Here is a 56,059-nt window from a genome sequence, read left to right as displayed (position 1 = left end):
GGACGGTGCCGCCGAAAACCTGGTGGGCTAGGTAGGCTCGGTGAATCCGTGAGTTGATGGATTACTGAGGAGGGCGCGGATTTGCCGATGTGGATGCAGGCCCTGATGTGGGGCACGATCGCCGGCGGCGCGTTGGTGCTCGGCTCGGCGTTGTCATGGAAATGGTCCATCCCACCCAAAATCGTCTCATCCGTCATGTCCTTTGGCGCAGGCGTCCTCATCTCCGCATTGGCCTTTGACCTTGTGGACGAAGCCGCCAGTGGCGGGGGTCTATGGCCGACTGTCTTCGGGTTCCTGGCCGGCGCGGTTGTCTATGTGGGAGCAAACTTCCTGCTGGCCCGCCGGGGGGCCAAGCACCGGAAACGCTCGGGTGGCCACCAGCCCAGCGAAGCAGAGTCGCCGGGCAGTGGGACCGCGATCGCCGTCGGTGCCCTCCTGGACGGCATTCCCGAATCGGTGGTTCTGGGCCTCGGGCTGATCACCGGGGGAGGCGTCAGCCCGGCGATGCTCGCTGCCGTCTTTATCTCCAATGTCCCGGAAGGGCTTTCCAGTACCGCGGGCATGAAGAAATCCGGACGCAGTGCCGCCTACGTCTTCGGAGTCTGGGGCGGCATCGCAGTGCTGTGCGGTATTGCCTCACTGGTCGGTTACTCGGCACTGGAGAACGCACCGGCAGGAGTCATTGCCTTCATCACGGCCACCGCAGCCGGTGCCATCCTGGCAATGCTCGCGGACACCATGATCCCGGAAGCCTTCGAGGAACATCACCTGCTGAGCGGTTTGATTGCTTCGCTGGGCTTCCTGACAGCCTTCACGATCAGCGAACTCGGGGGCTAGCCTCTTCCGCAGTCGATCAGTTCGCTGGTCTCTGGCCGCCAGCGTTCAACAGATGGTCCGGCAGCCGATTTCCAGGTGCCCTGCCGCGGATTTCCAGCAGTTCCCGCGCGTGGGCGTGCAGCTTCTTGTCCTCCTCGGAGACCGGAACCCAAGCAGGGATAGGAACGGCGGTGCCGGTCTCGTCCCGGGCCACCATGACGGTGAGGCAATACGTGGTCAGATTCATCTCCCGGGTCTTTGGATCGCCCGAACGGACATGTACCGCAATGTGCATACCTTTGGCGCCGGTGTAGACCAAGCGGGCTTCCACTTCCACCACATGGCCAATGAGGAGAGGCCTGTAGAAGCGGACGCCGCCGGAGAACACGGCAACCGTGTCCTTTCCGCAGTACCGCGACGCGCAGACATAAGCGGCTTCATCGATCCACTTCATCACGATGCCACCATGGACTTTCCCGCCCCAATTCACGTCCGTGGGGGACGCCATGAACCGCAGCGTCACACGCTCGGCCGTTCCGGCGTCGGTATATTCCTGGGCGTTCATTGCGTTCACGATCTGTTCGCGAACATCTATGCGGGCAAGGGCATGTTCGCGTGCTTCGATTTCGGCGGGCGTGGATGGCTCGAACTGAGGGACGGGGATCGGCTTTCCGTCGGGTCCCACGGCAACAAAGATCACCATGCATTGGCTGTGCATTGTCTCCGGCCCGCCCTTGGGATCCCGGGAGCTCACGGTCGTGTGGATGTGCATGGACGAGCGGCCGGTGTAGACGATCGTGGAGGTGACCTCAACCATGTCGCCGCTGTTGACGGGATCTGCGAAGTGGATGTTGCCCACATATGCCGTGACGCAATAGGACTTTGCCCAGCCGACAGCTGCTGCGTACGCCGCCTTATCCACCCACTCAAGGACGGTGCCGGCATCGACTGAGCCGCTGTGGCCCACGTCCATGGGGGCTGCGAGGAAGCGGAGGGTCACGGAATTCGCGGGGGACTCGCTCATGGTTCGAAGTTTACTGTCGGCGTGTTTCTGTTACGTGACTGAGTCGTTCCTCTATCACTTCCCGCCCCCCTTTCTGCCGTTCCTCTATCGTCTCCCGCCGTCTCCCCGCCGTTGCTCTATCACTTCCCGGCGCCTTTTCGCGGTTCCTCTATCTCTCTCTTGAAGGCAGTGATAGAGGAACCGGGAGATCGATGGGTTTAGTGATAGAGGAACCGGGGGATTGGGGGGTGGCTGGGGTGTCGGGCAGTAGGTGACACTGCAGTTGCGATGCAATTGAGAATCATTATTATTAACGCATGTCATCAATCACACCCTCCTTCGACCTGCCCTCGAGAACCACGCGCCGCCGTCTGCGGGCGGTTGCCGCCGTCGGGCTTTCCGCCACTTTGCTTGGCGCCTGCGCGGCGCCCGGCAACCAAGCAGGTGCGGCGCCGGAACCAAGCCCGTCCACAGCCTCCACCAAGGAGGCGCCCGGTCCCGCTCCTCGCCTCGTTTACACCCACGACGGCGGCGTGGCCGTTCTGGACGCAAGGACCCTGAAGCCGGTCGGCGGCGTGGAGCTCGAAGGCTTCAATAGGCTGAACCCGGCGGGTGACGGCAGGCATGTGCTCATCTCAACGGGGGACGCTTTCCGTGTCTTTGACTCCGGTGCCTGGTCCGAGGCGCACGGCGACCATAGCCACCACTACGTCTCCGACCCCGCCTTGACCGGGCTCTCCTTCGACGCCGACGAGGCAGGGCACGTGGTTACCCACGCCGGCAGGACCGTCCTGTTTAGCGACGGTTCCGGGAAAGTGGAGAGCTTCGCCTCTGCGGACCTCACAAAAGGGGGCGAACTGCCTGCCACCGACCAGTACACGACGCCCGAGCCCCACCATGGTGTCGCCGTTGAGCTAGAGGACGGCAAGATGCTGGTGACGCTAGGCAATGAGGAAAGTCGGAAGGGGATCGCCATTTTGTCGGCGGGCAAGGGCCAGGATCGCCGGGAAATTGCGCGCAATGAGGATTGCCCGGGCGTGCATGGCGAAGCGATGGCTGGCGGTGAGGCCGTGACGGTGGGGTGCACCGACGGCATGCTGATCTACAAGGACGGCGTCATCACCAAGGTGCCCAGCCCGGATGCATACGGCCGGATGGGAAACCAGGCGGGCTCGGAGAAATCTCCCGTGATCCTCGGTGACTACAAGGTGGATAAGGGTGCGAAGCTGGAGCGTCCTACCAGGATCTCGTTGGTCAATACCGACTCCGCATCGCTGCGACTCGTGGACATCGGGACCAGCTATTCGTTCCGTTCGCTGGGCCGGGGACCCGCAGGCGAAGCGCTGGTTTTGGGAACAGACGGCGGTTTGCGCGTCATCAACCCGCTGACGGGCGCTGTGGAAAAGAACATCCCTGTGGTGGCTGCATGGGAAGAGTCGGAAACCTGGCAGGACCCGCGGCCCGCCCTGTTCGTTCAAGGTTCGACGGCGTTCGTCACAGAGCCTGCGACGCGAACCATCCGCGCTGTGAACCTTTCCAGCGGGAAGGTTGCGGGATCGGCCCAGCTTGAGCACGTGCCGAATGAGCTCACGGGCGTCACGGGCTGATCTCTCCCCTTTCCACCCTCACCCGGATGCTCTTCCACATCCTGCCTCCTTCAGCCCGACGCTCTATCACTCCCCTGAAGAGAGTGATAGAGCGTCGGGGGATTGGCGGTGGGATGTGATAGAGCGCCGGGGCAATCAGGGTGGGATGTGATAGAGCGTCGGGGGGTGGGGGAGCATCTACCCTTGATGAGTGCCTGAAACCACAACCGCCCCCAGCCGTTCCGATGCCCGGGAAATTCTCCGGCTAGCCGTGCCCGCTTTCGGCGCCCTGATCGCCGAGCCCCTGTTCCTCCTGGCCGACTCGGCGATCGTCGGGCACTTGGGCGTCGACCAGTTGGCCGGTGTGGGACTCGCCTCCACGGTTCTGCACACCGCGGTTGGGCTCATGGTTTTCCTGGCATATTCGACGACGCCGGCAGTCGCCCGCGCGATCGGCGACGGAAAGCTCGGCAAGGCTTTGGCGGCAGGGCGCGACGGCGTATGGCTGGCTCTGCTGCTGGGCGTGGCGCTCGCGGTGCTCGGCTTCATCTTCGCCGAGCCGCTGGTTGGACTCATGGGCGCGAGCGGAGACGTGCAGGGATTCGCCGTCGACTATCTCCGCTGGTCCATGCCGGGCCTGGCCGCGATGCTCCTGGTTTTTGCCGGAACAGGTGTGCTGAGGGGATTGCAGGACACCCGCACCCCGCTGGTGGTGGCCACTGCCGGGTTCGCGCTGAACATCGCCCTGAACTGGTTCCTGGTGTATGGGCTGAACCTTTCCGTGGCTGGTTCCGCGATCGGAACCAGCATCGCGCAGTGGTCAATGGCCGCGGTTTACCTGGTGTTTGTCGGACGCAATGCCCAACGTTGCAACGTCTCCCTCAAGCCCGATTGGCACGGCATCCGCGCCATGACCAAAGTGGGCTCGTGGCTCATGCTCCGCACCCTCAGCCTCCGCGTGGCCATCCTCGCCACCGTTGTGGTTGTCACGGCACAGGGTGCGGTCAACCTTGCAGCCCACCAGTTGGCCATGACCATCTTCTCCTTCCTGGCGTTTGCGCTGGATGCCCTGGCGATTGCAGCCCAGGCCCTGATCGGCAAGGAGCTGGGCGCCCGGAATGCCGGGCGGGCCCGTGAACTGACACGGACCATGGTTCGCTGGGGCTTGGGCTTCGGCGTGATCACCGGGGTGTTGCTGGCCTTGGTGGCACCTTTTGCCGGCTATCTGTTCACCTCGGACGCGGGAGTCCGGTCTGCGCTCACTCTTGTCTTGTGGGTGCTGGCCGTCGGCCAACCCCTCGCCGGTTACGTCTTCGTCCTTGACGGTGTGCTGATCGGAGCCGGCGACGCCCGCTACCTGGCGATTGCCGGCGTCGTAAATCTTGCTGTCTATCTGCCGCTCCTGGCGGCGGTGTACCTGACAAGGCCCGACGGCGCGGCGGGGCTGGTCTGGTTGTGGCTCGCCTTCGCGCTGGGCTACATGCTGGCGCGCGGGGTGACCCTTGGCCTTCGGGCGCGGACGGATCGGTGGATGGTCCTGGGTTCGCACTAAACTGGACGCGTGACTCTCCCAGCGAATGCCGCCCAGCCCCGTTCTGCCTCCCGGCCTACGCCTTGGAAGCCCGTGCTGCTCCGTGCTGCTGTTGGACTGGTGTTCGGGTTGGTCACGGCGTTCTGGAGCAACCCTTCCGGCGAGGGGCTTGCCTGGGCAATGGGACTGTATCTGCTGGCCACGGCGGGAGCGGTCTGGATGTTCCGGACTCTGCCGGTGTTCGTACCGGTGGTCATCGCCCTGGGCGGGATCGGTGCCCTGGTGACGCGGTCCGACGCGGGCGTTGCACTCTCCGCCGTCGTTGCATTGCTGGTTCTGGGGGCTTCCGAACTGACTCGCGGCGTCCGGAAGCGCGACGACGTCGCCCGGGATTGGCTGATTTCCGGCGTTGTTTCCGTGGGTACAGCCGTAGCGCTGCCGTTCTTCATTTCCATGGGCGCCCATGCGCTCCTGGGTGTGGCCGGTGGCGGCGCCATCATCTGCGGGGTCTTGTGGATTCTCTCGGGGCTTACCTTGCGTCACGAAGCCAAGACGTCCTCCGGACCCTCTGCACCCGGCTCGTCAGCCGAGGCCGTAAACTAGTAGCTGGACGTTCTACTGATCGTAGAACTTTGCAAACCGGCGGCAGCTCTTAGAAGCCGCCATTATTGGAGGAATGACCGTGGCTGACCAGACACCAGGAGAACCGCGCAAGATGCGGACTTCGGTCAAGGGACCGCTTGTCTTCTCCGCATTCTTTGCCGTTTTGGCGTTCGTCGCCGTACTGATCTTCGCCTCGGGCGGCAGCGCAAAGGCTCCGAGGTTCGACCTCGCCTTCACCGGCGCCGGCATCGCCTTCATTGTGAGCCTCGTGGTGGCTGCGATGCTGTCCATGAGCTACAAGGAGAATGCCGAACACCTCGGCAAGGGTTCGGGCGTCAACCTCAGTTCCAAGCGGCCGCAGGGCCGTCCGGGTTCGCCGGACTCGCCTGATACGCCGGAAACGCACGACGGCGGACACTAGGTTCCAGCGCTCCTCCCGTTTGATGGGGGAGCGCTTTTTTGTTGCGGTGGGGTGAAGGCTAGTCGCCCTCGGCGGCTTTCCGGGCCCGGTACGCTGCGACGTGGGTCCGGTTGGCGCAATTTCCGGTGTCGCAGTAGAGCTTTGAACGGTTGCGGCTGAGGTCCAGGACCACGGCGTCGCAGTCTTCCGCTGCGCAGAGGCGCATCCGCTCCATCTCCTTGCTCCGGATCACATCGACGATTGCCATGGCGGCTTCCGTGCCCATGCGATCCGCCAGCGGAGCTTCCGGGGTGGTGGCGTGGAGGTGCCAGTCCCACTGATCGTGCTTGACGAGCTGGGGGAGGGCCTTGGCATCGGCGAGGAGTTTGTTGATGGCTTTGGCAGCGGTGTCCTCATCGGCGCTCCAGAGTGCTGCGAGCTCAACCCGGAGGCGTTTTACGCTGCGCAACTCAGCTGCCGTTCTGGTGCGCGAACCGGAGAAGCCTTCGGCATCCAGGAAAGCGTCAAGGTCCTCGACGGTGGCCAGCGAGTCCTCTCCATTGGCGGCGGTGTTGATCAGGTTGACGACACTGCGGAGGGCAACCTCGGTGTCAGGCGCAAAAAGCACTTTGACTCCTTACATGCTGGGGGAGTACTGTCATGACCATAAGCCCACTTTACTCCTGACAGGAGGCTGCTGTGTCAGCAACAAGGACCATGGCTGATGCAAAAGGATTCCTGGCATCCGGACTTGGCATCGCCATCATTTCCTCGGCAGTGTTCGGCACTTCCGGGTCCTTCGCCAAGTCGATGCTGGAGACCGGCTGGTCTCCCGGGGCCGCCGTTGCCGTGCGGCTCAGTGGCGCTGCCCTTATCCTGCTGATTCCCGCCGTCGTGGTTCTTCGCGGCCGTTGGCACCAACTCAAGGACAACTGGCTCACCATCCTGCTTTTCGGCCTGATCGGCGTTGCCGGCTGCCAGCTCTTTTACTTCAACGCAGTGGCACGCCTGTCTGTGGGCGTTGCGCTCCTGCTGGAGTACCTGGCGCCGGTGATGATCGTCCTGTGGCTCTGGATCTCCAGCCGACGCCGGCCACGCGCCCTCACTTCTGCCGGAGCCTTGCTCTCCCTGGCGGGGCTGGTGCTGGTGCTGGACTTGACCGGTTCCGTGAAGGTGGACTTCATCGGTGTCTTGTGGGGCATGGCCGCAGCCGTGTGCCTTGTCATCTATTTCTTCATCACTGCCAAGGAGAATGACACCTTGCCGCCGCTGGTGCTGGCTTCGGGTGGCCTGGTTGTGGGCGCGGTGGTCATGTGGCTGGTGGGAGCCGTGGGCCTGCTGCCCATGACGTTCAGCACGGCCAACACCTCGCTCGGACCCTGGGAGACCCCGTGGTGGGTTTCGGTGGGCGGCTTGGTGATCCTGGCAACCGTGCTCGCATACGTCTCCGGCATCATGGCTGCCCGTAGCCTCGGATCCAAGGTGGCGTCGTTCGTGTCCCTGACGGAAGTACTTTTCGCCGTGCTGTGGGCTTGGCTGCTGCTGGGCGAACTGCCCGGATCCATCCAGTTGCTGGGCGGCCTGCTGATTGTGGGCGGTGTGGTGTTGGTCCGGGTGGATGAACTGCGGGGCGACAAGCGGGCTGCCCGAGTAGACCCGGTGGCGGAGCGCGTCCTTGACCACGCGAACGACGTCGAGCCGGTCCCTGGTCCTTGAAAGGCGAAGGCCCGGACGCTGTGGCGTCCGGGCCTTTCCCAACTGTCTTAGTTGGAAGCCTGCTGCTGCTGCTCGGCGTTCTTCTGAGCGCGTGCGCCGGCGTCGCGAAGTGCGTCGGCAACCTTCTTGAGGCTGGAAGCGTGCTGGCTGTCCCACTCGCCGCGGAACTTGTCAGCGTCCGGGCCCTTCCAGTCGGTGCCGTCCAGTGCGCCCTTCAGCTGTGAGCGCTGCTGCTCGATGGTCTCTGCGCCGGCCTTCAGCTTGTTACCGAGCTGGCGAAGCTGATCAACGTCTGCACCCCAAATAGCCATGAGATATCTCCTTCGTTCTTTTCGGACCCGAGCTCTTCGGCATCCCCAGCGGCCTCCGGCTCATCCGGAAGATCCAATGAATAAAACCTATCCCGGGAATCGCGGGACGGTCGATGGGCACCCCTCCCCATAGAGCCCTGCCCATGGCTAGCATGGGTTTATGTGCCGAAATATCCGGACCCTGCATAACTTTGAACCGCGTGCCACGTCGGCCGAAGTTGAGGCTGCTGCCCTTCAATATGTGCGCAAGATCAGTGGCTCCACCAAGCCGTCCAAGGCCAACGAGGAGGCCTTCGCGGAGGCTGTCCACCAGATCGCACACATCACGCAGCACCTGCTTGATTCGATGGTGAGCCACGGCCCCGCGAAGAACCGCGAAGAGGAAGCGGCCAAGGCCAAGGCCCGGGCCGCCGTCCGCTTTGGAACGACCTAGCCCGGGCCAGCTACTGGGTGGCGTTACTTCCCGAAGGAACGCAGCCTGAGCGAGTTCGCGACAACCAGGACGGAGCTGGCTGCCATGGCCGCGCCGGCGATCATCGGATTCAGCAAGCCAAGGGCAGCCACCGGGATGCCGATCGCGTTGTAGAAGAACGCCCAGAACAGGTTGGTCTTGATGGTGGACAAGGTCCTCCGTGAAAGCTCTATGGCCTGCACCAACTGGTTCAAGTCGCTCCCCATGACGGTCAGGTCTGATGCTTCAATGGCGACGTCGGTACCGGACCCCATGGCTATGCCCAAATCAGACTGGGCCAATGCGGCAGCGTCGTTCACGCCGTCTCCTGCCATCGCAACGGTGGCACCGGCATCTTGGAGCTTCCTGACGGCTTCGACCTTGCCTTCCGGCAAGACACCGGCAAAGACGTCATCCGGTGCGATCCCGACGGCGTCGGCAACCTGAGCGGCCACGGCCGCGTTGTCTCCGGTCAGGAGCATGGGACGGATTCCCAGCTCCTTGAGCTTGCGGATGGCGTCCGCTGAACCAAGCTTGATGGTGTCAGTCAGGCTCACGATTCCCGCAGCTTGACCATCCAACGCGACCCAGATGGCCGTGGCTCCGGCACGTTCCTGCTCGACGAAGGTTTCCTGCTGGGCCGGCGTGGGCTTCACGCCGTTCTCCTCCAGCCAGCCGGTGCGGCCAACAAGAACCGACTTACGGGCTCCGTTCAAGGAAACGGTGCCCTTGACTCCACCTCCGGGAGCGGAAGTGAAGCCTTCCACGCGTGGCATGAGGCCGGCGTCGGGCATTGCTTCTTTGGCGGCGGCAGCTATGGCGTGGGCGATGGGGTGCTCCGACGCGGCCTCAACGGCACCGGCAAGCAGCAGTACGTCCTCTTCGGCCTGGCCGTTGAGCGCAATAGTGTGGTCCGCGGCAAGCTTGCCACTGGTCACGGTGCCCGTCTTGTCCAGGAGGATGGTGTCCACATGGCGGGTGTCTTCAAGGACTTGGGGGCCCTTGATGAGGATGCCCAGCTGGGCGCCGCGGCCGGTTCCGGTCAGCAGGCCCACCGGAGTGGCCAAGCCGAGGGCGCAGGGGCAGGCAATCACGAGAACTGCCACAGCGGCAGTAAACGAGGCGTTGAGGTCTCCGCTGAAAACCACCCACAGTACAAACGTCAGAACGGCAATGATCAGGACGATCGGCACGAACACCGAACTGATGCGGTCTGCGAGCCTGGCGATGGGCGCCTTGCCCGTTTGCGCCTGGCTGACCAAGCGGCCCATCTGCGCGAGGGTGGTATCCGACCCCACCCGGGTGGCCCGGACCAGCAACCGCCCGGATGCGTTGATGGTGGCGCCGGTGACGGGACTTCCCGGTCCGACTTCGACAGGAACCGATTCGCCGGTCACCAAGGATGCATCGACGGCGGAAGAACCCTCCGCTACGACGCCGTCAGTGGCGACTTTCTCACCGGGGCGAACCACAAAGATGTCCCCGACTTGGAGCTGGTCCGCCGGAACTTTCTGTTCCCTGCCGTCCACGAGGATGGTTGCGTCCTTGGCGCCGAGGTTCAGCAGGGCCTTGAGGGCATTTCCTGCCTTTGCCTTGGCGTTGGCCTCCAGGTAGCGGCCGAGGAGCAGGAACGTGGTGACGACTGCGGCGACCTCGAAGTACAGCCCGCCGGACATGCCCTCCATGCCCGGATGCTCGGTGATCCGCGGGTCTGCGAACAACTGCCAGGCGGAGTAGAAGTAGGCCGCAATCACACCCATGGAGACAAGGGTGTCCATGGTGGACGCGAAGTGCCGGGCATTGATGGCTGCGGCACGGTGGAACGGCCACGCAGCCCAGCTCACCACCGGGAGTGCCAACGCGGCCACAACCCAGCCCCAGTTGGGGAACTGGAAGGCCGGAATCATGGAAATCGCGAAAACGGGGACCGTGAGGATGGCTGCCAGGATCAAACGGGGAAACAGGGTTGATGCAGCCGGGCCATGCTCCATGTGGTTCTTGTGAGGAGCCTCGCCATGTGCGGCGTGGGCCCCCTGTGCGCCGAAGTCGTCGCTGTGGGCGACATGCTCTGCATGCTCGCCCGTACCTCGCTTGGACGCATGCTGCTGCATGTCCCCCACTTCGACGGAGTGGCGAGGTTGTTGGGTTGGTACTTGGCGGATGGTGGCCTTGTAGCCCGTGGCGTTGACCGTGTCTACGAGTTGCTGGTCCGTGACGGTCGACGGGACGGTGACGTGGGCTGACTCCAGGGGAAGGTTGACGGTGGCCTCGACGCCTTCGATCTTGCCGAGCTTCCGTTCTACGCGATTGACGCACGACGCGCACGTCATGCCCTCAATGTCCAGTTCAACTACCCGGGTATCGGGCTTGTGGAACGTCTCCTGGTTGGTCAAGGGAACTCCTATGCCTGGTTGGCTACCACCACGTAGCCGGCTTCTGCGACCGCTTCACCGATTTCAGCCGGTGAAAGCTCGCTTGTGGAGGTGATGGTCACGGTGGACAGTCCACCGGGGTTCAGGTCAACGGAGACTTCCTCGACCCCGTTGAGTGCTTCAAGTTCTTCGCTCACGCTCGAAACGCAGTGCCCGCAGGTCATGCCGGAAACGTTGACGTTGGTTTGGATTGTCTGGCTCATGAAGTGCTCCTTGGTGGTGGGTTGAATGGGGTAGTGCGGATTTGACCGGCTACCGCAGCAGGCGGCCGATGGCATCGGTGGCTTCCTTGACTTTGGCGTCGATCTGCTCCGCCCGGGCTTGGGGATCGGGCTCGGAAGCGGCCCCCACAACACAATGGCCGATGTGCTCTTCAACGAGCCCCAGGCTCACTGCGTGAAGGGCCTTGGTTGCGGCGGCCACTTGGGTGAGGATGTCGATACAGTATTTGTCCTCTTCGACCATCCTCGCGATGCCGCGGACTTGGCCTTCAATACGTTTCAGGCGCCTCAGATAAGCATCCTTGTTGCCCGTGTACCCATGGGTGGTGGGCCCAAGATCAACCTCCAGTGCAGGGAGGTCTGATCCCGGGTAGTTCAGGTCTGCCGTGTTCATGGGATCAAACGTATACCCCTCAGGGGTATAAAGCAAGTACCCCCAGGGGGTATCTTCCCCAAAGGGCCAACCCATCCTTAAGGATGGGCGGAACCGTCAAAAAATAGCGTTACCCTACCCTTTTTGATTCGGAAACATGGTTGTCAGCAAGCAAGCATTCCGCAGACTCCCGGAGCCGGGACCGAATCGAAGGGAAAACCCGTGAACCCGCCAGCAAGCGCCAGCACGACCGCTGCATCAACGACTTCGTCCGATATCGTGCGGAACCTCTCCCTCATCACTGACGAGATGACGGGGACCGCGGCCAAGATCGACGAACTTCAGCTGGCCCGGGTAGCCAGCCACCTGGCACACCCCGGGCGGATCTTTGTGGCAGGAGCCGGTCGCAGCGGGCTGGTCCTCAGAATGGCCGCCATGCGGCTGATGCATCTTGGCCTCACCGTCCACGTTGCCGGAGACACCACTACTCCTGCCATCGCTTCCGGCGATCTCCTCCTGGTGGCGTCCGGCTCCGGAACGACCTCCGGCGTCGTAAAGGCCGCGGAGACTGCTGCACGGGCGGGTGCCCGGATCGCAGCGTTCACCACCAACCCGGACTCCCCGTTGGCGGGTCTGGCTGATTCCGTGGTGGTCATCCCGGCGGCCCAGAAGACCGACCACGGATCCGCCGTCACCCGCCAGTACTCCGGCTCATTGTTCGAGCAGGCACTTTTCCTGGCCACTGAAACCATCTTCCAAACCCTCTGGGACAACGACGCGCAACCCGCTGAAGAGCTGTGGTTGCGTCACGCGAACCTTGAGTAAAGCCACCCCGATTTCCCTCCAGCAGAACCACAACAGAAAGTAGTCCCTTCCCATGAAGCTCCAAGTTGCCATCGACCTCCTGACCACCGAAGCCGCCCTCGAACTGGCCGGCCAGGTAGCCGAGTACGTCGACATCATTGAACTCGGCACGCCGCTGATCAAGGCCGAAGGCCTGCCGGTCATCACTGCCGTCAAGAACGCCCACCCGGACAAGATCGTGTTCGCCGACCTCAAGACCATGGACGCCGGCGAACTCGAAGCCGACATCGCTTTCAAGGCAGGAGCCGACCTGGTCACCGTCCTTGGCGCAGCGGACGACTCCACCATCGCCGGTGCCGTGAAGGCCGCCAAGGCCCACAACAAGGGCGTTGTGGTTGACCTCATTGGCATCGAGGACAAGGTCACCCGTGCCCAGGAAGTCCGTGCCCTCGGTGCGAAGTTCGTTGAGATGCACGCCGGCCTGGACGAGCAGGCCAAGCCCGGCTTCGACCTCAACGGCCTGCTGCGCGCCGGCTCTGAAGCACGCGTTCCGTTCTCCGTCGCCGGCGGCGTGAAGCTGGAGACCATCGCCGACGTGCAGAAGGCGGGAGCCGACGTCGCCGTCGCCGGTGGCGCCATCTACTCCGCCGAGGATCCTGCGCTGGCCGCAAAGCAGCTGCGCGCAGCCATCGCCTGATTCCTTCCGCACCAAGGTGGCGCCCCGCAGCTGGACTGCGGGGCGCCACCTTTCGCATATCGGACGAACCTGGAGAAGGCCATGATCGTAGATCTTCCCGATACAACCACCTCGAAGATTTCCAAGAAGATCACCTCGTTGCGTGAGCAGGGCGGGGTGATCGCGCTGGGGCGGGTGCTGACGCTGGTGGTGGTGACCAAGTCCGGGCAGGAAGAAGAAGCCATCGAGGCCGCGAACGAAGCCTCCCGGGAACACCCCTGCCGGATCATCGTGCTGGCCGACGCCGGAGCGCAGGCCCCGAACCGGTTGGACGCGCAGATCCGGGTCGGTGGCGATGCAGGCGCGTCGGAGGTGATCGTGTTGCGCGGGTACGGGCAGATGGCGCACGAAAGCGAATCCCTGGTTGCTGCGCTGCTGCTCCCGGACGCCCCGATCGTGGCCTGGTGGCCGAACGGGGCACCCGAATCCGCGTGTGAGACCTCCATCGGAGCGATCGCGCACCGCCGGATCACCGACTCCGCGAACGAACCGGACCCCGCCCAGGCCCTGGAGAACATCCGCCGAACCTACAAGGCCGGCGACACTGACCTCGCTTGGACCCGACTGACCAACTGGCGCATCCAACTCGCTGCGGCTTTGGAGCAGTCCGACGACGTTGAGGTCACCGCAGTGACGGTGGAAGGCGACGGCGATTCCCCAAGCACCCTGCTGCTCGGAAGTTGGTTGGGACGCGCCCTCCAGGTTCCCGTGGCGATCGTTGCCGGCCAGGCAGGAACGGGCATCGTTGGGGTCCACCTTGCCACGCCATCCGGGACCATCAGCCTGACCAGGGAACGGGGTTCGATCGTCGAACTCGTCCAGCCAGGCCAGCCCGCACAACGCATCGCCCTCCCACGCCGCAGCCTGAGGGACTGCCTCGCAGAAGAACTCCGCCGGCTCGACCCCGACGAAGTCTTCGGGGACACGGTGCGCAGCTTCGAGGCGTTCACTAACGTCCAGGCCAGCGCCGAGGATGTCCTTCTCAGCGGGGCGGACAGGTGGGATGACGCTTTGGTGAGGGTCGGTTAGCCTTACCGCATGCCCCGGCTGTGGGCCAGTGCGATCGCCTCGGTGCGCGAACCGACGTCGAGCTTCTTGAAAAGGTTCCGTACATGGAATTTCACCGTATTCTCGCTGATCCCCATGGATGACGCGATGGTGCGGTTGCGGTGCCCTGCTGCCAGCAGTTGGAGCACCTCCAGTTCGCGCGCGGCAAGGTTCCACGCGGCAACGTCTCCGGGCGGCCGCGTCGGCAAGTCCAGTGGGAGCGAAACGAAGACGTCCGCGCCCCAGCCGGACATGACATCCATGCGCATCTGACCCGTGAGGGCCTGGACCCGGCGGTCCAGCCTCGCAATGCCGCGGTCGTCAGTGGTCAGTGCGCCACCGCCGTCGTCGCGTACGTTGATCAGCAGGTTCTCGCCGTCACAATCCCATTGCGTGCGGACGCGGCGCACCTCCGGCTGTTCCATCATTGCCAGCACCAGCCCGCGGACAATGGCCCGGGCCGCATGCGCGACCTCGCCCGGCAGCGCCCTTCCATTGAGCGGCGGTTCGATGAACTGGACTTCGATTCCGCTGAAACTCGTCAACGGGCGCAGGTCCTCGCGCAGGCGTTCGAAAGCCCTGACAACCGGTTCTTCCACCAGATCGGTGGTGCGGTCGCTGTATGAACGGAGCGCCACCAAGGCCTTCGCTGCGAGGTTCGTGGCAGTCGTTCGGGCGGTTGCATCGTCCAAAGCGTTCGACCGCAAGGCCGCGAGCAAGGTCTCCAGAGTGGTCGAGTGGAGGTCCGTCAGTTCCGCCGTGACCCGGACCCGCTCGGCCGAGGCCGCCCGTGATTCAAGCAAGTACGACGGCGGTGCATCCGCGACTTTTTCGCGTATGCGCTTGGCCGTGAGGTCCCACAGGTACTCCAACAGTCCAAACCCGGGGTCCGGTTCTGCAAGCTTGGGATCCGTCAACACAAGAAGGGCATTGCTGGGCCCATGCCGTAGGGCGAGTACCTGCCGGGCTTGCCCTGCGATATCGGCTTCCCCTTGCCAAGGTGCCTCGTCGGGCAGCGCACCACGGAGAACGTCAAGCTCTGCAATGGACACGCGGGAAGTGATCTCCTCGGCGCCCGCCTTCTTCTGCGGCCGGCCGGTGCAATCCTCGGTAAAGATCACCAAGGCGCTACAGCCGAACGTTGGAAGAAGGGCATCCCGCAGCCGCTCGGCAATCTCCGCCAAGGGCGCATCGGCCAGTGCAGCCACAGCGCGCAGCAACGGCCACGGAAGTTCGGGCTCAGGCATGAAATGTCCTTGTTGTTTCGTCAGTCGGACAGGCGACCGGGTACTGACACATCCTGCCCGAAAGTGTAGCCAAACTTGGCGTCGGCACCTAGACGCGTTCCGCCGTCGTGCCCTGTGCGTGGGCGACTACCGCAAGGTGTACCGTCACGACCCACTTTGGCCTGAACTTGGGCAGACACGCCGTGAAAGCTGGCAAGTGGGCGGGGTGCGCAACTCAAAGTAGGTGGTGACGGCACACGGGATCCCGTGCCCTTCAGCAAAACTGGTTACATTCTTCTGACTGCCGGACATTAACCGGCTATGAGCGTTGAGACGGATCAAGGGGGTCGTGTGGAGCCGACCCGGGAAAAGCAGTTCCTGGCGGCCCACGTTGCCTGCCACGACCAGGTCTACCGGTACTTTCGGCGCCGGACGGAGGAAGCGTCCACCGCAGAGGATCTCTCCGCGGAGGTGTTCAGGATCGCGTGGGAGAAATGCAGTCGTGACCAGGAATTATCCGTGCCGGTGGTGTTCGGCATAGCCCGGAACGTCCTCCGCAACCACTACAGGGCAAACCTTCGCTCCCACAACCTCACGAAGCTGCTGGAGATGCAGCGGACACACATGCCGGACACCCACGATCCGGGCGTCCGTGAGGCCTTGGACATGCTCAAGCCAGAGGAACGCGAGGTTCTTCTCCTGACGTACTGGGATGGCTTCAGCTCTACCGAAATCTCCAAACTGCTTCGGCTGACTCCCGCGGCCGTCCGGATGCGACTGCACCGGGCCCGTAAAGAACTCAGCCGGATGCTTTTGACCGACCACGCTGCAGAGGAATCCACACAATGAGTACCAAGCAGGACCTGGAACGACTGGTCGCGGCCGACCCGGCCCTGGCGGTGACGGAGGCGGAGTTGGCCAAGAGCCGGGAGAGGAGCCTCGCAGTCATCCTCTCTGACGCGGAGCAACTCACTGCGGGAGGTTCCGTTGAAGATTTCCACAATCAGTCGTCCTCTCGGCGGTTCCGACTGGTGGCGGGAGTTGGCCTGGTGGCGGCGACGGCGGCCGTGATTGCCGGCGTTGCTGTTTCCGGAGTGTTTGTGGCGGCAGCGGAGCAGCCGGCTCCCGCGGCCACCCGGACTGTCGCAACCGAGGAGACCGGATCTCCGTTGCCGGAGATCACGGGCCGCATGCCGACTTTCGACAACCACATCGTCACGGGCGGCAATGGCAATAAAGCCGCGGTCGCCAATGACCCGGAAGCTGACTTCCACATGGACGCCGCCAATCCGGGAAAGCTCGGCATTAACGCGGCCGGGTGTTTTGTGAGCACCTATACCGACGGCAGCGAGGGCAGCCTCATTTTCCCTTCGGGGACCAGGATCATCGACTCTGGAGTGGTCTTCCCCGACGGCGCGACCTTGACCATTGGCGACGATTTCGTGTTCGGAGGCGGTTCCGCCGAGGTAGATGAGGGGCAGTGCGCCCCCCGTGGTTCGGCTTTCCTGGTTCAGAGCTGGGACTCCACCCGCTGACTCCCGGAGGTGCGCCTTCCAGAGTGGCCGCAGGAAACCGCGACGGCGGCGCCTGGAAACCGCCGCCGCCCACCGCCGCCCACCGCCGTCGTGCCCTTACTCTGCCTGTTCCTCCTCGGCAGGTTCCGGTTCCCGCAGTACCAGCGCGGTGCCTTGGTACGGGCCGAGCTCCAGGAAGAAGCTGTGGAGGTCGTCCACATGGCCGACGTCCTCGCTGCTGAAGAGGTCATGGACCACTGAACCGGGGACCAAATGCGGGGACTGGATGCTGCCCGCGATTTCCTGATCGGAGAAGTTCAGGACCGTGACCTCGAGGCTGCCGTCGCCGAGTTGGTTGACCAGCACCAGGAGGGCGCGGTTGGAGACCTCCGGCACATCCAGGAGCACGCTCGTGGCGATGCCGGAGCTCTCGCGCACCCGCAGGATCTCCTGGAGGCGGCGCGCATAGGAGCTGGGATCCTTGAGCTGCTCCGGCAATGAACCATAGAGGCTCCGGGCGCGGGGCATCCCTGCCGCGGACTTGGCCGCATCCGGGCGGGTGCCCATGAGGTCATGGGCGCCGCGGTTGATCCAACGGGTGTCGCCCTGCGCGGTCAGTTCGCCTACGACGTCGCGCGGCAGGGCGATGATGCCCGTGAGGTCCCACCCGGACAGGGCAAAGACGCCCGGCTGGAGCGCATTGTACATGGACATGAGCACGTGGACGTCCCGAACCTGTGCCTCCTGCTCGGGCGTCATGGCCTCGGGGTCCGGGATGCCGAGGGTTGCCATGATGAAGCTCGCGGTGGTGCATGCGATGCCGTTGGTGGTGAAGAGCGCGTTGTACGGGCCACTCTCACCGGTGAGGCGATCGCGGAGGGTCTGCTGAACCTTCTCCGCCACCTCCGCGCCGGTGAGTTCCTCGCCGCCGAGCTCGAACACGTCCTCGCGGTGGCCGGCAGCGAAGTGCAGAAGCTCGTACGTCAGTTCATCGTGGTTCTGGAGGGCATGGACCAATGAAGCCTGGTCAACCCCGATCTCCATGGCCAGCCGCAGGGTGAGTCGGAGGAACTCGGTGTCGGCCGTGACCAGGGAGTAGTGGTAGGCCGGGCGGGTGATGAAGTCGTAGGACAGATCGGCGCCGGCCTCGGACTGGGCCTTGATGTCGTCGATGGTGAGGTTGAGTTCCTGGAACGAGAACCCGCCTACCTTGCGGATCATGGAACCGATGAGCTGGTTGGCGGCCTCGGACAACGGGTGGCCCTCAGACCAGCCCGGCTGCTCTTCGGCACTCTTTTCAACGCCCAGGAACCCGTTGGCATCAAGGCGGAGCGCGCCCGTGCCGAGGTCAAGCAGCGAGTGAAGGGCATCGCCCACAACCAAACGCATTCCCGCGAACGTCGGATCCAGCCAGTTGATCGAGGGCTGCCCGGCTTTGAAGTAGTGCAGGTACACCCAGCGCCTGATTTTGCCCGTGGTGTCTGCCACCGGACGCGTGGCGCTCCAGTTGGTCTCCTTGACGCCCGGTTCGTAGAAGATCACACGCTGCAGGCGGCCAATGATGTAACCGGCCTTCTGCAGCGCCTGTTCAGCCTCGGGGCTGATGTTGACCGAGTCCTTGCCCTCAGGAACATCAGGCAGCAGGTGCCAGTCCTCTTCGGGAATATCCACCATGTGGTAGATGCCGGGGTAGTCCCGGAAGTTCATCTCGGCGAGACGGAAATCGGCGCCCTTTCCGGTGTGGCCCGGAACGATGTCGTCAATGACAGTGCCATCGTGGTCCGCTGCCACCTCGCACATCCGGCGGAATTCCTCTTCCGTCCCGAAGGCGGGATCGATTGCCATGCTGATGCGGTCGAAGTGCCCGTCAACGCTGGGCGTCTGGGACCAGCCGCTGATGCCGCCGGCCAGTTTCACGGGTCCGGTGTGCAGGCCCCGAATGCCGATCTCGCGGAATGCCTCCCACAGCTCGGGGTCCCCCAGGGCGGCGAGGAAGGACTGCTTTTCCTTGGTGATGAAGGAAAGAGGATAGGCCGTGAACCAGACCGGGGCCTTCTCCACGGCAGCCCGCGGGTTCGGCCGGGCATAGGCGTTCTGCCACATGCTCGCCTGGCCTGACAACTGCCGCGCCATGGTGTTGGCATCTCCCAGCATCGACTGGTTGCGAAGCCAATCAACGTATGTCTTGTTCAGCCCGTCGAACTCAAGGGAGGGGCGCGCGGCGAAAAACTGGCGACGGCGGGCTACGGGCCGCAGCGCTTTGGGCCGCGCAGGGTAGAACTGCTCGTCGAAGGAGACTTCCGGGACTTCGGTTTCTTCTACCGTCTCTTCCCCGCTTGTGCCGTTCGATGACTCATTCAGCTCTGTGGAATCTCCGGCAGCATCCTTCATGCCGGACACATCGTCGCTGACTTTCGGCTCCTGCACAGTCTTCTCCTTTACGCGGCCCACGCACTTGGCGCCGGCCTTCCGAGGGCTTGCTCAAGAGGACACGTACCCGGGCAGCCCGGGAGTATTCATGCTAGTCGGAGCACCTCAACGTTTGTCGAACCCGTGCCGAATACTGGCTGATTGTGTACAGATAAGGCATCGCGGACCAAGCTTAAGGGGCGTGACATGAGCACGAACCGGATGTGTGATATTTCGGAGGGGGCCGATGTACAAGGCAATGGAGCAACAGCCTGGTGACAGCTGGATAGATCACGCCTTCTTTGTCCTGGCCGGGGCATCGGCGGCGTGGTTGGCCTTCCTGCTGGCGGGGGAGAGCTTCCAGCTTGGCTGGGGACAACTGTGGTCCTGGTTCCTCTTCTGGGCCTTTTTGGCATACCTGTTACTTCCCCGACTCCACCGGATCCTGACCACGATCTACGTTCCGGGCTACTTCATCGGCCGGGCCCGCACCAGTGACGGACTCCTCGGGGACCCCGTGAACGTTGCCCTCCTCGGTGCCGAACGCCAGATCCATGCCATCATGCACCGCGCGGGCTGGACCATCGCGGACGATGTCACCTTTGCCAGCAGCCGCCGCATCATCAGTTCAACCATCCTTCGCCAGAGCTACACCCAGGCACCGGTTAGTCCCCTCTACCTCTTCGACCGCCAGCAGGACTTCGCCTACCAGCAGGAGGTGGACAATAATCCCGGCAAACGGCATCACGTCCGCTTTTGGCGCTGCCCCGACGGGTGGATGCTCCCCGGCGGCCACACAGTGGATTGGCTTGCCGCCGGAACGTACGACCGCAGCGTGGGTTTTTCCCTGTTCACGCTTCAGATCACCCACAAGATTGAACAGAATACCGACGTCGAACGTGACCACATCGTCCGGACAGTCTCCGAAGCCGAACCCGCCGTCCGCGTCCACGTGATCAAGGACTTTTCAACGGGGTACCACTCGCGCAATGGTGGCGGCGATTCCATTTCCACGGACGGCGACCTTCCCGTCGTCGACGCCCGTGGCGTTCCCGTCGCGGAAGCCGACGGACGGAAGAACACGGACAGCCGTGACCGCCGTCCGGCACCAACCATTGTGGGCGCTGCCCTTGTGGTGGTCAGGGCGGTTGCGGCGCTCGCGCTCGCCGTCGCGTTGTTGACGTCTTCAGGCGATTTCTCGGATGTCACCCTTGATGACGGTGCGGCCGATCCGCAAACCACGACGGCGGTGCTCACGTTCCTGGGGATTGTTGTGTTGGTCTTCGGGCTGGGGGAGGTTTTCCTGGCATGGCGGATTTTCCTTGGCAGCAATGCCGCCCGGGTGATCGCGATGGGCCTGAGTTCACTATCGATTCTGGTGCAGGCCATCGATGCTTCTACGGGCAGCACCAGCATCACGCTCGAAGCCGGGCTTCCGGGCCTTGCCACCGACATCCTGGTGCTCCTGGCCCTGTCCAGCCAGCGCGCCCGGGTCTATGCGAAGCGGCAGAGAGTCCCCGCGGTCCCGCCGGGATTGGCCCCGAAGCGCCTGACCCCCTGACCCGCCCGGCGTTGCTCGTTACCTTTTTCGTAGCCCGTTTCCTGGTGCAGGATGTGGGTGTGTTGGCCTGTTGGTTCCGGCATGATTGGGTTGCTCTGTTGATCGATGATCTTGAGAGTGTTGTCACCGGGGCTGGCGGGTGTTGGGAGACCGCTGATGTGGGCAGGGCAGTTTGGTAGATGTCGTGCGTAACGTGGGTGCCGGGTTCTGACACCGTTGCAGGCCAGCAGGGAAGGCCATCAACGACCAGCACTGCTTCATGGCCTACCCCGCAAACGTCACGGTCACACCCGGGGACGTCGTACGACTGGGCCGGGCTGGCCATCCTCGACGCCGGCAAGCGTGACCTGCCGTTCGACGAAGGATTCCCCGAGCCCCAACTCATTGGACCGGCCCTCGGGGGAGCGATGGAGCCGCTGGAAGGCGCCAGGATCACGGCCATCAACGACCAGCACTGCTTCATGGCCTACCCCGCAAACGTCACGGTCACACCCGGGGACGTCGTACGACTGGGCCTCTCACATCCTTGCACCGCCTTCGACAAGTGGACCGTCATTCCGGTCTTGGCGGATAACGGCAGCAGCGGCAACGGCAGCAGCGGCACCGGCAGCAGTGCCGACGCTGGCAGCCCGGCCGACCTGACCGTCGTCGACCTTATCCATACCTTCTTCTAGGAATCCCATGAAGACCCTCATCAGCAACGCCACGGTGGTGGATGGAAGCGGAGCGGAGCGCCGTGCAGCGGACGTCCTGCTGGACGTTCCGTGATCGCGGAGGTGGCCGACGCCGGCAGCCTCACCGCTGCCGGAGCGGATCGCGTCATCGATGCGCACGGCCTGGTCCTGAGCCCCGGTTTCATTGACATGCACGCCCACTCCGACCTCCAGCTGCTGGTCAACCGGGACCACTACGCCAAACTCAGCCAAGGCGTCACCACTGAACTGCTGGGCCAGGACGGGCTCTCCTACGCACCCGTGGACGACGCAACATTGGCAGGCGTTCGGGAGAAGATCGCCGGCTGGAACGGCAACCCGGCGGATTTCGACTGGAACTGGCGCAGCGTCGGCGAGTACCTGGACCGCCTGGACGCTGAAGATTCCGGCGGCAGGATCGCCACCAACGCCGCCTACCTCGTACCGCAAGGAACCGTGCGGGCCATGGTGATGGGCTTCGACGAAGGTGATCCCACGCCGGAACAACAGCAGCGGATGCAGGACGTTGTCCGCGCCGCGATGGAGGAAGGCGCCGTGGGGATGTCCTCCGGGCTCACCTACACCCCGGGCATGTACGCAACAACGGAAGAGCTGGCCGGACTGTGCCGGGTTGTCGGTGAATTGGGAGGGTTCTACGCCCCGCACCACCGCTCCTACTGCAAGAATGCCCTGGGCGCCTATGCCGAGATGATCGACCTGAGCCGGCACAGCGGATGTGCCCTGCATCTGTCCCACGCGACCATGAACTTTGCCGAAAACAAAGGCCGTGCCGGGGAACTCCTGGACCTGATCGACTCCGCGCTTGATGACGGTGCGGACATCACGCTGGACACCTACCCCTACCTTCCCGGCGCCACCACGCTGAGCGCGATCCTCCCCGGGTGGGCATCCGCGGGAGGAACCGAAGCAACCCTGGCACGCCTGTCCGACCCCGCCACGAGGGCACGCATCCGCGAAACCGTGGAGATCTATGGCTCGGACGGCTGCCACGGGGTTGTGGCCGAATGGGACACCTTGGAAATCAGCGGCGTCCAAAACCCTGCGCTCGCAGGCTACGTGGGCCGGACCATCAAGGACATCGCCGCGGAAACAGGAGAGGAAGCGTTCGATGTGTTCGCCCGCATCCTCACCGATGAACGCCTGGGCACCGGCATCCTGCAGCACGTGGGCCACGAAGAAAATGTCCAAACCATCATGAAGCACCGCACGCACACCGGCGGCAGCGACGGGTTGTTGGTCGGCGCCAAGCCCCACCCGCGGGCGTGGGGCACATTCCCGCGCTACCTCGGCCACTACTCACGCGACCTCGGACTGCTGAGCGTGGAGGACATGGTCCACCACCTGACGGGCCGGCCTGCCGCACGACTCAAGCTCCGCAACAGGGGACTGATCCGCGAAGGGTTCGCCGCCGACGTCGTACTTTTCGATCCGGAAACCATCCGCGACGAAGCCACTTTCGACAATCCCCGCCAAGCCGCCAGCGGCATCCACTACGTGTTCGTCAACGGAACGGCTGCGATCGACGGCGGCCGGCCCACCGGCGCACGTTCCGGCCGAGCCCTCCGTCGGCACCGTGACGGCCTCACCCGGGAAGCCGGATTCAACCGAGAAGGAATGCAATGACCCCCGAAGAATTCATCCATCAGCTCGAGGTCGACCGCACCCTGGCGGTGGTCCGCGCGCCGTCCATCACGGACGCTGCCGAGCTGTGCCGGGCGCTGGCCGACGGCGGCATCCGCAGCGTCGAACTGACCTTCACCACGCCTGATGTGCTCAAACACGTCCAGCGCGCGGCGGAAACGGCAGCGGACCATGGTGCCGCCGTCGGGATCGGCACGGTCATGACCGGTGACCAAGCGCGCGCTGCGATCGACGCCGGTGCGAAGTTCCTGGTGACGCCCGGGCTTCGGCCCGAGGTAGCCGCCGTCGCAACCGCCGCCGGTGTCCCGTTCAGCCTCGGCGCCATGACCCCCACCGAGGTGGCCCAGGCTCTCGATTTGGGATCGGCCGCCGTCAAGATTTTCCCTGCCCGCCAGATCGGACCCGCGTACCTGAAGGACCTGCAAGGACCCTTCCCGGGAATCCGGCTGCTGCCCTCCGGGGGCATCGACGCCTCCAACGCCAAGAGCTACCTCGACGCCGGTGCTGCCGCAGTCTGCTGCGGCACCAGCGTGGTACCGCCCGCGGCAGTTGCTGCCGGCGACTGGGCAGACATCGCGGCCCGTGCCGCCGCCTTCACAGGCACCCTCAAGTAGGACTACCCGGAAAGACACGTCCATGAATGAATTCCTCGACTGGCTGCGGCACGATACCGCCGGCCTGCTCCTCCTGGCAGGCGCCGGCATTGCGCTCCTGCTGTTCCTGATCATCAAGGTCAAACTCGAACCGTTCATCGCCTTGGTGGGAACCGGCGTGCTGGTGGCCCTGGTGGGCGGTATCTCGGTGGAGGCCTTGGTGGGATCGGCCACCAAGAGCAGCGACGCCCTCATTGAGAAGGGCTTCGCCATCATCCTCGGGCACATCACGGTGATCATCGGCCTGGGTACTGTCCTTGGCGCGATCCTCGAACGGTCCGGCGGTGCCGAGGTGCTCCTTGGCCGGCTGGTGAAGATTTTCGGCGAGAAGGGAACGCCGCTCGCCATGGGTATCACCGGCTTTGTGCTGGGCATCCCCGTGTTCTTCGACATCGGCATCTTCGTGCTCGCACCGCTGGTGTACGTTGCGGCGATCCGCGGCGGCAAGTCCCTCGCGCTGTATGCCCTGCCGCTGCTGGCCGGCCTCTCCGTGACCCACGCCTTCCTTCCCCCGCACCCCGGACCCGTTGCTGCGGCCGGCTTGTTCCACGTGGACCTCGGCTGGATCATCCTCATGGGCCTCATCTGCGGCATCCCCGCTTGGTTCGCCTCCGGTATTCTGTGGGGCACGTGGATCGGGAAGCGTGTGATGGTCCACGTTCCCGAGGACCGCATCATCGAGGAGGCGGACACTGCCCGCGGACACGAACCCTCCATTGGCCTGGTTCTCCTGGCCATCGGCCTGCCCATGATCCTCATCCTCGGCGGCACCTTCGGCAACATTTTCGTCCCGGCCGGCGCCTTCCGCGACACCCTCCAGTTCTTCGGCAACCCGGCCATTGCGCTGACCGTTGCCGTGCTCCTGGCCATGTGGCTCCTGGGCATCCGCCGCGGCATGACCGCCGCCGAACTAAGCGAGATCACCGGTTCCTCACTGCGGCCCGTGGGCATGATCCTGCTGGTGGTCGGTGCCGGCGCGTTCTTCGGGGCCGTCCTCTCAGCCACCGGCGTCGGCAAGGCTGTTGCGGACACATTGTCCCAGGCGGGCCTTCCCATCATCCTCTCGGCCTTCGTGATCAGCGCCGGCATGCGCATCGCACAGGGATCGGCCACGGTGGCGATCGTGACCACCGGTGGCATCCTCGCGCCGAGCCTCGCCTCCGGATACAGCCAGCCGCAGCTCGCCCTGATTGTTGTGGCCATCTCCTCGGGATCCATCATCGCCAGCCACGTCAACGACGGCGGGTTCTGGATCATCTCCAAGTACTTCAACATGTCAGTGAAGGACACCCTGAAGACCTGGACCGTCCTGGAAACAGTCCTGTCCATTGTGGGCTTCGGCATGGCGGCCCTGCTGTACACGTTCGTGAGGTAAGCCGCCGCGCCTGGTAAGCCGCCGCGCCTGCGGTGGGTGCCGCGCTTGGTGAGCCGCCGCGCCTGCGGTGGGTGCCGGCGTCGTACTTTCCCGCGGACCCGTGCCGCCACCACCTGCTTTGGCTGCGAAACGGCCCCGACCTGCCCCTGAGACGGCGTGTCGGGGCCGTTTTGGCTTCAATGTCGGTTGCGACGGCACGCAATCCCGTCGACCCCACGCTGGTTCAGCTGGTTAGTCGACCCCACGCTGGTTCACCTGGTTAAACAAAAGCTCCGGAGTGCGTTATTGGGGGATACGCACTCCGGAGCAGCTTTGTGGCAGGCGCTTCCGCTGACCTGCAGTAACAACTCTACGTTGGGTGTGACGGCATTGCCACCACTTGGAATTAGTACTTTCGCTTTATTTTCCCGGCGCGTGATCCGGCCGCTTTTTCTGCGGCACAATCAACACCGGACGGCGCTGATGATGGCTCAACCACGCGGCCACCGAACCGTTCAATGCCTCAGAAATCCGGTGCCCAAGCCCGGGTTCGGGAGTGCCGACGATGATCATTGACGCCTTGATGTCCTCGGCCAGCCTGCCCAAGGCCCGGGCCGGGTCACCTGCCAGAAGTCGCAAGGTCCAGTCTGCCGAGCCGCCCTCCATGGCTTCTGCGATTTCCTTGCCGAGGTCGTTGCGGATGGCGGCCACGTCCTCGTCGTCCTTCTCCGGGTGCAGCGACATCCTGTGGGTCTCCCGCGACGGATCCCACTCCACGAGGTAACTCGCCTCGTCCACATATGCGCAGACCAGAGGCACGCCGAGTTGCTCGGCCAGTGCGCGGGCCGTCTGCAGGACCTCCACGTGCTGATCCGGCAGCACCCCTACAACCAAAGGAATGCGTCCGCTGAATTCTTCGCCGACCATACCTTATTGTTGCGCTGCGGCCTGCCCTTGAACAGGCTCCCCGGCCCCCCAACTGGGTAGCAATAGTGCGCGTTTTCAGGGCTCAAAACGTGCTCTGCTGCGACCTAGTTGGGTTTGCGGGGCGGGGTTGGGTTGGGCGGGGCGGGGTTGCTTGGGGCGGAGGATTTGTTCCACGTCAGGCACACCTTGAAGTTGGACCCCGTGCTGGCCGAGGCAATGAACGCGCCGGCCTCGGCATGAAGATCGATCCCGAACTCCACTCTCAGCTCATCCGGGCGGTTCTCCAGGCTCAGGAGTTCGTCGATGACGCCTTGGACCGCAGGCCTGACGTGCTCGAGTGCCCGCTGGAACGTCTGCTGGGCCCGGGCAAACACCCCCGAATGTTCGGCGGCGTGATCCCCGCCCCTCGTCACGAGGCTCCCGGCAGTGCTGGCCACCTCCACAACCACGGTGCCGCCGTCGTCCGTCGCGAATTCAACCAGGCGGCTCATGGCGCGTCCTTCGTGACGCCCATGCCTCGCACGCTGACCAGGCGTTGGGCGGTCACAATGAACGCGATGCCAACCCCGCACAGCAACACCAGATGCAGCAGCAGCGGCAATGCCTGCGTCATGTACCAACTCGCCATGAACACGCCTTTCCCTTGGATCCAGATGATGGGTTGCAGCACCGTGGGCAACAGCAGAAGCCAGGCCAACGTGTGCTGCGCGGGATACCGCATGGCCAGCACTCCGGCCCACAGCCCGAATCCTGCCACCGCAAAACTGCCCACGACGGCGGCTGCCTCCACCGTGTAGTTGAGCCCGGCCAGCCCGAACACACCTTGCGAAACCACCAACCCGGTCATCGCCAACCGCCCCTGCGCTGTGTGGTCCGGGAGCCCGGCGATGACAAGGAGCAGATAGCCGAACGCCGTGACGACGCCGTAAAGGGTGCGGAGCACAATGTCGCCCCCGTTGTCCTGCCAGGAGTTCTGGTCGAACCACATGAAGAACACCACGAACCCGGCCCCCAGCCCTCCGGCGGTTGCCAGCGCTGCCCCCGCCCAGGCGATCGTGGTGCCGGCGAGCGGCAGGTGCGGCCGCGGGACCGCTTTCCAGAGAGGTTCGTCAGAGCCCGACGGCGGCACTTGGCCGGGTGCCTTCGCTTTGGTCGGAGCGGTGGCTTGCTTCTTCGGGGCTGGTAGATCGTAGGCGGTGTAGGAGCCGTGCTCCTCCTCAGTGTCGCCGTGCTGGACGGTTTTATTGAGCTCAGCCTTCGCTGCGGTGGTGAGTCCGTCCGGATCTGCAGCACCCGGATCAAGGGTCCTGAGCTCCTTGGCGACATCAATGACCGCCTCCCACGAACCCTTGGAGTGGTGGTAGCGGAGTTCTCCTTGGAGGTCGGCGATGCGTTGCTTGCGCTCGCAGCCTTCCTTGCGGCGGGAAGCGTTCGGGTAGTAAGGGCTGTTTAGCACCTTCGCAAAGCCCTCTGCCGCCGCGATCCAGTCCCCGGATTCCTCCGCAGCCACGGCTTCCCGGTAGGCCCGTTCTTCGCTGAGCCGCTTGCTTGCTGAGTCCCTAAGCGCCACAGCATCCCTGTAACCGGGTTCCAAAGTCAGGAGGTCGTTGAAGGATTCAAGGGCTTGTTCGTAGTGTTTGGCCCGCAACTCGGCCGATGCCTCCACATACAGGGCACGCAGTTGCGCCCTCCGCCGGATGTGGTCCGTGTCGTTGTCCCCCGTTGATGCCCGCGCCGGTGTGCTTGCCGGCAGTGGTTTGGTGGTTGCGGGATCCGGAGAGCCGGCAGGGGTCGCATAGGCAGCGGGCGTCGAGGCGGGCTGCCCGCCTGAGGCCGTTGCCGACGTCGTACGTTCCGCTTGGGTGCGACCGCGCGGGGTGCCCTGCAGGGAAAACAGCTGCGTTGAACCGCCGCGGACGTACAGGGCAGGCGTCACCCATTCGAGGGTGCCGTCCGGGCTGGCCATGACGGAGATGCGCCCGATGCGGGCGGCCTCATCCACTGTGCGGCCGTTGGCGATGGCCGCGTAAAAGCCGTGTGCAAAGGCGATGGCGGCGGAGTCGCTAATGGCGAACTGCATGGCAGCCACCGCTCCGATGCCGCTCCTGACCAAGGCGGATGCGGTGCCGGAGAAGAGATCCGTCTGGCCCATCTCGCCCGAGGAGCACGAGTTCAACACCACCAGCCGTGGCCGGGGTGCGGCAACGCTCAGGAGGGCCATCAACCTGACGGCGCGGACCATGGCGGCGCGGCCATCGTTGCCGACCAGTGCGATGCGGCCCTCGTCGGTGCGGGAGTCATAGTCGCCGTGTCCAACGAAATGGACCACATGCCAAGGGCCGGCGAGGAGCATGGACTGGATGTCGTCCCAAGTGCCGCTCCTGGTCCAAACGAGTTCCACCCGGCCCTCCTCCGCAGGACCGGCCAAGGCCTGGGTGAGGTGGTCCTTCTCAGCCTGGACATCAAGGGCGGGGAGGTCGCGGGGCGAGGCGACGATACCCAGGATCCGCAGCGGCGGGGCGACGTCCAGCGGGTTCTGGTGGTAATCCGGTGCGGGGATGTGCCGCAGCAGAGGCTCAGTCTGGCAGAGGTAGGTTTCTGTTTCGGGGTCGAACAGGGTTTCCCACGGCATGGTGGCCAACTCGGGGGCGGCCAGCCGCAGGACCACGCGGAGTTGCTGGCCGGCATGTTGCGCTGCGCCGAGGCTGGCGCGGTAGGTGCCGTAAACCTCCCGGGTGAAAAGGGCCTGGAACAGTTGCTGGCCCACTTCGCGAACGGCAACTTCGGCAACAGGAAGGGTCCGCCGGGCTGCGACGGCCGACGCCAGGACGGTGGCTTCCAATTGGGGGAGCCTGCCGTGGATGCCGTCGATGTCCAAGGTGAAGCGGCCGGACGCATGGCCTCCCGCCGGTGCACGGACCACATGCACCGTGTACTCACCGCGTGTTGAGCCGGTGCCGATCTCCAGCTCGATGTCACAATCCATCGCGGATCCCTCGTGGTTCCTACGTACAGAGTGGCCCTGACGGTGGTTCCATACAAGGGGTTTTATCTGCTGGTCCTTGTAGGCATACCGGGCCGGGCCTACCGTTAATCCGTGGTCTCACTGGCGATGAGTCGACGGAAGGCGGCGTGCAATGGAAATCTTCATGTGGTGGCTCGATCTTCACCTGGACAGCAAGGAATGGCTGCGGGAAAACCTGCGGGCCGAAGAACTCCCCCTGCAGGTGCTGCAACACATTGCCGAAGCCGGCGGACCGCATCCGGACAATCTCAGCGGTGGGTTGACGGCGGCCGACTGGGACTTCATCGAGACCCAGTCGGAGTTCGTGGACTGAGGGAAAGGCCCCGCTACGCGGCGGCTGTTACGGAGGCGGCCGGGGCACCCGGGATGATCAACTGCGCACCGGTTTCCGGTGCGCGGCTTGGGACCTCAACGACGACGGCGGTAGCCGGCTTCTTTTCGCGCATGCGGTAGAGCGCTACGGCCGAGATGACGAACCAGGCAACGTTGGTGGCCACTGACGGCCAGGCGCCGTGGAGGGTGCCATTGATGATGAACGCGCAGGACCCAAAGAGGTTGACGGTCTGGAATTTACGTCCAGGCTGCAGCCACCCCATGGACACCGCCAAGTAGGCGCCGAGCATCGCCGCCGCGCCAGCCCATCCGGTCACTTCCCAGAGCAGTTCCATGTGGAATCCTTTCGTAAATCGGGCGCACGACAATAGCGGCCTTGCGCGTAAGAGGAGGGCCGCTAAGACGTGGAACTTGCGGCTATGAGATAAATATTGGGGCACGTCTTGGTTTAGATCAATTGCAATCTTCTGAAGCCGGTATTTAGAGTTGCTTAACATGGACATGGACCCCCGCAGACTCCTGGTTTTGCTGGCTGTGGCGCGCACTGGCGGGGTGCTTGCAGCCGCCGATGAACTGCGGCTCACACCGTCCGCGGTGTCCCAACAACTCACCAAACTCGAGCACCAAGTGGGCCAGGCCCTGCTTCAGCGGACCCCCAAAGGTTCGGTGCTGACACCCGCTGGCTTGGCGATGGCGGAAGCGGGCGAAGAGATCGAACGGGCGCTCAATGTTGCGCGGGCCCGGATGGAGGGCGAAGCCAAGGTTTCCGGCGTCGTTCGAATCGGCGGATTCACCAGTTTCATGCGGACGGTGGTCATTCCGCGGATCCCCGAGTGGCGCAGCCAGTACCCGCAATTGCGGATTGAGATCGTTGAGGACGCCTTCCCGCCCCTGATGCGGCTGCTGCGCCAACGGCAACTTGACGCCTTGGTCATCGAGCAGGACTCGACGGCGGCCGAACAGCGGCCGCTCGCTGCCGGCATGGTGCAGGAGCCGCTGCTGGACGAACCGTGGAAATTGGTAGTTCCCGCAGGTTCCTTGCTCGCTACCGAAGCCATCGACCTCAGCCGGCTCCCGTTGCCATGGTTGGGAGTCGAGCAGTCCGCCGCCAACAGCGCCGTGCTGGGGCGCCTCCGCCATTCCACCGGAGTGCGGATCGAGACGGTGCACCAGTACGTCGACACGCTCACCGCACTTGCCCTGGTCGCGGCCGGCGAAGGAGTGGCGATTGTGCCCACCCTGGCGTTGACCGGCGTCGTCCATGACCAGGTGGACATCCTCGATGTTCCGGGCCTTGGTACCCGGCACATTGCGCTCAGGCGCTTCGACAGGAAGAAGCCAACGAGCCTGCCCGTGGATACGGTTGCCCGCCTGCTCAGGGAATCTGCGGCCCAGTTCGACATGCGTTCGGGCGGCTGAGACGGCGGGTGATGCAGCGGGTGGCCGGTTGAGCGGCGGGTGACCGGTCCGCCGTCGTGGTTAAGGGCCGTTAGAACGGGGGCGAGCGGGCCTTCACCGGCGCCGAGCAGCAGCCGGCTTGCCCAGAGCGAGGGCAAGGAGGCGAACAGCAGGATGGGAACCTGTGCCACGGACCAGAGCAGGCAAAGGACCAGCAGCGTGAAATCGCGATCCTCCTTTTTGCGGCCCGCCACCGCTCAACCTTCGAGCGGGAGTCCCACGAGGCCATAGGGCGGGCCCTCGGATTCAGCCGCCATGAGTTGGAGGCCATCCGCCGGAAAGATGTGATGCCGTTCGGTGGAGTTGAATCATTAGTCGGCCGGACCGTCCTGGCACTGCTGGACGGAGACGTTGGCGATTGCGCCTGGTATGAGGCGGAGCATCTACTTGGCCAGCGCGCGGTCTTTGAACTGGTGACCTTGGTTGGCTACTACTCAACCCTGGCGTTGCAGCTTCGGGTGTTCCGGGTGGATACGCCGGTGGGGGCAGGAGACTATTGAGAGGCTCGCGCCTGCAGAATGCTGTGCGTGACGAATGCCCCGGCGCCTGCGGCTCCGCATTCCGGTTGGGTCGCAGTCCTTCAACCAGGAGGCCCATTCCCACCATCCGGACGGATGCTGCTGCGACCCGGCGCGCAACAGACGGGCGTTCCGGCAGACCGTCCTTCCTTGGCTTATTTGGTCATGGCGTACGGTGACAATCCGTTCAACGGAGTTCTTCCGCTGGGAGGTCAGACACGTCGCGACGGCATCACGGTCACCGATATCTGCGCCATGCGCAGTTGATTCGGGTAACGAGAGCAGACTACTTATTGGAACTGGGACCACTGTTTCAGGTGTCGCACAAGGCCCGATACAACGAGCCAGCAGCATTCTCGGCCTTGCCGGAGCCACACGAGCCAGGCATGGCCGATGGTGGGCGGCTTCCCACCTCCGGCAGACAAAAGTTCGCTTGGATTGTTCGTCGGTCTGAACGGCTTGGAAGGGAAATGGTCCATTCCCTCTCAGCTCCGCAAACAGGTAGTTAGTGACGACGCACTGTCCCGGATTACGGTCGACGGAGCAATCCCTCTCTTGGCAGCGATTGGCGGCGTTCGATTGTGTCAGGTTGGGGTGTAGTTTAACTGGACAACTGCAGTCAGGAGTCAGCTGCAATCGTACGGTCAACTAGCCGCACCAGCATGCGAGCAGTCGGACACAGTGCTGCTATCGATCCAGTTTTTAACCCGAGGTTGCTAGAGAGATTGTGAGACGAGAGCTATGCGTCGCTCTATAATGCGTGGACTGGCCTCGTGACACTGCATCCCAAAGCATCCTGCAACCCATCGTGCCAGGCCATGCTTCCGAGACAACGCGTGTGGCTAGCGGCGCTCGTGCCGATGGACTGCCAGCCCGTTAAGGTGCTGTCAGATAGACCTGCAAAGAGCGTTCTCCCGTTCAAACGTTCCGGAAGGCCTTGAACGTCTGCGGTGTAACGGACGCCCTTCATTGGATGAGGATCCTCCCGTTGCCTTGATCAAGGTTCACCTAGAAATCGTGGCGGCGGGCGCTGCTGTTGATATGGCCTGTGCTTGCAGATACCCCTATCCGCTGTCAACTCGTGCCCTGTACCGGAGCTTGTAGCCGTCAAGGGTCGTTGTGGCGGGTGTTTTGAAACATGGGCCAGCCACATTGCGCAGCGTTTGGCTGAGCCCTGCAACTGGGGGGAGTGTTCCGCCTTGAGTTTTAGCGGGGCCTGATGCCATAGGGGACCGCAATCGCGGCGGAGGGTGGGGGTTGCCTAGGATGTGGCTGGCTTGGTGCTGTCCCGGACGACAAGAGCCGGGGCTATTGGCGTCCGGTCCACTTCGCGCCCCTCCATGGCGCCGATAAGCACTTCCATGCTCATGAGCGCCAGGGCGGTGAAGTCTTGGCGCACCGTGGTCAGGGGAGGCAGGAAATAGTCGGAACCTTCAATATCGTCGAAACCGACGACGCTGACATCGTCCGGGACGCGGACGCCGTTTTCGGCGAACGCACGTACCAGCCCAAGGGCAGTATGGTCGCTGGCCGCGAAGATCGCCTGAGGGATCTTCCCTTCCCGGACGAGCTGGAGGGCGGTCTCGTAAGCCCATCGCGGACTCCAGTCACCTTCGATGCACAGGCCTGGTTCGAGCCCGGCGTCACGGAGCGCCGCTTCCCAGCCGCGCTTGCGCACCCGTCCATCGAACCAGTCCATTGAGCCGGCGAAATGCGCGATGTCGGTGTGGCCCAAGTCGATGAGGTGCTGCGTGGCAAGTCTCGCTCCGAGCTCCTGATTTTCTGAGTACGTGAAAACGTTTGGAGTTGACGACGCGCCGGCCGCGATCATCTCTAGAGGTAAGCGGCACGAGGCATTCCAGACGGCCGCTGCCATTTCGACGAGAGGCGCGATGACGATAATCCCTCCGACGCCGGTATCGTCCAGACTGTCGAGGGCCGCCTGCACGGACTCTTCGTAGGGTTTTTGGACGCTGATCACGGTTGTGGCGTAGCCCTTGTTCCGCGCAACGTTTTCGAGTGCCATGAGTGTTCCCACCGGGCCGAAACGGGGGGAGCCGTCCGACAGGATGCCAATGGAGGTCGAGCGGCTTGTGACCAGCGCGGTGGCTGCGCGGTTCCTGCGGTAGCCGATGTCCTTGATTACCTTGAGGACTCGTTCGCGAGTCGAGGCACTGACATCGGGAGCGTCATTCAGCACTCGCGAGACCGTCCCGAACGAGACGCCTGCAAGTTGGGCAACATCGTTTATGGTCGGTTTCCGGCGCAAAGGAGCGTCTGCAGTCCGGCCATTGTCCTGGCGGGGAATCGTCGTGTCTGTCATGGCCTCTCCTGTCCGTCTTGTGGGGGCCGAGCCGACGGCGGTTTTGTACGCCCTCCATCTTACGTCGCCAATCTCTCTCCGGACCGCGAACCGACTCTGCGTGTGATGCTTGACACTGATCAGCGTAAACGTTTACGATTTCTAGCGTAAACGTTTACGGCTTTAGTACTTCAATGGAGAGGGAGCGGGATGAGCGACACCACCGCCGAGGCACTTTTACTCGACCCGAGTGTCGGCCGTCGAAACATCGACCAGGCCCAGTGGGCAAATCTGGTAACGCTCCTGGCGGACGCAGCACGTGATGATCTCGCGGTCGCTGTCCGCACCTTCGTTTCGGCGGGCTCCTCGGCTGTCATCGGTGTATTCGATGAGGACTTCCTGTGGGCAAGCTTGGTCGTTTCTGTCGATCAAGCCGGGGTTCCCGAGTCGCTGTCGACCATTGACGGCTCGGTCGCTGAGGCGGCCGGCGAAATGGCAAAGGCGGCGGGTGAGGCGGTGAAGTGGGTACAAGCCCATTACGGACCGTGCTCCCTGGGACTCTTCGTCGACAAAAAGCACGCAGAGGCCCTCGTTAGGGCTCCAGACAAGGCTGCTGCTGTTCGCACAGCCTCCGCCGCAGGTGGACTCGTCCTCTCACCGGTCCCCCCTTCCCTCGCCATTGCCCTGGCCTGACCCCAACCTTCCACCCCCTATCCCCCACACACAAGCACTGGAGAACAATGATGATCCGCAGGCTTTCCTTTGTGGCCCTGGCCGCAGCCCTGTCAATTTCCGTCGCTTCCTGCAGCAGCTCGACCTCGGCCAGCTCAAACGCTCCGGATACCGGTGTCTCCGAGAAGGCCCAGCAGGCCCTTGACAAGATCAAGGGACAGGTCCTGAGCAAGGGCCCCAATGGCGAGGCGCCGTCACCTGCATCGACTGCAGATCTCACGTCCGAAGAGATCGCGAAGATCAAGGCGCTCAATGCCACGGCTGCAATCGTGATGCATTACGGCGGCAACGACTGGGCCACAGCCCAGACCAACGGCCTCAAGAGCGAATTTGAAAAGCTCGGCATCAAGGTCATCGCTACGACAGACGCGAACTTCAAGCCGGACAAGCAGGTGTCGGACATCGAGACCGTGATGACGCAGAACCCGAACATCATGATCTCCATTCCCACTGACCCCGTAGCCACGGCCTCGGCCTACAAAAAAGTGGGGGCCGCCGGGACGAAGCTGGTCTTCATGGACAACGTTCCCCAAGGACTAACAGCCGGCAAGGACTACGTTTCCGTGGTTTCCGCCGACAACTATGGCAATGGCGTCGTCGCCGCGCACCAGATGGCCAAGGCCATCGGCGGCAAGGGCAAAATCGGCCTTGTCTTCCACCAGGCTGATTTCTTTGTGACCAAGCAGCGCTACGAGGGCTTCAAGGAAACGATCACCAAGGAGTACCCGGACATCCAGATCGTCGAAGAAAAGGGTATCGCCGGCCCCGACTTCGCCGGAGACGCCCAGGCCGCGGCAAATGCCATGCTAAGCAAGCACGCCGACCTGAACGGCATCTGGGCCGTGTGGGACGTCCCCGCGGAAGGCGTCATGGCCGCAGCCCGTGCCGCAGGCCGTCAGGACCTGAAGATCGCCACCGAGGACCTCGGAAAGAACGTTGCCATCGCTCTGGCTAAAGACCAGCTCGTCGTCGGTCTCGGCGCCCAGGTTCCTTTCGACCAGGGAGTCACGGAGGCACGGCTGGCAGCAGGCGCCCTCATCGGTAAGGCAGCCCCAGCCTATGTGGCCTTGAGCGCCGTCCCGGTTGATCACTCCAACGTCCTGGAGGCCTGGAAGCAGGTTTACCACGAGGACGCTCCCAGGGACATTCAAGAGTCCTACAAGAAATAGCCGGACTTGACGGTGCGGGAACCAACCCGCACCGTCCCGAAAGGGCAACAATGAACACCGCAGACAATGTCGTCGAGATGCGCTCTGTCTCCAAGGGCTTCAACGGCGTCTCAGTACTGAAGGACGTCAGCTTCGACGTCCGCAGGGGCGAGGTCCACGCCCTCGCAGGAGGCAACGGGGCCGGCAAATCCACGCTCATGAAAATCCTGCAGGGCGTCTATCAGGCTGACGCGGGAGAAATCATCATTGGCGGCAAGCCGGCGACGATCAACTCGATCCAGGATGCAAAGGCTGCCGGCATCGGGATGGTCTTCCAGGAATTCAGCCTCGTACCGAGCCTTACCGTTGCGCAAAACATCTTCCTGGCAGCTGAACCGCTCGGCGCAGGCGGCCTCATTGATGACCGCGCCTCGGTCCGCCGGGCCAAGGAGATCTTCGCCGAAATGGAGGTTGACGTCGACCCCCGGGCCGAAGTCTCGCGGCTCGGAACCGCTTACTGGCAGCTGACCGAGATCGCCAAGGCGCTCTCGCAGAACGCCCAGGTGCTGATCATGGACGAACCCACGGCAAGCCTTGCCCGCCACGAATCTGAGGCGCTCTTCGAACTGATTGACCGCCTCAAGCAACGCGGCATTTCGATCATCTACATCTCGCACCGTATGGACGAGGTCTACCGTCTTGCCGACCGGATCACTATCCTTCGGGACGGCCGTCGGCTGCTTACCGAGCCACTGAGCGCTGTGACCCCCGAACAGATCGTCGAGGGCATTGTCGGCAAGAAGATCGAAGGCCAGCTTGCCTACCGCGAGCGGGACCACGTGGCCCACGAGGGTGCCCCCCTGCTGGAGGTGCGTGGCCTAAACGCCGGGCGGCGTGTAAGGGACGTCTCTTTCTCGCTCCGGCCAGGGGAGATCCTGGGCTTGGCCGGTCTTATGGGCAGCGGCCGTACCGAACTCGCCCGGGCACTCTTCGGCATCGACCGGCGGGACAGCGGTGACATCCTCATCCGTGGGGAGAAAATCAACCTGAATTCCCCCCAGCAGGCCATTGACGCCGGAGTCGCCCTGATCCCCGAGGACCGCCGGGCTCAAGGCCTCGTCCTTGACCACTCGGTCCGGGACAACCTGCTGCTGCCCCTGCTCGGCCAGATTATGCGGGGACCGTTGCTGGATTCCACGAAGGGCAAGGATCTGTCGTCGTCTCTCATCAAGAAGTTCGCGGTCAAGGTTGCCCACCCCAACCGCCCGGTGCGGCTGCTTTCGGGCGGAAACCAGCAGAAGGTGGTGATCGCCAAGTGGCTAGGCACCGACCCGGACATCCTGATTCTGGACGAACCCACAGCTGGCGTCGACATCGGCACCAAGAGCGAAATCCTGGACATGGTCCGCGAACTCGCCAGCGCCGGTAAAGCGGTCATCGTGATCTCCTCCGAATACCCGGAACTACTCGCGGTCAGCGACCGCGTCCTCGTCCTCAAGGACGGCTCCGTCATCCGTGACATCCCCCGCAGCGACATCGCTGACGAGGAATATCTTCAACTTGCAGTCCAGGGAGTCTGAACAGTGAGCAAGGCAAACACCATCTCCGCCCAAGACACGGCGGAACACCGCAATTTTGGCACGGTCCTCAAAGAGCTCGACTGGCGGCGCTACGTCATCTACATCGGGTTCGTTGTCGTCTTCCTCTTCTTCGCCGTTCTGCTGCGCGACCAGGGATTCATGACCCCACAAAACCTGCTGAACATTTTCCGGCAGACCGCCACCATCACCGTCATCGCAGTGGGCATGACCTATGTCATCTCCTGCGCTGAGATTGACCTCAGCGTCGGCTCAGTCGCCGGACTGGCCAGCGTCTGCACGGCCATGGCGGTGTCGCAGTGGGGCCTGGTCCCAGGCATCCTCGCCGGCCTCGCCGTCGGACTCGTCGTCGGGTCCATCAATGGTGCACTGGTCAGCCTCCTGGGTATCCCTTCCTTCCTGGTGACGCTCGGCATGCTGGGTATCGCCGCGGGCGTCGCCCAGTGGATCACGGCCTCGGCCCCCCAGCCGATCCTTAACGACGCTTTCAACATGATTTTTGGCTCCGGGGACTTCGGTCCCGTTCCTGGCCTGGTCGTCTGGAGCGCCATCTTCGTTGCCGTCGGCGCCGTCGTATTGAACCGCACCAAGTTCGGCCGCCAGGTCCTCGCTACCGGCGGCAACCGGAACGCCGCTGAATTTACCGGCATCAACACCAAGCGCATCAAGTTCCAGGTGCTCCTCATCTCGGGCATGGTCGCGAGCGTCGCCGGCATGCTGTATGCCGGGCGTCTCCAGTCCGGCCGGTTCCAGTGGGGATCCGGTGATGAACTCTCCGCCATCGCCGCCGTCATCCTCGGCGGGACAAGCCTCTTCGGCGGATTCGGCTCCATCATCGGCACTCTCTTCGGCGCCCTCCTGATCGGCCTGATCAACAACGGCCTGATTCTGGCCGGTCTGGACAGCAGCCAACAACAGGTGGTTCGGGGCGCCATCATCATCCTGGCCGTCGCCCTGGCCCGGAAGAAGTAGCACCACATGACCCTCAAACTACGGTCCGGAATCATCGGCACAGGATTCATGGGCTCAGTCCATGCCCACGCGGTGCGCGCAGCAGGCGGCGAAGTCAGTGCAATCGCCGGAAGCAGCCAGGCTTCCGCCGAAGCAGCAGCCGCCGCGCTCGGCGCACGAACCGCAGCCGAGTCCCCCGAAGCACTGATCGCACGAGACGACGTGGATGTCATCCACATCTGCACCCCGAACGCGACCCACGCCGACCTTGCACGTAAAGCCATTGCAGCAGGGAAAGCAGTTGTCTGCGAGAAGCCCCTCGCCACCAGCGTTGGGGACGCCAGGGAACTCACAGACCTCGCCGATCGGGCCGGCGTCGTCACAGGCGTGCCTTTCGTCTACAGGTTCTATCCGGCCGTCCGTGAGGCCCGCGACCGTATCCTGCGCGGCGACGCCGGCCGCCTCTGGCTGTTGCACGGTTCCTACCTGCAGGATTGGCTGGCGGGCGCGGAAGCCACAAACTGGCGGGTCGATTCGAAACTCGGAGGGGCCTCCAGGGCTTTCGGTGACATCGGCGTGCACTGGTGTGACCTAATGGAGTTCACCACCGGACACAGAATCACCAGGCTAGTGGCAAAGATCAGCCGGGCCTACGCCCAACGCGAAACCGGCGGCCAGTTGTCCTCCGTCGCTACCGAGGACGGCGCCACGCTCCTGTTCGAGACCGACAAGGGGGCCACAGGCTCCCTCGTCGTCAGCCAGGTCAGCCCGGGCCGCAAGAACCGGCTGTGGTTCTCCTTCGACGGAACCGATGCATCGTTCAGCTTCAACCAGGAACGACCGGACACCCTGCACATAGGACGCACGGATGCCAGCTCCGACATCCCCGTGGGCCCGCAGACTCTCGGCACGCCCGGCGGGCGACGGTACGCCAAACTCCCGCCGGGACATCCCCAGGGATACCAGGACAGCTTCAACTCCTTCGTCGCCGACGTCTACGCAGCCGTTCAGGGACAGGCACCCGAAGGCCTGCCCACGTTCCGGGACGGGCTGCGGGCAGCACTCCTGACGGATGCACTCGTCACCTCCGCTGCACAACAGTCGTGGGTCGACGTTCCCGGCACTGCCACCCCCTTCGAATTACTCGAGTCTTCCCCAGCATCTGAAAGGCAGAAGCTATGAAACTTGGTTACTGTTCCATCACTTGGGGCGGCGTCGTTGGCCACCCGCAAGGCGTAACGAGCGTCAAGGACCTCTTTTACATGACCCACGGCTCCATGAGGGACGCCGTCAAGGACATCGCATCCGTCGGCTATCAGGGTGTTGAGATGTTCGACGGGAATCTTGCGGAGTACGCAGAAAAGCCCGAGGAACTCAAAGAGATCCTGAGCAGTTCAGGAGTTGCACTGACAAGTGTGTATACCGGGGCAAACTTCATCTACGCCGACATCCTCCCGGACGAAATGCACCGCATTCACCGCGCCGCCGAATTGGCCGCGAGCTTCGGAGCGGAACGGCTCGTAGTGGGAGGCGGAGCACGGCGCGCGGCCGGAACCACCGACGAGGACTACCAACGCCTCGGTGAGGCGCTGGACAGCGTAGTGGACATCGCGGAAAGCTTCGGCCTGTCGGCAAGCTACCACCCGCACCTGAGCACCATCGTCGAGGGCCCGGAGGAGCTGGACCGGCTCATGCCGCTGACGCGAATCGGCTTCTGCCCGGACACCGCACACCTCGCAGCGGGCGGCGCAGACCCTGCCGCAGTCATCCGGAAGTACCCCGACAGGATCCAGCACGTCCACCTCAAGGACTTCCAGAAGGACCCATTTAATTTCCTGCCCCTGGGACAGGGGGAACTCGACTTCCCGGACATCATCGCCGCGATCCGCGAAAGCGGATACGACAGCTGGCTCATGGTCGAACTCGATAACTACGACGGTGACCCGCGGGCCGCCGCAGAAATCAGCAAAAGGTACCTGGAAAAGCTTCTCTCTAGCTAATTTTTCAACCGCAGGGGACTGCCATAGACGGCATCCGCCCGCCTCCCGGAAGGAACAAGATTCACATGCAAAACCTCAACGTCGGCCTCATCGGGGGCGGCTTCATGGGCAAGGCCCACTCCCTGGCCTACGCCGCCATGCCCATGTTCTTTTGGCCGGCACCGGCACTCCCGGTGCGCAAAGTCATCGCTGAAGCCAACCCGGATCTCGCCGCCGACGCGGCCCGCCGCTTCGGGTTCGAGAACTCCACGGCTGACTGGCGGAGCATCATTGACGATCCAGACATCCACGTCGTAGACATCGCCACACCCAACCATCTCCACGCCGAAATTGCCATCGCCGCAGCCGAAGCGGGCAAGCACATCATCTGCGAGAAGCCACTGGCCCGCACCGGCGAAGAATCCAAGGCCATGTACGACGCTGTCAAAGACAAGAACATCGTCCACATGGTCGCCTTCAACTACCGGCGGACCCCCGCAGTCGCGCTGGCAAAGAAATACATCGAGGAAGGGGCAATCGGACAGATCCTCAGCTTCCGCGGCACCTATCTTCAAGACTGGAGCGCCGACCCGAACTCCCCCCTGTCCTGGCGCTTCCAGAAATCCATCGCAGGCTCCGGTGCCCTTGGTGACATCGCGACGCATGTCATTGACATGGCAAGGTACCTCGTCGGCGAGTTCAGCGCCGTCAATGCCGTCCTGTCGACCTGGATCCCGGAACGACCGCTCCAGGCAGGCGGGGCGGATGCACTCGGCACCGTGCGGGGCGGCGAAGGCCCCCGCGGCCAGGTCGATGTCGATGACGAAGTCATGACCATGATCCGCTTCGCGAACGGGGCCGTCGGATCCGTCGAAGCGACACGCAACGCTCATGGAAGGAACAACTACATAACCTTCGAGATCCACGGAACCGAGGGCAGCATCGTCTTCAACTACGAACGGCGCGACGAACTCCAGGTCTGCTTCGCGTCCGATCAGGCCGACCGCCGCGGATTCCGCACCGTCTACACCGGCCCGGCACACCCCTACGGAGAAGGACTCTGGCCCATTCCTGCCCTCGGCATTGGCTACGGCGAAACGAAGATCATCGAGGCCTACGACTTCTTCAAAGCCATCGCAGAAGGCGGCAGCGTAAGCCCCAACTTTGCAGACGGCTATCAGGTCGCCCTCATCGACGACGCGATCGTCGAATCAGCTGCAAAAGAATCCTGGGTCGAGGTCCCGCAGATCAGCGCTTAACACCCGTTCAGGGGGCGGCGCCGGCTGTCCCCCTGAACCCCCGAATCGATACAAGGACGGAAATATGGCCACCACACTCCCGACTCAGCGCAGCGCAGCAGAAGTCTGGCTGATGCCTGTCTTCATCGCCAAGGAAGGGCGGGGCGGCGAGGTGCGGGAAGCACTCGCCACGCTGCAGTCAGTGAGCCGCAACGATCCAGGCTGCCTGGAATACACCGTCTTTACCGACGACCAGCGCTCGGGGACCTTCGTGCTGTTTGAGGGATGGAACAGCCACAAAGACCTCGTTGACCACAACGACAAGAGCCACGTGAAGGATTTTGTGCAGATGGTGGCGCCGCTGCTGGCCGTCCCGTTTTCGGTGACTCCTCTTACCCCGCTGGCCTGACAAGAGCCAGGGGCCATCGCGGAAAGCAGCTCGCCGAACGCCACGTGGATCCCTCGACATGGCGCTGCTGTCTGTCCTCCCGTCCTTGATATCGGCGCGGAGCAGAACTCCGGTGGGTTGGTCATGGCCTCTGTCGACGATATCGCCTGTGAATCATAAGGAAACTCCATGAACAATGAGAATCATTCGTACCGTGCCCTTGTCAGAGTGAACGAAGGGAAGCAAGTAGAAGATGCGCTAAGCCGCGCTGCCGATGCTGCAGTCACCGCAGCCTTGGCCGACCCAGGAAAAGGCGTACTTATCAGCCGGATCGACGAAGCTACCTACACGGTCGAGCTTTCCTCCCTGATTCCCGCGGGTGTCACCACCGAACAAGACCTCTGGGAACGTCCGGGCAGGAGGGATTCGTCTCACCACGTGCCCGGCAGGGAAAATCCCCAAGGAACACGGCCATCAACCGCTCACCCCGTCCCCGCATAGGGGTTGCCTCCGTAACTCACGCTTCGATGGGGCAGGCGCGGTCGAATGCTTGGCGCAATGTGGCCAACTTCCTTGACGTCCCGGTCTTCGACCAGCAAGTGCTCGTGGGCCGGGACTCCTCCCAGGCTGCCGAGGACGCCACCAACTACGGCTGGGCCGAATCAACCACCGACTGGCGTTCGGTCATCGCCCGGGAAGACATCGACCTTGTCGACCTCTGCGCCCCCGAAGGGATGAACGCCGAAATCGCCACAGCTGCCCTGGAAGCGGGAAAGCATGTCTTGATGGCAAATCCGTTCTCAGACACCCTGGCCGAAATGGAACTCATGACCGCCGCTGCAGTCAATGCACACACCCGCGGCGTCCGGTCGATGACCGGATTCAACTACGGCCGCCACCCTGCCCTAACCTTGGCCCGGGAGATGATCGCCGAAGGTCGGATTGGTGCCGTTCGGCATATCCGGGCTGCGTATCGGCGGGACCCGATCCATGACGAGAGAGACCCCCGCCCCCGCTACGGGATCCTGGGCGACATCATCTGCCACGCCATTGACCAGATCCACTACGTGTCGGGAGAACGAATCATGGAAGCGACGGGGATGCTGCGCGCCCCAACTGAGGGACACCCAGCCCATTGCGTGAGGGAGGTGACAGACGCCGATACCGTGTGGGCCACTCTGGGAATGAGCGGAAAAGTCAGCGCATCTATAGAAGCGTCGACTGCCGCCGGCCAAAGAAACAACTTCTGCATCGAAATTTTTGGCACTGCCGGTTCGCTCACCTTTGATCTTGAAAACCTGTGTGGGCTCGTGCTGTCGGATGCCACCACCACTGTCCCGAACCAGTCGTTCCATCGCATCCTGGTCAGCGAGACCGACGATTCCTCCATGGATGTGTGGGGGCCACAGGGGCACATCATTGGCTGGGAATACGCCTTCACCCGCCAGATCCGCGACTTCCTGCTCGCCGTCCGCGCCGGAGCCGACCCCCGGCCGTCATTCGAAGACGGGCTGCAGCTTCGGCTTGTTCTGGCGGCCATTGATGCCTCGGCCAGCAATCGAAGCAACATCATCCCGATTCATTTTCCATCCCAGCACCCAGAAGGAGCCTGACCATGCCCCGCCCGTACACCCTGTTCACCGGCCAGTGGGCCGACCTCCCCCTCGAGGAAGTCGCCAAGCTTGCCTCGGGCTGGGGCTATGACGGCTTGGAAATCGCCGTCTCCGGAGACCACCTGGACGCCTGGCGCTGGGATGAACCCGGCTACGTCGAATCCAAGCTCGAACTCCTGGACAAATACAACCTCAAAGTCTGGGCCATCTCCAACCACCTCAAAGGCCAAGCCGTCTGCGATGACCCCATCGACTTCCGCCACGAAGCAATCGTCGGCCCGAAGGTGTGGGGCGACGGGAACCCCGAAGGCGTCCGCCAACGCGCCGCCGAAGAAATGAAACACACCGCCCGACTCGCCAAGGCTTTGAGGGTGGACACCGTAGTGGGATTCACCGGCTCCTCCATCTGGCAGTACGTGGCCATGTTCCCGCCCGTCCCCGAAAAAGTCATCGACGCCGGCTACCAGGACTTCGCCGACCGCTGGAACCCCATCCTGGACGTCTTCGACGAAAACGGCGTCCGATTCGCCCACGAAGTCCACCCGTCCGAGATCGCCTACGACTACTGGACCACTCAGCGCACGTTGGAGGCGATCGGGCACCGGGAGGCGTTCGGCCTGAACTGGGACCCCTCCCACATGATGTGGCAAGGCATCGATCCCGTCTCCTTCATCTGGGACTTCAAGGACCGGATCTACCACGTGGACTGCAAGGACACGAAGGTCCGCCAAACCGGCCGTAACACGGTCCTGGGCTCCCACCTCGCGTGGGGCGACCCCCGCCGCGGTTGGGACTTCGTCTCCGCCGGACGCGGCGACGTGCCCTGGGAAGCATCTTTCCGTGCCCTGTCCGCGATCGGCTACAACGGCCCGATCAGTATCGAATGGGAAGACGCGGGCATGGACCGCCTCCACGGCGCCCCCGAAGCCCTCGCAGCCCTGAAAAAGTTCGACTTCCCCGCCTCCCAAACCAGCTTCGACGCCGCCTTCAGCAGCAAAGACCGAACGGGACGGCGGGCCTAACCCGCAGCACAGCACCTGGCCAGGATTGCAGGAAGCGATCCCGGCAGCCAACGTGCCCGAAGCCATATCGGCCATTCCAGGACAGGAACACATGAACGCTCCAGTTATCGGCATCGATATCGGAGGCAGCGCTCTCGGTCTGGACTACGTCGATCTTTATCTGATTCACTGGCCCCATCCACAGCAAGACAGGTACGTGGAGACGTGGCAGGCGTTGGAAAAGATCCTTGCTGAAGGACGGGCCAAATCGATTGGAGTGTCAAATTTCCAGCCACATCACCTATCCCGCCTCTTCAAGGAGACTTCCGTTAGGCCCGTAGTCAACCAGATCGAAGTACACCCCGGCTTCCAAAATGAGCGACTGCGTCAGTTCAACGCCGAGCACAACGTGCTAACTCAGGCTTGGTCACCTCTCGGTCGAGGCACAGTTCTCGGAAATCCCAAGCTGGAGGCGATCGCACGGAAGCATTCCAGAAGCCTGGTCCAAGTGGTCCTTCGTTGGCATGTGGAAATCGGCAACGTAGTGATTCCGAAATCCGTTACTCCCGCCAGGATGCGAGAGATCATCGACATCTTTGATTTCCGGCTAGATGCCTATGACCACGCCGTGATCCGATCCCTTGAAAGCGGGAGGCGGACCGGCCACGACCCCGACGACTTCGGTTAGGACGTTTCAACAACACTTACAAACATGCCACAAGCTACCAACGTGCGGGCCCTCATTCAGCTTAGACATTCCGGCCGCCGCCACCGATGCGTGGCAGTGAGGAGCCCAGCAGAACCAGTAGTTGGCCAGGAAAACCGCCCAAATCAGAGGTTCTCGGCCGGCGCGCTGCTGCCAGCCGAGATGGCCAGGAGCCGTTTGCAGGCTTAGCTGGCGTCACAGCAGGTCCTCGAATCTTCTTCAAGAGGGCCGAAACCACGGTCTCTGACGCTGTCTTGGCCAACCCCATGGCAATTTTGGCCAACTCGGCTGTCAATTGGCCAACTACCCTGGCAATCGACAAGGACACGGGAGTTCTCGCAGCTGCTTCCACTCCCGGGGTTTGACTGGCAGCGAGACGTGTTGATGTGGGACCAGTCGGCGCGATTGTGTTTGATAGGCGGCCTTCAGTTGCGGGGTGACGCGGATCCTTCCGATGCCGCCACCGAAGTCTGTGGAATTTGGGCTGTGCGTGTAGCTTCCGCTCTTCACATCCGCTTTTGGAAGTATCTGGCCAGGGGCGGCACCGCAACCACGGCGGTGACTGCCGCTCCAGCTGTCATGTATAAAATCTCTGCTTCTGGAAAAATCGCCCGGAGAATAAATGTCACGACAAGGCCAGCGACTAAGCCAGCAATACAGAGAAGAATCAGCTTTCGAAAGCCTCGTTCGTCCGCCATGTCGACCTCTCTGGTCACCTTGCTGTTCACCTTGGTAAGGAGACTCTCAGCGCGAGTTCAGCGTAGTGGCCCCATCCTACGCGGGCGAGTCTGAGTTCGCCCTCACTATCTTCACCAACCCTGGGTGCTGTCACGGTTGCTTTCTATCTCGAGATGGCTGATTTCAAAGCAGAGACGTATTGCGCATAGTTGGCTGACGAGTCGATGGCGTGGCGATCGATTGTAGCCGCGGAGTAGCCAAGTGCTTCGGCGATGATGGCAACGGGGGCGAGTTTGGTGAGTTCGTGAAGTGTTCCGAGCCTGGCTGCCCGACTACTGAAGGCCGTGCTGAGTCGTTGAGTGAGGGTTGAGGCTTGGATGTGCTGGCCGGGTGAGCCGCCTCGGAATACCCACTTGCTGTTGGGGTGCGCTGCTGTCTGGTGATGGGTTGGCGTGGCCGTGAGGTCTCGCCAGGGCTCATCGAGCGGTGGTGTAAGTGCGATTTCGACGGTTCCGAGGGTGATGGTGACGAGTTCCTCTGTCACTGTGACGTTGTCCCAGGTTAGTTGGACGATGTCGGAGACCTGCTGGCCGAAGACCAGGATGAGGATGGCTGCCGCGCGGTCTCTCGGGTTCATGTCAGTCGTGTGGCTGAGGTTGGCAACGATCTCGGTTTGAGCGGCCGCGTCGAGGCGCGGACTGGTGCCGCGGCGGTGAGGCTGCAGTTTCAGGGAAGGGTCGATGAGGTTGGTCCTGATTGCCCAGTCGAGAAAGCGTGAAGCGATACCACGTGTTGTGGGGCCTTCTGCCTGCCATCGGTCCAAGTGCGCCTGGTTCACTTCGGCGAGTTCGTTGCCCTGTTCGCTGAGCCAGTTCTGCAGTTCGATGGCGACGGTGACTGCCTGTTTGGCCTGCAGGAACGTTCCTCGGGTGACCTCGTCCATCTGGTTCATGCGGCGCAGGTGGTGCCAGCGAATGTATCGGCGGGTGATGTCGCGGTGGGCCGGACTGGTGATCCGGTCGAGGGCCTGCTCGGCCCAGTCGCTGAACCTTGCGCTGAGTTCATCGCGTCGCGGCAGCGCATTGTGTTCGACAAGTAGTCCGCGGACGTATTCGCGGGTGCGCGATGCCGGTAGTTCGTCGAGGCGGGCATGGGTGATCACAGGCTCGGTGGCGAGTTGTTGGAGGAACTCGGTGACGTGTGGCTGCTGGATCCAGGTGAGACCGCTGTTGGCGCGTTTCATGGACTTCAGCGCGGTGGCGACTGCCCGGAGCTCGGGGGAGGGCGGCTGGTTGTCCGGCGGGCTGAGGATCCGGTTGACGGTCATGGCAAGGATGCATGACCAGCATCGATTGCCTGAGTGGAGCTCGTCTTCTTTGCCGCACGCGATGCAGTCGACGTTGAGGCGGACGCCCGAGCACTTCCGGCAGGCCGACAGGGTGCCGACGCGACCGGGCAAGACCCCTTCGTGGCCGCAGGCGCAGACTCCGCGGGTTCTTTTGGCTTGCTGGTAGCAGTAGCCGCAGATTCCGCCGTCGGGCCAACGGACCGCGATTTTGTGGTGTTCTGCGCAGCGGGCGCAGGCTTCCGGCCATTTCGCAGGGTCGCCGGCTTTCCGGGGCCTAGTCATCTTCGTCCGGCGGCAGCACCCGGATCCGGCGGGCAATCGGCGCCCCGGGAGTGATGCCCAGGTCTTCTGGCCTCTTCGGGGCGTTGGCGGTCTTAGCGGCGCGCATCTGCACGTAGGGCTCGAAGAGGTCGTTCGGCGTGCATTCGAGGATGTCACAGAGTGCTGCGAAGGTCTGTGCGGGAATGCGTTCGGGTGTTCCGGTGACCAGGCGGTGGACTTGGGCGTTGGAGAGGTTGATGCCCCGGGCTTTGAGCAGGGGGAGCAGCTCGGTGGTCTTCCAGAGGTTGCGTTGGGCCATCAGTTGCCGGAGGTTCCAGCGGTAGCCGATCCGTCGCTGTTCAGCCATGGCTGTTCCCCTCGCCATCGCCGCTGCGTAGTCGCTGGGCGATCATTTTCTGGATGATCTTCTGTTTGAAGTCCGCCGACACGGAAGTATAGAGGGCCGTGGTGGAGGAGTAGCTGTGCCCGACCTGCTGCTGGATAAACAGAGGGTCGTAGCCGGCTTCGATCAGATGCGTCACGTACGAGTGCCTCAGCGTGTGAAGGGTCAGTTCTTCCGGGAGCCCCGCGATTTTCCTTACCCGCTGGAATGAACGGTCGAAGTTGCGGTGAACAGTCGAGCCGGAGCGCTCCGATGGCCACAGGCTGGCGGACCTGTCCGCGGTAGGGAATCTTTTGCGGCCGTCAGGGGAGAGCCAGTACTCAAGGAGTCCCACCACCCAATCGAACTCCGGGACGGTGAGCACGGTCCGGCGGCGGGGCCCTGAACCCTTGGTGCCCTTTGCCCAGCGCACCTGGAGCGCTCCGAAGCGGCCGAACTGTTCAACGTGCGGGTTGGGGCCGAAATCGACGTACTCAAGCATCACCAGTTCACGCCGACGCAGCCCGTAGGCATAGGCGACCTTGAACGCCGTCGAGTCCCTCAGCGCCGGCAGCCAGCGCTTTGAACCCTTGGCGAACTCGGTGTCGACCAGGTCGTCCGCGGCGTCAAAGAACGACTGCAGTTCGGTCCGTGTGAACGCCCGGCGGCGTGCCGGCACAGCATCATCGGTCGTGTGCCGGGGTGAGTTCCACTCGAAGACCACCTGTACCGGGATGTCGGAAAAGACCCGTTCGCAGAATGACGCCCAGCCATAGCGCCCGTCCGTCAGATAGGAACAGAACGCCCTGATGGCCCCGGAATTGGCCCTCAGGGTTGATAGCGCCAAGCCCTTCTCGGAGCTTCGCCGGTCAGCCAGGAACTCGTCCAAGTGATGCGCCGACCACGTCCACGGATACTCATTCGCGTGCTCCTGGAACCGCTGGATCGTTCCGCACGAGCTCTTGATGTACGACGTCGACAGGCCACGCGCCAGCATCTGAGCACGCCAGCCATCCAACATCGCCTCGAAAACACGATCCTCGGCACGCAGCAACCCGACATTCACATCGGTCAGAAAGACCGGAATCCGCCCAGGTTCGATACTCACAGACCAAACTGTACGCGAAAATCTCTCATCTAATGAGCGATTACGCCGCTAGCCCGCGCCATCACGCGAAGCCACTCGTTCATGCCCATCGGCTTCGGGGCCTCACTGCATTCGTCTGACCTGCATGAACACCAAAAAGCAATGTAGGACGAGTCCTCTCATCTACTTCTACTCGTCCCACTCAAACGCCGATAACGGATGTTTCGTCAACCTGGAGAACGGACTGGAGCCGCTGAACCCGCTGCTGTAGCAGCAGACGGTGACGCTAGTTTTCTCCCCATGTCAGGCCAAGAACCTGGAAGGCCTCGTGGATGGCTGCCGAGCTGTGATGGAGTTCAACGGTTTGTGGTTTGCCTAGTTTGGGACTTCGGGGTGGGTCTCCCGGCCGCTCAAAGATGGCCCAGAGTTGGAGGTCATCGCCATGGCGTGAGTTGAAGGTGACGCCATCGAGGGTAGTGGTGTCGTAAAGCCAAGCGGCTATGGCTTGGGTGAGTTGCCTCGGTCTGGCGTCCCTAAGGGCCGCAGCGTCGAAGTCGGTCAGACCGAGACTCAGCGCTTTGGCGACGAAGTGTGGGTAGAGGGTGCCGACAGTCTCTGACGTCGTCACAGCACAGTACTTACCGCCGAGCTCAGCACGTGCAGCGGTCCGGGCATCGAGCCATTCGCGAGGGACTTCTCCGGGGCGGACTGTGGGATGCAAGACGTGGTCCTCGTCGTCTTCGACGATCTCGTCCAGCTCAGCAGCAAGGCGTGGATCAGGCCGGAATCCGGCGAGGACTTCCAACAGACAGGCCTTCAGTGATGAGCCGGCATAGACCGTGCGGAAGTTGCCTTGCAGGTCGTCCCAGCGCCCTGGGAACCGCCCGTTAGTGGACCATTCCCATCCACTCCAGGCCCAGGGATCCGGGCGGAAACCTATCCGCCACACGGTCCTGGCTGCAGGAATGATGGTCAGTTCATTCGATCCCATGCTTTAGCCGGCGGCCGCAAAAGCCCGCGCGGCAGCGAGGACCTGCTGGGCAGCCTCATCGACGTGACCTTCCCGGAGCAATCTGGCGGGCGGGACATCGTCTAGCTGCGGGTTCATGCCTTGGAACCATGCCTGAACAACCGCGCGGGAATCGCGCTCAGCCAGCAGTGCGGCCACGTGGTAGGCATGCCGGAGTCGCGTCATGACCTCGGAGCTGGGTTTACGCTCGCCATCGGCCCACTGGCGAACCGCGCGCGTTTCCTTCACTGAGCCAATGTACGCAACCAGCTTCGCACCCAGAATATCCCGCAAATCCCGGACCAGCTCATCCTCGGGCAGTCTGATCGAATCCTGATGCGCCTTGAGTCCTCCGCGGGCTCCTGCCACTGCTGTCATGCTCCCATGCTGTCACGGGTAACAGTTTGTTTCAACCCCTCAAACACACCATGAATCACATGCTAGACTGGCAGCGAGACGTGTTGATGTGGGACCAGTCGGCGCGATTGTGTTTGATAGGCGGCCTTCAGTTGCGGGGTGACGCGGATCCTTCCGATGCCGCCACCGAAGTCTGTGGAATTTGGGCTGTGCGTGTAGCTTCCGCTCTTCACATCCGCTTTTGGAAGTATCTGGCCAGGGGCGGCACCGCAACCACGGCGGTGACTGCCGCTCCAGCTGTCATGTATAAAATCTCTGCTTCTGGAAAAATCGCCCGGAGAATAAATGTCACGACAAGGCCAGCGACTAAGCCAGCAATACAGAGAAGAATCAGCTTTCGAAAGCCTCGTTCGTCCGCCATGTCGACCTCTCTGGTCACCTTGCTGTTCACCTTGGTAAGGAGACTCTCAGCGCGAGTTCAGCGTAGTGGCCCCATCCTACGCGGGCGAGTCTGAGTTCGCCCTCACTATCTTCACCAACCCTGGGTGCTGTCACGGTTGCTTTCTATCTCGAGATGGCTGATTTCAAAGCAGAGACGTATTGCGCATAGTTGGCTGACGAGTCGATGGCGTGGCGATCGATTGTAGCCGCGGAGTAGCCAAGTGCTTCGGCGATGATGGCAACGGGGGCGAGTTTGGTGAGTTCGTGAAGTGTTCCGAGCCTGGCTGCCCGACTACTGAAGGCCGTGCTGAGTCGTTGAGTGAGGGTTGAGGCTTGGATGTGCTGGCCGGGTGAGCCGCCTCGGAATACCCACTTGCTGTTGGGGTGCGCTGCTGTCTGGTGATGGGTTGGCGTGGCCGTGAGGTCTCGCCAGGGCTCATCGAGCGGTGGTGTAAGTGCGATTTCGACGGTTCCGAGGGTGATGGTGACGAGTTCCTCTGTCACTGTGACGTTGTCCCAGGTTAGTTGGACGATGTCGGAGACCTGCTGGCCGAAGACCAGGATGAGGATGGCTGCCGCGCGGTCTCTCGGGTTCATGTCAGTCGTGTGGCTGAGGTTGGCAACGATCTCGGTTTGAGCGGCCGCGTCGAGGCGCGGACTGGTGCCGCGGCGGTGAGGCTGCAGTTTCAGGGAAGGGTCGATGAGGTTGGTCCTGATTGCCCAGTCGAGAAAGCGTGAAGCGATACCACGTGTTGTGGGGCCTTCTGCCTGCCATCGGTCCAAGTGCGCCTGGTTCACTTCGGCGAGTTCGTTGCCCTGTTCGCTGAGCCAGTTCTGCAGTTCGATGGCGACGGTGACTGCCTGTTTGGCCTGCAGGAACGTTCCTCGGGTGACCTCGTCCATCTGGTTCATGCGGCGCAGGTGGTGCCAGCGAATGTATCGGCGGGTGATGTCGCGGTGGGCCGGACTGGTGATCCGGTCGAGGGCCTGCTCGGCCCAGTCGCTGAACCTTGCGCTGAGTTCATCGCGTCGCGGCAGCGCATTGTGTTCGACAAGTAGTCCGCGGACGTATTCGCGGGTGCGCGATGCCGGTAGTTCGTCGAGGCGGGCATGGGTGATCACAGGCTCGGTGGCGAGTTGTTGGAGGAACTCGGTGACGTGTGGCTGCTGGATCCAGGTGAGACCGCTGTTGGCGCGTTTCATGGACTTCAGCGCGGTGGCGACTGCCCGGAGCTCGGGGGAGGGCGGCTGGTTGTCCGGCGGGCTGAGGATCCGGTTGACGGTCATGGCAAGGATGCATGACCAGCATCGATTGCCTGAGTGGAGCTCGTCTTCTTTGCCGCACGCGATGCAGTCGACGTTGAGGCGGACGCCCGAGCACTTCCGGCAGGCCGACAGGGTGCCGACGCGACCGGGCAAGACCCCTTCGTGGCCGCAGGCGCAGACTCCGCGGGTTCTTTTGGCTTGCTGGTAGCAGTAGCCGCAGATTCCGCCGTCGGGCCAACGGACCGCGATTTTGTGGTGTTCTGCGCAGCGGGCGCAGGCTTCCGGCCATTTCGCAGGGTCGCCGGCTTTCCGGGGCCTAGTCATCTTCGTCCGGCGGCAGCACCCGGATCCGGCGGGCAATCGGCGCCCCGGGAGTGATGCCCAGGTCTTCTGGCCTCTTCGGGGCGTTGGCGGTCTTAGCGGCGCGCATCTGCACGTAGGGCTCGAAGAGGTCGTTCGGCGTGCATTCGAGGATGTCACAGAGTGCTGCGAAGGTCTGTGCGGGAATGCGTTCGGGTGTTCCGGTGACCAGGCGGTGGACTTGGGCGTTGGAGAGGTTGATGCCCCGGGCTTTGAGCAGGGGGAGCAGCTCGGTGGTCTTCCAGAGGTTGCGTTGGGCCATCAGTTGCCGGAGGTTCCAGCGGTAGCCGATCCGTCGCTGTTCAGCCATGGCTGTTCCCCTCGCCATCGCCGCTGCGTAGTCGCTGGGCGATCATTTTCTGGATGATCTTCTGTTTGAAGTCCGCCGACACGGAAGTATAGAGGGCCGTGGTGGAGGAGTAGCTGTGCCCGACCTGCTGCTGGATAAACAGAGGGTCGTAGCCGGCTTCGATCAGATGCGTCACGTACGAGTGCCTCAGCGTGTGAAGGGTCAGTTCTTCCGGGAGCCCCGCGATTTTCCTTACCCGCTGGAATGAACGGTCGAAGTTGCGGTGAACAGTCGAGCCGGAGCGCTCCGATGGCCACAGGCTGGCGGACCTGTCCGCGGTAGGGAATCTTTTGCGGCCGTCAGGGGAGAGCCAGTACTCAAGGAGTCCCACCACCCAATCGAACTCCGGGACGGTGAGCACGGTCCGGCGGCGGGGCCCTGAACCCTTGGTGCCCTTTGCCCAGCGCACCTGGAGCGCTCCGAAGCGGCCGAACTGTTCAACGTGCGGGTTGGGGCCGAAATCGACGTACTCAAGCATCACCAGTTCACGCCGACGCAGCCCGTAGGCATAGGCGACCTTGAACGCCGTCGAGTCCCTCAGCGCCGGCAGCCAGCGCTTTGAACCCTTGGCGAACTCGGTGTCGACCAGGTCGTCCGCGGCGTCAAAGAACGACTGCAGTTCGGTCCGTGTGAACGCCCGGCGGCGTGCCGGCACAGCATCATCGGTCGTGTGCCGGGGTGAGTTCCACTCGAAGACCACCTGTACCGGGATGTCGGAAAAGACCCGTTCGCAGAATGACGCCCAGCCATAGCGCCCGTCCGTCAGATAGGAACAGAACGCCCTGATGGCCCCGGAATTGGCCCTCAGGGTTGATAGCGCCAAGCCCTTCTCGGAGCTTCGCCGGTCAGCCAGGAACTCGTCCAAGTGATGCGCCGACCACGTCCACGGATACTCATTCGCGTGCTCCTGGAACCGCTGGATCGTTCCGCACGAGCTCTTGATGTACGACGTCGACAGGCCACGCGCCAGCATCTGAGCACGCCAGCCATCCAACATCGCCTCGAAAACACGATCCTCGGCACGCAGCAACCCGACATTCACATCGGTCAGAAAGACCGGAATCCGCCCAGGTTCGATACTCACAGACCAAACTGTACGCGAAAATCTCTCATCTAATGAGCGATTACGCCGCTAGCCCGCGCCATCACGCGAAGCCACTCGTTCATGCCCATCGGCTTCGGGGCCTCACTGCATTCGTCTGACCTGCATGAACACCAAAAAGCAATGTAGGACGAGTCCTCTCATCTACTTCTACTCGTCCCACTCGAACGCCGATAATCGGCCATATGTCGCCCTAATCGGAGTGTCAGGTTGGGGAGTACCCGCGTGGCCGGTCGCTCATCGTGGGGGGTGTGCCCACCTGCTGTGGGGTGATGCCGCAGCTGACGAGTCACTTTCGGGCCTCGAAGCGCCTGAAAGCCGCGATGATGGGAACTGCCGGTCGCTTTTGTGCGGTCGCGTCGTGGTGCCAGGGAAGGCCTAGGGCGAGATTATGTGCTGGAAGATCAGCAGCCAGCTTCTCCAGCCGCCACTAGCCATCACCTGATGCCCGCCAAACCCGGCCGTCATCGGAGAACACAAATAGTTTCCGCCCCGCCCCGGCCACCAGTTGGACCCATAAGATTTCTCCATCGTCAGTAACCGCATCGACGTGACCGATCAGTTCAGTTCCGTCTTCCGGGCGGATGCGTACCTTTTCGTCCACTGCCAGCAGTGCCCAGTTCCGGACATGCTCGGCATCGCCTGCGGGCATGGGCGTCGGTTGTTTATGCTCAACCCTGGGCTGTCCTCGTCTCAGTAGCGGTCGACCGCGGGCCATGCTGATCCTCTGCTTGGTAGGAATGTTGGTAACCAGCCCGGGACACGGGCAGGCCGGAGGATGCTGTGACGTTGCGGTGGTCGGGCCGGATCATTCCACGAAGTCTTCGTCTTCGGGCCGTCTAATGACGATCGTTCCGTCGGCGGCTTCTTCGCGGATTGAGCGGACGATCTGGGCCCGTGCTTCCTCCACTTGTGACGCACGAACAGGGCCGGAGTTGGCCATTTCAGAGGCCAGAATTTCCTTGTTCCGGTTAGAAATGTTGCTCCGGACCGCTTCAAGTACCGCACTTGAAGCACCTTTGAGCGCGACTGCCAGGACCGCGGGGCTGACGGTTCGCAGGAGCCGCTGAAGGTCACGTCGTTCGAGCCTGACGATGTCCTTGAAGGTCAGCATCTGTGCCCGGACTTCGCCTGCGAGTTCCGCGTCGAGGACATCCAGCCCTTCCAGGACAGTGCGTTCAGTCGTGGTGTCCGCCCGGGTAATGATGTCCACCAACGGTTGGATGCCGCCGACGTTCTGCGAGGGTTTACCATTTAAAACTGCAGACCCTGCACGGTCTTTTAGGGCGCCAGCCACGATCGAGACGATTTCGGCCGCCACATGTTCGGTCGTGGCGATGCAGCGGGCCACTTCGGTGGCCAGCCCGGAGTCGAGCTGTGCCAGGACGGCTGAAGCCTTGCCGGGCCGCAGGTGTGCGAGGATCATGGCCATCGTTTGCGGGAGCTCCCCGTCTATGAGCTCCGCTATCTGTTCTGCCGACATCGGTTCGAGGAAGTCGAAGGACTTACCGGCCATCGAGGATGATACGTTCTCCATCAACCCCGCTGCTTTGTCAGGCCCGAAGGATGCCTCCAGGAGGGCTGCTGCGAAGTGCCGTCCACCACGCGGTGCTCGTCGGCCGCTCAGGGCATGGGTATGGAAGTCGCTGATGACCGAATCCGCAACGGAAGCGGGGACCCTGCGAAGCCGCACGATTTCGGCAGCTATCTCCTGGGCCTCGTTCTCCGAGAACTGGGCCATCAGAGAGGCGGCGCTGGCTGGCGGTAACTGCATGAGAACCACAGCAACCTTTTGAGTGCCGCTCAACCTCGGACCATCGGGAGCGGGCTGCTCAGACAATCAGAAACTCCGATCAATAGATTCAAATACCGCGACCGAGGCGCGTCTGTCTTCGCTTTTCAGGAACTCTCAGTTCCTCCAGGGCCGAGGAGTCGCGCACGGGGCGGCCCTTAGACTACCAATACAGTCAGCGTACTAATAATTCGCGTACGAACCATATAGAAACGCAGGAAAGGGGACTTGTCGTACGGCTTCCAGTGACTGGGCGCCGATTCAAATCGGTGCGCGCGAGCTCTCTGATGAGGTCGGCATCCCGATCACCTCAGCCCATCGATACATTGCATTGCTGCGTGACCTTGGCCTCATCACGGACGTCCGACGGGGCGTCTACCGACTGACCCGCGGGTACAGTTATGCTGGTCCAGCGGGTCGGGGATTACCCGGTCTGGGTTGCACGGCACGAGTCGGCTCGCCCAATCGCGCCTCCTTTCAGCCGGGCCAGGCGCTGCCGGCGCTTCGGGGCGCCTCCGCCAAACTGCTGCTCAGCGGGATGAGCGCAAGTGAGCTCGAGGCTTACCTTGCCCGTATGAATAGGCCGAGGTTATTGAACGCGTCAGGGAG

The 56,059-nt window shown here is 63.0% G+C and carries 58 protein-coding genes and 1 pseudogene (1 of these 59 cut by a window edge); 34 read left to right on the top strand and 25 right to left on the bottom strand.

The features are described from left to right. Both QN084_RS10475 and QN084_RS10470 read left to right on the top strand, forming a co-directional pair. A protein-coding gene (locus tag QN084_RS10475; RefSeq protein ID WP_021473301.1) for a GntR family transcriptional regulator crosses the window boundary here: on the top strand, positions 1–31 show its end. 626 nt of this gene lie to the left of the window's left edge; the window shows 31 of its 657 coding nt (coding positions 627–657); its start codon lies off the left edge, out of view; the stop codon is at positions 29–31. Positions 32–81: 50 nt separating this feature from the next. Next, positions 82–837 (top strand): ZIP family metal transporter, encoded by a 756-nt coding sequence (locus tag QN084_RS10470; RefSeq protein ID WP_031216794.1) that lies wholly within the window; start codon positions 82–84, stop codon positions 835–837. A 16-nt stretch (positions 838–853) separates the two neighbouring features. Here the strand turns inward: QN084_RS10470 and QN084_RS10465 are convergent, their stop codons facing one another. Continuing rightward, the gene (locus QN084_RS10465; RefSeq protein ID WP_021473299.1) at positions 854–1,840 is read right to left on the bottom strand and encodes an acyl-CoA thioesterase; all 987 of its coding nucleotides are present in this window, start codon (positions 1,838–1,840) and stop codon (positions 854–856) included. 296 nt (positions 1,841–2,136) lie between these two features. Here QN084_RS10465 and aztD point away from each other — a divergent pair, with 296 nt between their 5' ends. From aztD to QN084_RS10445, 4 genes are all read left to right on the top strand, one after another. Next, positions 2,137–3,426 (top strand): zinc metallochaperone AztD, encoded by a 1,290-nt coding sequence (gene aztD, locus QN084_RS10460; RefSeq protein WP_069696572.1) that lies wholly within the window; start codon positions 2,137–2,139, stop codon positions 3,424–3,426. 190 nt (positions 3,427–3,616) lie between these two features. Beyond that, positions 3,617–4,957, top strand: coding sequence for an MATE family efflux transporter (locus QN084_RS10455; protein ID WP_069696571.1), 1,341 nt, complete (start codon positions 3,617–3,619; stop codon positions 4,955–4,957). Between the two features lie 9 nt (positions 4,958–4,966). Beyond that, a complete protein-coding gene (locus QN084_RS10450) occupies positions 4,967–5,539 on the top strand; it encodes a hypothetical protein (RefSeq protein WP_031216792.1) in 573 nt (190 codons plus the stop codon). Between the two features lie 73 nt (positions 5,540–5,612). After that, entirely contained in the window at positions 5,613–5,960 is a 348-nt protein-coding gene (locus tag QN084_RS10445) for a hypothetical protein (protein WP_021473295.1), read from the top strand. 58 nt (positions 5,961–6,018) lie between these two features. Here the strand turns inward: QN084_RS10445 and QN084_RS10440 are convergent, their stop codons facing one another. After that, on the bottom strand, positions 6,019–6,567 hold the full coding sequence (locus QN084_RS10440; protein WP_069696570.1) for a CGNR zinc finger domain-containing protein: 549 nt from the start codon (positions 6,565–6,567) through the stop codon (positions 6,019–6,021). An 89-nt stretch (positions 6,568–6,656) separates the two neighbouring features. Here QN084_RS10440 and QN084_RS10435 point away from each other — a divergent pair, with 89 nt between their 5' ends. After that, positions 6,657–7,655: an EamA family transporter gene (locus QN084_RS10435; RefSeq protein WP_170828588.1), complete on the top strand. Its 999-nt coding sequence runs from the start codon at positions 6,657–6,659 to the stop codon at positions 7,653–7,655. Positions 7,656–7,702: 47 nt separating this feature from the next. Here QN084_RS10435 and QN084_RS10430 read toward each other — a convergent pair whose 3' ends face one another. After that, positions 7,703–7,966, bottom strand: coding sequence for a WXG100 family type VII secretion target (locus QN084_RS10430; RefSeq protein WP_021473292.1), 264 nt, complete (start codon positions 7,964–7,966; stop codon positions 7,703–7,705). Positions 7,967–8,126: 160 nt separating this feature from the next. Here QN084_RS10430 and QN084_RS10425 point away from each other — a divergent pair, with 160 nt between their 5' ends. Then, positions 8,127–8,399, top strand: coding sequence for a DUF2277 domain-containing protein (locus QN084_RS10425; RefSeq protein WP_062098831.1), 273 nt, complete (start codon positions 8,127–8,129; stop codon positions 8,397–8,399). A 23-nt stretch (positions 8,400–8,422) separates the two neighbouring features. On the opposite strand, the gene QN084_RS10420 is transcribed toward QN084_RS10425, so the two are convergent. From QN084_RS10420 to QN084_RS10410, 3 genes are read right to left on the bottom strand one after another with little or no spacing between them, the layout of a single operon-like run. Beyond that, positions 8,423–10,810 carry a heavy metal translocating P-type ATPase gene (locus QN084_RS10420; protein WP_069696568.1) on the bottom strand — a complete coding sequence of 796 codons (2,388 nt, stop codon included), beginning with the start codon at positions 10,808–10,810 and terminating at the stop codon, positions 8,423–8,425. Positions 10,811–10,818: 8 nt separating this feature from the next. Next, the gene (locus tag QN084_RS10415; RefSeq protein ID WP_021473289.1) at positions 10,819–11,052 is read right to left on the bottom strand and encodes a heavy-metal-associated domain-containing protein; all 234 of its coding nucleotides are present in this window, start codon (positions 11,050–11,052) and stop codon (positions 10,819–10,821) included. Positions 11,053–11,101: 49 nt separating this feature from the next. Beyond that, positions 11,102–11,464 (bottom strand): metal-sensitive transcriptional regulator, encoded by a 363-nt coding sequence (locus QN084_RS10410; RefSeq protein ID WP_021473288.1) that lies wholly within the window; start codon positions 11,462–11,464, stop codon positions 11,102–11,104. A 201-nt stretch (positions 11,465–11,665) separates the two neighbouring features. On the opposite strand from QN084_RS10410, the gene hxlB reads away from it, so the two are divergent. The 3 genes from hxlB to QN084_RS10395 all read left to right on the top strand — a co-directional run bounded on the left by hxlB (position 11,666) and on the right by QN084_RS10395 (position 14,012). After that, the gene (hxlB, locus tag QN084_RS10405; protein ID WP_021473287.1) at positions 11,666–12,268 is read left to right on the top strand and encodes a 6-phospho-3-hexuloisomerase; all 603 of its coding nucleotides are present in this window, start codon (positions 11,666–11,668) and stop codon (positions 12,266–12,268) included. 52 nt (positions 12,269–12,320) lie between these two features. Beyond that, positions 12,321–12,944, top strand: a complete 624-nt coding sequence (hxlA, locus tag QN084_RS10400; RefSeq protein ID WP_021473286.1) for a 3-hexulose-6-phosphate synthase — start codon at positions 12,321–12,323, stop codon at positions 12,942–12,944. A gap of 81 nt (positions 12,945–13,025) precedes the next feature. Continuing rightward, positions 13,026–14,012, top strand: coding sequence for a glucose-6-phosphate dehydrogenase assembly protein OpcA (locus QN084_RS10395; RefSeq protein ID WP_021473285.1), 987 nt, complete (start codon positions 13,026–13,028; stop codon positions 14,010–14,012). 2 nt (positions 14,013–14,014) lie between these two features. On the opposite strand, the gene QN084_RS10390 is transcribed toward QN084_RS10395, so the two are convergent. Further along, positions 14,015–15,277, bottom strand: coding sequence for a helix-turn-helix transcriptional regulator (locus QN084_RS10390; RefSeq protein WP_069696567.1), 1,263 nt, complete (start codon positions 15,275–15,277; stop codon positions 14,015–14,017). A gap of 300 nt (positions 15,278–15,577) precedes the next feature. Here QN084_RS10390 and QN084_RS10385 point away from each other — a divergent pair, with 300 nt between their 5' ends. Together QN084_RS10385 and QN084_RS10380 are read left to right on the top strand one after the other, a co-directional pair. Then, on the top strand, positions 15,578–16,105 hold the full coding sequence (locus QN084_RS10385) for an RNA polymerase sigma factor (RefSeq protein WP_069696566.1): 528 nt from the start codon (positions 15,578–15,580) through the stop codon (positions 16,103–16,105). Further along, entirely contained in the window at positions 16,102–16,791 is a 690-nt protein-coding gene (locus QN084_RS10380; protein ID WP_021473282.1) for a hypothetical protein, read from the top strand. Before QN084_RS10385 ends, QN084_RS10380 begins: the two co-directional genes overlap by 4 nt. Before the next feature lie 96 nt (positions 16,792–16,887). On the opposite strand, the gene treS is transcribed toward QN084_RS10380, so the two are convergent. Then, complete coding sequence (treS, locus tag QN084_RS10375; protein ID WP_083262022.1) at positions 16,888–19,161, bottom strand: maltose alpha-D-glucosyltransferase; 2,274 nt, start codon at positions 19,159–19,161, stop codon at positions 16,888–16,890. Positions 19,162–19,426: 265 nt separating this feature from the next. Here treS and QN084_RS10370 point away from each other — a divergent pair, with 265 nt between their 5' ends. The 5 genes and pseudogenes from QN084_RS10370 (at position 19,427) to QN084_RS10350 (ending at position 25,122) form a co-directional block, all read left to right on the top strand. Continuing rightward, complete coding sequence (locus QN084_RS10370) at positions 19,427–20,740, top strand: LssY C-terminal domain-containing protein (protein ID WP_021473280.1); 1,314 nt, start codon at positions 19,427–19,429, stop codon at positions 20,738–20,740. Positions 20,741–20,919: 179 nt separating this feature from the next. Then, positions 20,920–21,414: a type III PLP-dependent enzyme domain-containing protein gene (locus QN084_RS10365; RefSeq protein ID WP_021473279.1), complete on the top strand. Its 495-nt coding sequence runs from the start codon at positions 20,920–20,922 to the stop codon at positions 21,412–21,414. 7 nt (positions 21,415–21,421) lie between these two features. Further along, positions 21,422–23,076: pseudogene (locus QN084_RS10360) on the top strand (N-acyl-D-amino-acid deacylase family protein). Beyond that, on the top strand, positions 23,073–23,708 hold the full coding sequence (locus QN084_RS10355) for a bifunctional 4-hydroxy-2-oxoglutarate aldolase/2-dehydro-3-deoxy-phosphogluconate aldolase (protein WP_069696564.1): 636 nt from the start codon (positions 23,073–23,075) through the stop codon (positions 23,706–23,708). The pseudogene QN084_RS10360 and the gene QN084_RS10355 overlap by 4 nt, the downstream one beginning before the upstream one ends. Positions 23,709–23,730: 22 nt before the next feature. Beyond that, positions 23,731–25,122: a GntP family permease gene (locus QN084_RS10350; RefSeq protein ID WP_069696563.1), complete on the top strand. Its 1,392-nt coding sequence runs from the start codon at positions 23,731–23,733 to the stop codon at positions 25,120–25,122. A 399-nt stretch (positions 25,123–25,521) separates the two neighbouring features. Here the strand turns inward: QN084_RS10350 and QN084_RS10345 are convergent, their stop codons facing one another. The 3 genes from QN084_RS10345 to QN084_RS10335 all read right to left on the bottom strand — a co-directional run bounded on the left by QN084_RS10345 (position 25,522) and on the right by QN084_RS10335 (position 29,014). Continuing rightward, on the bottom strand, positions 25,522–26,028 hold the full coding sequence (locus QN084_RS10345; protein ID WP_069696562.1) for a universal stress protein: 507 nt from the start codon (positions 26,026–26,028) through the stop codon (positions 25,522–25,524). A 104-nt stretch (positions 26,029–26,132) separates the two neighbouring features. Further along, positions 26,133–26,519: a CU044_2847 family protein gene (locus QN084_RS10340; protein WP_069696561.1), complete on the bottom strand. Its 387-nt coding sequence runs from the start codon at positions 26,517–26,519 to the stop codon at positions 26,133–26,135. Beyond that, positions 26,516–29,014, bottom strand: coding sequence for a CHAT domain-containing protein (locus tag QN084_RS10335; RefSeq protein ID WP_069696560.1), 2,499 nt, complete (start codon positions 29,012–29,014; stop codon positions 26,516–26,518). Before QN084_RS10335 ends, QN084_RS10340 begins: the two co-directional genes overlap by 4 nt. Positions 29,015–29,165: 151 nt before the next feature. On the opposite strand from QN084_RS10335, the gene QN084_RS10330 reads away from it, so the two are divergent. Then, positions 29,166–29,366 (top strand): hypothetical protein, encoded by a 201-nt coding sequence (locus QN084_RS10330; protein WP_069696559.1) that lies wholly within the window; start codon positions 29,166–29,168, stop codon positions 29,364–29,366. A 13-nt stretch (positions 29,367–29,379) separates the two neighbouring features. Here the strand turns inward: QN084_RS10330 and QN084_RS10325 are convergent, their stop codons facing one another. Beyond that, positions 29,380–29,721, bottom strand: a complete 342-nt coding sequence (locus tag QN084_RS10325; RefSeq protein WP_069696558.1) for a CBU_0592 family membrane protein — start codon at positions 29,719–29,721, stop codon at positions 29,380–29,382. 160 nt (positions 29,722–29,881) lie between these two features. On the opposite strand from QN084_RS10325, the gene QN084_RS10320 reads away from it, so the two are divergent. From QN084_RS10320 to QN084_RS10310, 3 genes are all read left to right on the top strand, one after another. Next, on the top strand, positions 29,882–30,805 hold the full coding sequence (locus QN084_RS10320; protein ID WP_069696557.1) for a LysR family transcriptional regulator: 924 nt from the start codon (positions 29,882–29,884) through the stop codon (positions 30,803–30,805). Between the two features lie 326 nt (positions 30,806–31,131). Next, positions 31,132–31,344 (top strand): hypothetical protein, encoded by a 213-nt coding sequence (locus QN084_RS10315; protein WP_069696556.1) that lies wholly within the window; start codon positions 31,132–31,134, stop codon positions 31,342–31,344. Between the two features lie 114 nt (positions 31,345–31,458). After that, positions 31,459–31,629 (top strand): hypothetical protein, encoded by a 171-nt coding sequence (locus tag QN084_RS10310; protein ID WP_168529584.1) that lies wholly within the window; start codon positions 31,459–31,461, stop codon positions 31,627–31,629. 994 nt (positions 31,630–32,623) lie between these two features. Here the strand turns inward: QN084_RS10310 and QN084_RS10305 are convergent. Then, positions 32,624–33,685 (bottom strand): LacI family DNA-binding transcriptional regulator, encoded by a 1,062-nt coding sequence (locus tag QN084_RS10305; protein ID WP_069696555.1) that lies wholly within the window; start codon positions 33,683–33,685, stop codon positions 32,624–32,626. Between the two features lie 189 nt (positions 33,686–33,874). Here QN084_RS10305 and QN084_RS10300 point away from each other — a divergent pair, with 189 nt between their 5' ends. The 12 genes from QN084_RS10300 (at position 33,875) to QN084_RS10245 (ending at position 45,000) form a co-directional block, all read left to right on the top strand. Next, positions 33,875–34,357 carry a hypothetical protein gene (locus QN084_RS10300; protein WP_069696554.1) on the top strand — a complete coding sequence of 161 codons (483 nt, stop codon included), beginning with the start codon at positions 33,875–33,877 and terminating at the stop codon, positions 34,355–34,357. Positions 34,358–34,404: 47 nt separating this feature from the next. After that, entirely contained in the window at positions 34,405–35,565 is a 1,161-nt protein-coding gene (locus QN084_RS10295; protein ID WP_069696553.1) for a substrate-binding domain-containing protein, read from the top strand. A gap of 50 nt (positions 35,566–35,615) precedes the next feature. Continuing rightward, positions 35,616–37,124 carry a sugar ABC transporter ATP-binding protein gene (locus QN084_RS10290; RefSeq protein WP_069696552.1) on the top strand — a complete coding sequence of 503 codons (1,509 nt, stop codon included), beginning with the start codon at positions 35,616–35,618 and terminating at the stop codon, positions 37,122–37,124. Between the two features lie 3 nt (positions 37,125–37,127). Beyond that, positions 37,128–38,114 carry an ABC transporter permease gene (locus QN084_RS10285; RefSeq protein ID WP_069696551.1) on the top strand — a complete coding sequence of 329 codons (987 nt, stop codon included), beginning with the start codon at positions 37,128–37,130 and terminating at the stop codon, positions 38,112–38,114. A 6-nt stretch (positions 38,115–38,120) separates the two neighbouring features. Next, complete coding sequence (locus tag QN084_RS10280) at positions 38,121–39,275, top strand: Gfo/Idh/MocA family protein (RefSeq protein WP_069696550.1); 1,155 nt, start codon at positions 38,121–38,123, stop codon at positions 39,273–39,275. Further along, positions 39,272–40,093, top strand: coding sequence for a sugar phosphate isomerase/epimerase family protein (locus tag QN084_RS10275; protein WP_069696549.1), 822 nt, complete (start codon positions 39,272–39,274; stop codon positions 40,091–40,093). Before QN084_RS10280 ends, QN084_RS10275 begins: the two co-directional genes overlap by 4 nt. Before the next feature lie 65 nt (positions 40,094–40,158). Beyond that, a complete protein-coding gene (locus tag QN084_RS10270) occupies positions 40,159–41,331 on the top strand; it encodes a levoglucosan dehydrogenase (RefSeq protein WP_069696548.1) in 1,173 nt (390 codons plus the stop codon). 64 nt (positions 41,332–41,395) lie between these two features. Next, a complete protein-coding gene (locus tag QN084_RS10265) occupies positions 41,396–41,719 on the top strand; it encodes a putative quinol monooxygenase (protein ID WP_069696547.1) in 324 nt (107 codons plus the stop codon). Between the two features lie 168 nt (positions 41,720–41,887). Then, positions 41,888–42,199 (top strand): hypothetical protein, encoded by a 312-nt coding sequence (locus tag QN084_RS10260; protein WP_069696546.1) that lies wholly within the window; start codon positions 41,888–41,890, stop codon positions 42,197–42,199. A 59-nt stretch (positions 42,200–42,258) separates the two neighbouring features. After that, a complete protein-coding gene (locus QN084_RS10255; protein ID WP_264398785.1) occupies positions 42,259–43,311 on the top strand; it encodes a Gfo/Idh/MocA family protein in 1,053 nt (350 codons plus the stop codon). A 2-nt stretch (positions 43,312–43,313) separates the two neighbouring features. Beyond that, positions 43,314–44,333 (top strand): sugar phosphate isomerase/epimerase family protein, encoded by a 1,020-nt coding sequence (locus QN084_RS10250; RefSeq protein ID WP_182264021.1) that lies wholly within the window; start codon positions 43,314–43,316, stop codon positions 44,331–44,333. A 25-nt stretch (positions 44,334–44,358) separates the two neighbouring features. After that, positions 44,359–45,000: an aldo/keto reductase gene (locus tag QN084_RS10245; protein WP_259362757.1), complete on the top strand. Its 642-nt coding sequence runs from the start codon at positions 44,359–44,361 to the stop codon at positions 44,998–45,000. 524 nt (positions 45,001–45,524) lie between these two features. Here QN084_RS10245 and QN084_RS10240 read toward each other — a convergent pair. From QN084_RS10240 to fliG, 12 genes are all read right to left on the bottom strand, one after another. Continuing rightward, entirely contained in the window at positions 45,525–45,746 is a 222-nt protein-coding gene (locus QN084_RS10240) for a hypothetical protein (protein ID WP_069696870.1), read from the bottom strand. A 113-nt stretch (positions 45,747–45,859) separates the two neighbouring features. Further along, positions 45,860–47,326: a site-specific integrase gene (locus QN084_RS10235; protein WP_069695977.1), complete on the bottom strand. Its 1,467-nt coding sequence runs from the start codon at positions 47,324–47,326 to the stop codon at positions 45,860–45,862. Further along, entirely contained in the window at positions 47,319–47,672 is a 354-nt protein-coding gene (locus tag QN084_RS10230; protein ID WP_014923526.1) for a helix-turn-helix domain-containing protein, read from the bottom strand. The genes QN084_RS10235 and QN084_RS10230 overlap by 8 nt, the downstream gene beginning before the upstream one ends. Next, entirely contained in the window at positions 47,665–48,795 is a 1,131-nt protein-coding gene (locus tag QN084_RS10225; RefSeq protein ID WP_069695976.1) for a tyrosine-type recombinase/integrase, read from the bottom strand. Before QN084_RS10225 ends, QN084_RS10230 begins: the two co-directional genes overlap by 8 nt. A 265-nt stretch (positions 48,796–49,060) precedes the next feature. Continuing rightward, the gene (locus tag QN084_RS10220) at positions 49,061–49,765 is read right to left on the bottom strand and encodes an RES family NAD+ phosphorylase (RefSeq protein WP_083262055.1); all 705 of its coding nucleotides are present in this window, start codon (positions 49,763–49,765) and stop codon (positions 49,061–49,063) included. A 3-nt stretch (positions 49,766–49,768) separates the two neighbouring features. Next, the gene (locus QN084_RS10215; RefSeq protein ID WP_069694441.1) at positions 49,769–50,161 is read right to left on the bottom strand and encodes a hypothetical protein; all 393 of its coding nucleotides are present in this window, start codon (positions 50,159–50,161) and stop codon (positions 49,769–49,771) included. 208 nt (positions 50,162–50,369) lie between these two features. Beyond that, a complete protein-coding gene (locus QN084_RS10210) occupies positions 50,370–50,591 on the bottom strand; it encodes a hypothetical protein (RefSeq protein WP_069696870.1) in 222 nt (73 codons plus the stop codon). Between the two features lie 113 nt (positions 50,592–50,704). Continuing rightward, entirely contained in the window at positions 50,705–52,171 is a 1,467-nt protein-coding gene (locus tag QN084_RS10205) for a site-specific integrase (protein ID WP_069695977.1), read from the bottom strand. Continuing rightward, positions 52,164–52,517 carry a helix-turn-helix domain-containing protein gene (locus QN084_RS10200; protein ID WP_014923526.1) on the bottom strand — a complete coding sequence of 118 codons (354 nt, stop codon included), beginning with the start codon at positions 52,515–52,517 and terminating at the stop codon, positions 52,164–52,166. Before QN084_RS10200 ends, QN084_RS10205 begins: the two co-directional genes overlap by 8 nt. Beyond that, complete coding sequence (locus tag QN084_RS10195) at positions 52,510–53,640, bottom strand: tyrosine-type recombinase/integrase (protein ID WP_069695976.1); 1,131 nt, start codon at positions 53,638–53,640, stop codon at positions 52,510–52,512. The genes QN084_RS10200 and QN084_RS10195 overlap by 8 nt, the downstream gene beginning before the upstream one ends. Positions 53,641–54,088: 448 nt before the next feature. Continuing rightward, positions 54,089–54,310, bottom strand: a complete 222-nt coding sequence (locus QN084_RS10190) for a hypothetical protein (RefSeq protein WP_069694442.1) — start codon at positions 54,308–54,310, stop codon at positions 54,089–54,091. Positions 54,311–54,466: 156 nt separating this feature from the next. Next, complete coding sequence (gene fliG, locus QN084_RS10185; RefSeq protein ID WP_069694443.1) at positions 54,467–55,432, bottom strand: flagellar motor switch protein FliG; 966 nt, start codon at positions 55,430–55,432, stop codon at positions 54,467–54,469. Positions 55,433–56,059: the final 627 nt, after the last annotated feature.

This window comes from Paenarthrobacter sp. R1, assembly GCF_030264015.1.
Taxonomy (GTDB): domain Bacteria; phylum Actinomycetota; class Actinomycetes; order Actinomycetales; family Micrococcaceae; genus Arthrobacter; species Arthrobacter ureafaciens.
The sequence above is the reverse complement of the archived record's forward strand: the minus strand, read 5'-3'. Positions and strand labels throughout refer to the sequence as shown.

Coding starts and splice junctions, on each gene's coding strand:
- QN084_RS10310 (WP_168529584.1), top strand. CDS start 31,459: ATGCTGCTGCGACCCGGCGCGCAACAGACGGGCGTTCCGGCAGACCGT.
- QN084_RS10425 (WP_062098831.1), top strand. CDS start 8,127: ATGTGCCGAAATATCCGGACCCTGCATAACTTTGAACCGCGTGCCACG.
- QN084_RS10315 (WP_069696556.1), top strand. CDS start 31,132: ATGCCGTTCGGTGGAGTTGAATCATTAGTCGGCCGGACCGTCCTGGCA.
- QN084_RS10280 (WP_069696550.1), top strand. CDS start 38,121: ATGACCCTCAAACTACGGTCCGGAATCATCGGCACAGGATTCATGGGC.
- QN084_RS10300 (WP_069696554.1), top strand. CDS start 33,875: ATGAGCGACACCACCGCCGAGGCACTTTTACTCGACCCGAGTGTCGGC.
- QN084_RS10380 (WP_021473282.1), top strand. CDS start 16,102: ATGAGTACCAAGCAGGACCTGGAACGACTGGTCGCGGCCGACCCGGCC.
- QN084_RS10250 (WP_182264021.1), top strand. CDS start 43,314: ATGCCCCGCCCGTACACCCTGTTCACCGGCCAGTGGGCCGACCTCCCC.
- QN084_RS10295 (WP_069696553.1), top strand. CDS start 34,405: ATGATGATCCGCAGGCTTTCCTTTGTGGCCCTGGCCGCAGCCCTGTCA.
- QN084_RS10430 (WP_021473292.1), bottom strand. CDS start 7,966: ATGGCTATTTGGGGTGCAGACGTTGATCAGCTTCGCCAGCTCGGTAAC.
- QN084_RS10235 (WP_069695977.1), bottom strand. CDS start 47,326: ATGACTAGGCCCCGGAAAGCCGGCGACCCTGCGAAATGGCCGGAAGCC.
- QN084_RS10330 (WP_069696559.1), top strand. CDS start 29,166: ATGGAAATCTTCATGTGGTGGCTCGATCTTCACCTGGACAGCAAGGAA.
- QN084_RS10335 (WP_069696560.1), bottom strand. CDS start 29,014: ATGGATTGTGACATCGAGCTGGAGATCGGCACCGGCTCAACACGCGGT.
- QN084_RS10220 (WP_083262055.1), bottom strand. CDS start 49,765: ATGGGATCGAATGAACTGACCATCATTCCTGCAGCCAGGACCGTGTGG.
- QN084_RS10410 (WP_021473288.1), bottom strand. CDS start 11,464: ATGAACACGGCAGACCTGAACTACCCGGGATCAGACCTCCCTGCACTG.
- hxlA (WP_021473286.1), top strand. CDS start 12,321: ATGAAGCTCCAAGTTGCCATCGACCTCCTGACCACCGAAGCCGCCCTC.
- QN084_RS10390 (WP_069696567.1), bottom strand. CDS start 15,277: ATGCCTGAGCCCGAACTTCCGTGGCCGTTGCTGCGCGCTGTGGCTGCA.
- QN084_RS10265 (WP_069696547.1), top strand. CDS start 41,396: ATGGCCACCACACTCCCGACTCAGCGCAGCGCAGCAGAAGTCTGGCTG.
- QN084_RS10355 (WP_069696564.1), top strand. CDS start 23,073: ATGACCCCCGAAGAATTCATCCATCAGCTCGAGGTCGACCGCACCCTG.
- QN084_RS10200 (WP_014923526.1), bottom strand. CDS start 52,517: ATGGCTGAACAGCGACGGATCGGCTACCGCTGGAACCTCCGGCAACTG.
- QN084_RS10465 (WP_021473299.1), bottom strand. CDS start 1,840: ATGAGCGAGTCCCCCGCGAATTCCGTGACCCTCCGCTTCCTCGCAGCC.
- QN084_RS10415 (WP_021473289.1), bottom strand. CDS start 11,052: ATGAGCCAGACAATCCAAACCAACGTCAACGTTTCCGGCATGACCTGC.
- QN084_RS10395 (WP_021473285.1), top strand. CDS start 13,026: ATGATCGTAGATCTTCCCGATACAACCACCTCGAAGATTTCCAAGAAG.
- QN084_RS10230 (WP_014923526.1), bottom strand. CDS start 47,672: ATGGCTGAACAGCGACGGATCGGCTACCGCTGGAACCTCCGGCAACTG.
- QN084_RS10305 (WP_069696555.1), bottom strand. CDS start 33,685: ATGACAGACACGACGATTCCCCGCCAGGACAATGGCCGGACTGCAGAC.
- QN084_RS10215 (WP_069694441.1), bottom strand. CDS start 50,161: ATGACAGCAGTGGCAGGAGCCCGCGGAGGACTCAAGGCGCATCAGGAT.
- QN084_RS10260 (WP_069696546.1), top strand. CDS start 41,888: ATGAACAATGAGAATCATTCGTACCGTGCCCTTGTCAGAGTGAACGAA.
- QN084_RS10435 (WP_170828588.1), top strand. CDS start 6,657: ATGGCTGATGCAAAAGGATTCCTGGCATCCGGACTTGGCATCGCCATC.
- QN084_RS10270 (WP_069696548.1), top strand. CDS start 40,159: ATGCAAAACCTCAACGTCGGCCTCATCGGGGGCGGCTTCATGGGCAAG.
- aztD (WP_069696572.1), top strand. CDS start 2,137: ATGTCATCAATCACACCCTCCTTCGACCTGCCCTCGAGAACCACGCGC.
- QN084_RS10190 (WP_069694442.1), bottom strand. CDS start 54,310: ATGCCCGCAGGCGATGCCGAGCATGTCCGGAACTGGGCACTGCTGGCA.
- QN084_RS10205 (WP_069695977.1), bottom strand. CDS start 52,171: ATGACTAGGCCCCGGAAAGCCGGCGACCCTGCGAAATGGCCGGAAGCC.
- QN084_RS10370 (WP_021473280.1), top strand. CDS start 19,427: ATGTACAAGGCAATGGAGCAACAGCCTGGTGACAGCTGGATAGATCAC.
- QN084_RS10385 (WP_069696566.1), top strand. CDS start 15,578: ATGAGCGTTGAGACGGATCAAGGGGGTCGTGTGGAGCCGACCCGGGAA.
- QN084_RS10365 (WP_021473279.1), top strand. CDS start 20,920: ATGTCGTGCGTAACGTGGGTGCCGGGTTCTGACACCGTTGCAGGCCAG.
- QN084_RS10345 (WP_069696562.1), bottom strand. CDS start 26,028: ATGGTCGGCGAAGAATTCAGCGGACGCATTCCTTTGGTTGTAGGGGTG.
- QN084_RS10350 (WP_069696563.1), top strand. CDS start 23,731: ATGAATGAATTCCTCGACTGGCTGCGGCACGATACCGCCGGCCTGCTC.
- QN084_RS10290 (WP_069696552.1), top strand. CDS start 35,616: ATGAACACCGCAGACAATGTCGTCGAGATGCGCTCTGTCTCCAAGGGC.
- QN084_RS10325 (WP_069696558.1), bottom strand. CDS start 29,721: ATGGAACTGCTCTGGGAAGTGACCGGATGGGCTGGCGCGGCGGCGATG.
- QN084_RS10275 (WP_069696549.1), top strand. CDS start 39,272: ATGAAACTTGGTTACTGTTCCATCACTTGGGGCGGCGTCGTTGGCCAC.
- QN084_RS10340 (WP_069696561.1), bottom strand. CDS start 26,519: ATGAGCCGCCTGGTTGAATTCGCGACGGACGACGGCGGCACCGTGGTT.
- QN084_RS10445 (WP_021473295.1), top strand. CDS start 5,613: ATGACCGTGGCTGACCAGACACCAGGAGAACCGCGCAAGATGCGGACT.
- treS (WP_083262022.1), bottom strand. CDS start 19,161: ATGAAGGATGCTGCCGGAGATTCCACAGAGCTGAATGAGTCATCGAAC.
- fliG (WP_069694443.1), bottom strand. CDS start 55,432: ATGCAGTTACCGCCAGCCAGCGCCGCCTCTCTGATGGCCCAGTTCTCG.
- QN084_RS10320 (WP_069696557.1), top strand. CDS start 29,882: ATGGACATGGACCCCCGCAGACTCCTGGTTTTGCTGGCTGTGGCGCGC.